The sequence below is a fragment of the Chimaeribacter californicus genome (assembly GCF_002858675.1).
In the GTDB taxonomy this organism is placed as follows: Bacteria; Pseudomonadota; Gammaproteobacteria; order Enterobacterales; family Enterobacteriaceae; genus Chimaeribacter; species Chimaeribacter californicus.
In genome coordinates this window covers 57,672-113,709 of the sequence record NZ_PJZF01000006.1, presented here as the reverse complement: position 1 = coordinate 113,709, position 56,038 = coordinate 57,672, and the positions used below count along the sequence as shown (strand labels likewise).

The 56,038-nt window shown below is 58.8% G+C and carries 56 protein-coding genes and 1 pseudogene (2 of these 57 only partly in view); 30 read left to right on the top strand and 27 right to left on the bottom strand.

The window, feature by feature from the left end; translation table 11 throughout:
* The 4 genes from exaC to fdhE form a co-directional block, all read right to left on the bottom strand.
* On the bottom strand, window positions 1-489 hold the beginning of the coding sequence (gene exaC / locus CYR55_RS09450; RefSeq protein WP_101815892.1) for an acetaldehyde dehydrogenase ExaC. The gene continues 1,050 nt to the left of window position 1, outside the view; only the first 489 of its 1,539 coding nucleotides appear in the window; it begins with the start codon at window positions 487-489; its stop codon lies off the left edge, out of view.
* A 272-nt stretch (window positions 490-761) separates the two neighbouring features.
* Complete coding sequence (locus tag CYR55_RS09445; RefSeq protein WP_101815891.1) at window positions 762-1,367, bottom strand: glutathione S-transferase; 606 nt, start codon at window positions 1,365-1,367, stop codon at window positions 762-764.
* A gap of 43 nt (window positions 1,368-1,410) precedes the next feature.
* Window positions 1,411-2,088, bottom strand: a complete 678-nt coding sequence (locus CYR55_RS09440; RefSeq protein ID WP_101815890.1) for a DcrB/PsbP domain-containing protein — start codon at window positions 2,086-2,088, stop codon at window positions 1,411-1,413.
* Window positions 2,089-2,219: 131 nt separating this feature from the next.
* Window positions 2,220-3,149 (bottom strand): formate dehydrogenase accessory protein FdhE, encoded by a 930-nt coding sequence (gene fdhE, locus CYR55_RS09435; protein WP_101815889.1) that lies wholly within the window; start codon window positions 3,147-3,149, stop codon window positions 2,220-2,222.
* Between the two features lie 156 nt (window positions 3,150-3,305).
* Here fdhE and fdhD point away from each other — a divergent pair, with 156 nt between their 5' ends.
* The 3 genes from fdhD (at window position 3,306) to yiiM (ending at window position 5,766) form a co-directional block, all read left to right on the top strand.
* Window positions 3,306-4,145 (top strand): formate dehydrogenase accessory sulfurtransferase FdhD, encoded by an 840-nt coding sequence (fdhD, locus tag CYR55_RS09430; RefSeq protein WP_101815888.1) that lies wholly within the window; start codon window positions 3,306-3,308, stop codon window positions 4,143-4,145.
* A 186-nt stretch (window positions 4,146-4,331) separates the two neighbouring features.
* Window positions 4,332-4,955 (top strand): superoxide dismutase [Mn], encoded by a 624-nt coding sequence (gene sodA / locus CYR55_RS09425; protein ID WP_101815887.1) that lies wholly within the window; start codon window positions 4,332-4,334, stop codon window positions 4,953-4,955.
* A gap of 127 nt (window positions 4,956-5,082) precedes the next feature.
* Window positions 5,083-5,766 carry a 6-hydroxyaminopurine reductase gene (yiiM, locus tag CYR55_RS09420; protein WP_101815886.1) on the top strand — a complete coding sequence of 228 codons (684 nt, stop codon included), beginning with the start codon at window positions 5,083-5,085 and terminating at the stop codon, window positions 5,764-5,766.
* A 38-nt stretch (window positions 5,767-5,804) separates the two neighbouring features.
* Here the strand turns inward: yiiM and CYR55_RS09415 are convergent, their stop codons facing one another.
* From CYR55_RS09415 to CYR55_RS09390, 6 genes are all read right to left on the bottom strand, one after another.
* Window positions 5,805-6,167 (bottom strand): YibL family ribosome-associated protein, encoded by a 363-nt coding sequence (locus CYR55_RS09415; RefSeq protein ID WP_101815963.1) that lies wholly within the window; start codon window positions 6,165-6,167, stop codon window positions 5,805-5,807.
* Window positions 6,168-6,288: 121 nt separating this feature from the next.
* On the bottom strand, window positions 6,289-6,870 hold the full coding sequence (locus CYR55_RS09410) for an MltR family transcriptional regulator (RefSeq protein WP_101815885.1): 582 nt from the start codon (window positions 6,868-6,870) through the stop codon (window positions 6,289-6,291).
* Between the two features lie 106 nt (window positions 6,871-6,976).
* Window positions 6,977-8,122, bottom strand: coding sequence for a mannitol-1-phosphate 5-dehydrogenase (gene mtlD / locus CYR55_RS09405; RefSeq protein WP_101815884.1), 1,146 nt, complete (start codon window positions 8,120-8,122; stop codon window positions 6,977-6,979).
* Window positions 8,123-8,274: 152 nt separating this feature from the next.
* Window positions 8,275-10,200 (bottom strand): PTS mannitol transporter subunit IICBA, encoded by a 1,926-nt coding sequence (locus CYR55_RS09400; RefSeq protein WP_101815883.1) that lies wholly within the window; start codon window positions 10,198-10,200, stop codon window positions 8,275-8,277.
* Between the two features lie 531 nt (window positions 10,201-10,731).
* A complete protein-coding gene (locus tag CYR55_RS09395; protein ID WP_101815882.1) occupies window positions 10,732-11,517 on the bottom strand; it encodes a DsbA family protein in 786 nt (261 codons plus the stop codon).
* Between the two features lie 177 nt (window positions 11,518-11,694).
* Complete coding sequence (locus CYR55_RS09390; protein WP_101815881.1) at window positions 11,695-12,411, bottom strand: DUF3053 domain-containing protein; 717 nt, start codon at window positions 12,409-12,411, stop codon at window positions 11,695-11,697.
* A gap of 317 nt (window positions 12,412-12,728) precedes the next feature.
* Here CYR55_RS09390 and CYR55_RS09385 point away from each other — a divergent pair, with 317 nt between their 5' ends.
* Complete coding sequence (locus CYR55_RS09385) at window positions 12,729-13,013, top strand: helix-turn-helix domain-containing protein (protein WP_101815880.1); 285 nt, start codon at window positions 12,729-12,731, stop codon at window positions 13,011-13,013.
* Between the two features lie 107 nt (window positions 13,014-13,120).
* Here the strand turns inward: CYR55_RS09385 and glyS are convergent, their stop codons facing one another.
* Together glyS and glyQ are read right to left on the bottom strand one after the other, a co-directional pair.
* Window positions 13,121-15,190 (bottom strand): glycine--tRNA ligase subunit beta, encoded by a 2,070-nt coding sequence (gene glyS / locus CYR55_RS09380; RefSeq protein ID WP_101815879.1) that lies wholly within the window; start codon window positions 15,188-15,190, stop codon window positions 13,121-13,123.
* A 9-nt stretch (window positions 15,191-15,199) separates the two neighbouring features.
* Entirely contained in the window at window positions 15,200-16,114 is a 915-nt protein-coding gene (glyQ, locus tag CYR55_RS09375) for a glycine--tRNA ligase subunit alpha (RefSeq protein ID WP_101815878.1), read from the bottom strand.
* Between the two features lie 313 nt (window positions 16,115-16,427).
* Here glyQ and CYR55_RS09370 point away from each other — a divergent pair, with 313 nt between their 5' ends.
* Entirely contained in the window at window positions 16,428-17,759 is a 1,332-nt protein-coding gene (locus tag CYR55_RS09370) for an MFS transporter (protein ID WP_101815877.1), read from the top strand.
* 232 nt (window positions 17,760-17,991) lie between these two features.
* Window positions 17,992-18,702: a GntR family transcriptional regulator gene (locus CYR55_RS09365; RefSeq protein ID WP_101815962.1), complete on the top strand. Its 711-nt coding sequence runs from the start codon at window positions 17,992-17,994 to the stop codon at window positions 18,700-18,702.
* Between the two features lies 1 nt (window position 18,703).
* Here the strand turns inward: CYR55_RS09365 and CYR55_RS09360 are convergent, their stop codons facing one another.
* Entirely contained in the window at window positions 18,704-19,903 is a 1,200-nt protein-coding gene (locus CYR55_RS09360) for an enolase C-terminal domain-like protein (protein WP_101815876.1), read from the bottom strand.
* A gap of 294 nt (window positions 19,904-20,197) precedes the next feature.
* Here CYR55_RS09360 and CYR55_RS09355 point away from each other — a divergent pair, with 294 nt between their 5' ends.
* The 4 genes from CYR55_RS09355 to tssD all read left to right on the top strand — a co-directional run bounded on the left by CYR55_RS09355 (window position 20,198) and on the right by tssD (window position 23,127).
* Window positions 20,198-21,589: a PTS transporter subunit EIIC gene (locus CYR55_RS09355; protein WP_101815875.1), complete on the top strand. Its 1,392-nt coding sequence runs from the start codon at window positions 20,198-20,200 to the stop codon at window positions 21,587-21,589.
* A gap of 185 nt (window positions 21,590-21,774) precedes the next feature.
* Window positions 21,775-22,134, top strand: coding sequence for a tlde1 domain-containing protein (locus CYR55_RS09350; RefSeq protein WP_101815874.1), 360 nt, complete (start codon window positions 21,775-21,777; stop codon window positions 22,132-22,134).
* Window positions 22,131-22,640 (top strand): hypothetical protein, encoded by a 510-nt coding sequence (locus CYR55_RS09345; RefSeq protein ID WP_101815873.1) that lies wholly within the window; start codon window positions 22,131-22,133, stop codon window positions 22,638-22,640. Before CYR55_RS09350 ends, CYR55_RS09345 begins: the two co-directional genes overlap by 4 nt.
* Before the next feature lies 1 nt (window position 22,641).
* Window positions 22,642-23,127, top strand: coding sequence for a type VI secretion system tube protein TssD (gene tssD / locus CYR55_RS09340; RefSeq protein WP_101815872.1), 486 nt, complete (start codon window positions 22,642-22,644; stop codon window positions 23,125-23,127).
* A gap of 42 nt (window positions 23,128-23,169) precedes the next feature.
* On the opposite strand, the gene CYR55_RS09335 is transcribed toward tssD, so the two are convergent.
* Both CYR55_RS09335 and CYR55_RS23535 read right to left on the bottom strand, forming a co-directional pair.
* A complete protein-coding gene (locus tag CYR55_RS09335; RefSeq protein WP_101815871.1) occupies window positions 23,170-25,167 on the bottom strand; it encodes an autotransporter outer membrane beta-barrel domain-containing protein in 1,998 nt (665 codons plus the stop codon).
* Between the two features lie 209 nt (window positions 25,168-25,376).
* Window positions 25,377-25,547, bottom strand: coding sequence for a YgdI/YgdR family lipoprotein (locus CYR55_RS23535; RefSeq protein ID WP_165699561.1), 171 nt, complete (start codon window positions 25,545-25,547; stop codon window positions 25,377-25,379).
* Between the two features lie 170 nt (window positions 25,548-25,717).
* Between CYR55_RS23535 and CYR55_RS09330 the strand changes: the two genes are divergently transcribed.
* From CYR55_RS09330 to CYR55_RS09315, 4 genes are all read left to right on the top strand, one after another.
* Window positions 25,718-26,281 (top strand): DNA-3-methyladenine glycosylase I, encoded by a 564-nt coding sequence (locus CYR55_RS09330; protein ID WP_101815870.1) that lies wholly within the window; start codon window positions 25,718-25,720, stop codon window positions 26,279-26,281.
* On the top strand, window positions 26,278-26,712 hold the full coding sequence (locus CYR55_RS09325; RefSeq protein WP_101815869.1) for an N-acetyltransferase: 435 nt from the start codon (window positions 26,278-26,280) through the stop codon (window positions 26,710-26,712). The genes CYR55_RS09330 and CYR55_RS09325 overlap by 4 nt, the downstream gene beginning before the upstream one ends.
* 165 nt (window positions 26,713-26,877) lie before the next feature.
* Window positions 26,878-27,540: an OmpA family lipoprotein gene (locus CYR55_RS09320; protein ID WP_101815868.1), complete on the top strand. Its 663-nt coding sequence runs from the start codon at window positions 26,878-26,880 to the stop codon at window positions 27,538-27,540.
* Window positions 27,541-27,690: 150 nt separating this feature from the next.
* The gene (locus CYR55_RS09315; protein ID WP_101815867.1) at window positions 27,691-28,716 is read left to right on the top strand and encodes a LacI family DNA-binding transcriptional regulator; all 1,026 of its coding nucleotides are present in this window, start codon (window positions 27,691-27,693) and stop codon (window positions 28,714-28,716) included.
* 3 nt (window positions 28,717-28,719) lie between these two features.
* Here CYR55_RS09315 and CYR55_RS09310 read toward each other — a convergent pair whose 3' ends face one another.
* Window positions 28,720-28,965: a helix-turn-helix domain-containing protein gene (locus CYR55_RS09310; RefSeq protein ID WP_101815866.1), complete on the bottom strand. Its 246-nt coding sequence runs from the start codon at window positions 28,963-28,965 to the stop codon at window positions 28,720-28,722.
* A gap of 103 nt (window positions 28,966-29,068) precedes the next feature.
* Here CYR55_RS09310 and CYR55_RS09305 point away from each other — a divergent pair, with 103 nt between their 5' ends.
* From CYR55_RS09305 to CYR55_RS09275, 7 genes are all read left to right on the top strand, one after another.
* Complete coding sequence (locus tag CYR55_RS09305) at window positions 29,069-29,323, top strand: helix-turn-helix domain-containing protein (protein ID WP_101815865.1); 255 nt, start codon at window positions 29,069-29,071, stop codon at window positions 29,321-29,323.
* A gap of 159 nt (window positions 29,324-29,482) precedes the next feature.
* Entirely contained in the window at window positions 29,483-30,235 is a 753-nt protein-coding gene (locus tag CYR55_RS09300) for a sugar phosphate isomerase/epimerase family protein (RefSeq protein WP_101815864.1), read from the top strand.
* Between the two features lie 2 nt (window positions 30,236-30,237).
* Window positions 30,238-31,194 (top strand): sugar kinase, encoded by a 957-nt coding sequence (locus tag CYR55_RS09295; RefSeq protein ID WP_101815863.1) that lies wholly within the window; start codon window positions 30,238-30,240, stop codon window positions 31,192-31,194.
* 123 nt (window positions 31,195-31,317) lie between these two features.
* Window positions 31,318-32,586: an MFS transporter gene (locus CYR55_RS09290; RefSeq protein ID WP_101815862.1), complete on the top strand. Its 1,269-nt coding sequence runs from the start codon at window positions 31,318-31,320 to the stop codon at window positions 32,584-32,586.
* Between the two features lie 116 nt (window positions 32,587-32,702).
* A complete protein-coding gene (gene ghrB / locus CYR55_RS09285) occupies window positions 32,703-33,680 on the top strand; it encodes a glyoxylate/hydroxypyruvate reductase GhrB (protein ID WP_101815861.1) in 978 nt (325 codons plus the stop codon).
* Window positions 33,681-33,812: 132 nt separating this feature from the next.
* Window positions 33,813-35,876: an alpha-amylase gene (locus CYR55_RS09280; RefSeq protein ID WP_101815860.1), complete on the top strand. Its 2,064-nt coding sequence runs from the start codon at window positions 33,813-33,815 to the stop codon at window positions 35,874-35,876.
* Window positions 35,877-35,986: 110 nt separating this feature from the next.
* Complete coding sequence (locus CYR55_RS09275) at window positions 35,987-37,237, top strand: valine--pyruvate transaminase (protein ID WP_101815859.1); 1,251 nt, start codon at window positions 35,987-35,989, stop codon at window positions 37,235-37,237.
* A 76-nt stretch (window positions 37,238-37,313) separates the two neighbouring features.
* Here CYR55_RS09275 and ibpB read toward each other — a convergent pair whose 3' ends face one another.
* Both ibpB and ibpA read right to left on the bottom strand, forming a co-directional pair.
* Window positions 37,314-37,766, bottom strand: a complete 453-nt coding sequence (gene ibpB, locus CYR55_RS09270) for a small heat shock chaperone IbpB (RefSeq protein ID WP_101815858.1) — start codon at window positions 37,764-37,766, stop codon at window positions 37,314-37,316.
* A gap of 183 nt (window positions 37,767-37,949) precedes the next feature.
* The gene (ibpA, locus tag CYR55_RS09265) at window positions 37,950-38,360 is read right to left on the bottom strand and encodes a small heat shock chaperone IbpA (protein WP_101815857.1); all 411 of its coding nucleotides are present in this window, start codon (window positions 38,358-38,360) and stop codon (window positions 37,950-37,952) included.
* Between the two features lie 323 nt (window positions 38,361-38,683).
* Here ibpA and CYR55_RS09260 point away from each other — a divergent pair, with 323 nt between their 5' ends.
* A complete protein-coding gene (locus CYR55_RS09260; protein ID WP_175580794.1) occupies window positions 38,684-39,022 on the top strand; it encodes a YceK/YidQ family lipoprotein in 339 nt (112 codons plus the stop codon).
* A gap of 60 nt (window positions 39,023-39,082) precedes the next feature.
* Here the strand turns inward: CYR55_RS09260 and CYR55_RS09255 are convergent, their stop codons facing one another.
* On the bottom strand, window positions 39,083-40,351 hold the full coding sequence (locus tag CYR55_RS09255; RefSeq protein ID WP_175580793.1) for a YidR family protein: 1,269 nt from the start codon (window positions 40,349-40,351) through the stop codon (window positions 39,083-39,085).
* A gap of 291 nt (window positions 40,352-40,642) precedes the next feature.
* Here CYR55_RS09255 and CYR55_RS23960 point away from each other — a divergent pair.
* The 3 genes and pseudogenes from CYR55_RS23960 to CYR55_RS09245 all read left to right on the top strand — a co-directional run.
* Window positions 40,643-40,744: pseudogene (locus CYR55_RS23960) on the top strand (FlmC family protein); the annotation flags it as partial.
* Window positions 40,704-40,850 carry a Hok/Gef family protein gene (locus CYR55_RS24160; RefSeq protein ID WP_101815854.1) on the top strand — a complete coding sequence of 49 codons (147 nt, stop codon included), beginning with the start codon at window positions 40,704-40,706 and terminating at the stop codon, window positions 40,848-40,850. The pseudogene CYR55_RS23960 and the gene CYR55_RS24160, both read left to right, overlap by 41 nt.
* A gap of 302 nt (window positions 40,851-41,152) precedes the next feature.
* A complete protein-coding gene (locus CYR55_RS09245) occupies window positions 41,153-41,356 on the top strand; it encodes a Hok/Gef family protein (protein ID WP_101815853.1) in 204 nt (67 codons plus the stop codon).
* A gap of 95 nt (window positions 41,357-41,451) precedes the next feature.
* Here the strand turns inward: CYR55_RS09245 and yidA are convergent, their stop codons facing one another.
* The 5 genes from yidA to dnaA all read right to left on the bottom strand — a co-directional run bounded on the left by yidA (window position 41,452) and on the right by dnaA (window position 48,546).
* Window positions 41,452-42,267, bottom strand: a complete 816-nt coding sequence (gene yidA, locus CYR55_RS09240) for a sugar-phosphatase (RefSeq protein WP_101815852.1) — start codon at window positions 42,265-42,267, stop codon at window positions 41,452-41,454.
* Between the two features lie 178 nt (window positions 42,268-42,445).
* Window positions 42,446-44,860 (bottom strand): DNA topoisomerase (ATP-hydrolyzing) subunit B, encoded by a 2,415-nt coding sequence (gyrB, locus tag CYR55_RS09235; protein ID WP_101815851.1) that lies wholly within the window; start codon window positions 44,858-44,860, stop codon window positions 42,446-42,448.
* 19 nt (window positions 44,861-44,879) lie between these two features.
* Window positions 44,880-45,968, bottom strand: coding sequence for a DNA replication/repair protein RecF (gene recF / locus CYR55_RS09230; protein ID WP_101815850.1), 1,089 nt, complete (start codon window positions 45,966-45,968; stop codon window positions 44,880-44,882).
* Between the two features lie 84 nt (window positions 45,969-46,052).
* Complete coding sequence (gene dnaN, locus CYR55_RS09225) at window positions 46,053-47,153, bottom strand: DNA polymerase III subunit beta (protein WP_101815849.1); 1,101 nt, start codon at window positions 47,151-47,153, stop codon at window positions 46,053-46,055.
* A gap of 4 nt (window positions 47,154-47,157) precedes the next feature.
* Window positions 47,158-48,546 (bottom strand): chromosomal replication initiator protein DnaA, encoded by a 1,389-nt coding sequence (gene dnaA / locus CYR55_RS09220; protein ID WP_101815848.1) that lies wholly within the window; start codon window positions 48,544-48,546, stop codon window positions 47,158-47,160.
* 678 nt (window positions 48,547-49,224) lie between these two features.
* On the opposite strand from dnaA, the gene rpmH reads away from it, so the two are divergent.
* From rpmH to mnmE, 5 genes are all read left to right on the top strand, one after another.
* Window positions 49,225-49,365 carry a 50S ribosomal protein L34 gene (rpmH, locus tag CYR55_RS09210; protein WP_005976668.1) on the top strand — a complete coding sequence of 47 codons (141 nt, stop codon included), beginning with the start codon at window positions 49,225-49,227 and terminating at the stop codon, window positions 49,363-49,365.
* An 18-nt stretch (window positions 49,366-49,383) separates the two neighbouring features.
* Window positions 49,384-49,743 (top strand): ribonuclease P protein component, encoded by a 360-nt coding sequence (rnpA, locus tag CYR55_RS09205; RefSeq protein ID WP_072927804.1) that lies wholly within the window; start codon window positions 49,384-49,386, stop codon window positions 49,741-49,743.
* Window positions 49,707-49,964, top strand: a complete 258-nt coding sequence (yidD, locus tag CYR55_RS09200) for a membrane protein insertion efficiency factor YidD (RefSeq protein ID WP_101815847.1) — start codon at window positions 49,707-49,709, stop codon at window positions 49,962-49,964. Before rnpA ends, yidD begins: the two co-directional genes overlap by 37 nt.
* Before the next feature lie 2 nt (window positions 49,965-49,966).
* Window positions 49,967-51,607 (top strand): membrane protein insertase YidC, encoded by a 1,641-nt coding sequence (gene yidC / locus CYR55_RS09195; RefSeq protein ID WP_101815846.1) that lies wholly within the window; start codon window positions 49,967-49,969, stop codon window positions 51,605-51,607.
* 97 nt (window positions 51,608-51,704) lie between these two features.
* The gene (gene mnmE, locus CYR55_RS09190) at window positions 51,705-53,069 is read left to right on the top strand and encodes a tRNA uridine-5-carboxymethylaminomethyl(34) synthesis GTPase MnmE (RefSeq protein WP_101815845.1); all 1,365 of its coding nucleotides are present in this window, start codon (window positions 51,705-51,707) and stop codon (window positions 53,067-53,069) included.
* A gap of 76 nt (window positions 53,070-53,145) precedes the next feature.
* On the opposite strand, the gene CYR55_RS09185 is transcribed toward mnmE, so the two are convergent.
* The 3 genes in view from CYR55_RS09185 to CYR55_RS09175 are tightly spaced (each overlapping or abutting the next) and all read right to left on the bottom strand, a layout consistent with a single transcriptional unit that may run on beyond the window.
* Window positions 53,146-54,159 (bottom strand): ABC transporter permease, encoded by a 1,014-nt coding sequence (locus tag CYR55_RS09185; RefSeq protein ID WP_101815844.1) that lies wholly within the window; start codon window positions 54,157-54,159, stop codon window positions 53,146-53,148.
* A complete protein-coding gene (locus tag CYR55_RS09180) occupies window positions 54,156-55,160 on the bottom strand; it encodes an ABC transporter permease (protein WP_101815843.1) in 1,005 nt (334 codons plus the stop codon). The genes CYR55_RS09185 and CYR55_RS09180 overlap by 4 nt, the downstream gene beginning before the upstream one ends.
* Window positions 55,161-56,038 carry the 3' portion of a sugar ABC transporter ATP-binding protein gene (locus CYR55_RS09175; protein ID WP_101815961.1) on the bottom strand. Its footprint extends 634 nt past the window's final position, so 878 of the gene's 1,512 nt are visible here — the last part of the coding sequence; its start codon lies off the right edge, out of view; its stop codon occupies window positions 55,161-55,163. It abuts the gene before it with no gap.

The window sequence follows — 56,038 nt, the reverse complement described above, 5'->3', positions numbered from 1 at the left end:
CACGCCCAGCGGCTCGTGGAAATGGTAGGCCACGGTGTCCTGATCGATTTCGCTGATCCCCCCTTCCTGCGCGCGGATGCAGGCGGCGAAATAGCGGAAGTGGTCAATCGCCAGCGGCACATCGGCGGCGGTGGTTTCGCGGATCGGTTTGCCGTTGTCCCAGGTTTCGGCGGCGGCCAGCAGCTCAATGTTCTGCTCCATGCGATCGGCGATGCGGTTAAGAATAGTGGCGCGCTGCTGCACCGACATGCGGCCCCACTCGCCTTTAGCCTGATGCGCCGCATCCAGCGCGCGATCCACGTCCTGCGTGCTGGAGCTGGCGATTTCACACATCACCTGGCCGGTGACCGGCGTCACGTTCGGGAAGTACTGGTTATTGGCGGGCGGCACCCATTCACCGCCGATAAAGTTGTTATAACGCGCTTTAAGTTTCAGCGGGAAACCATATTCACCGGGGATCACGGCACTCGAGGGTTGATCATAAGGCATGGTGTGCTCCTTGGCGTGGCGGGCCACGCCCGCACGCCTGTCTCGTGGGTAATAAGTAACGCCCGGCGCGTCTTCCCACACAGCAAGCGCTGAACAGCCGGGGCCGGGCCGACAGGTTTGCTTAAAATGTAGACGCCACAACACCACACGCAGGATGCGCAACCTAACTCTTCGAGTTATCTCACACTATTTTTGCCGGGAGAGGATCAGTACAGGAAGGCCGGCGCATCGCGCACCGGCCGGTGAAACGGGTGAAATCAGTAAGATGCGGTTTAAGGAGGTGTTGTCCGGGCGAAGCTTTCCCGCTGGAATAGTCGCTCCACCAGCGCGATCAGCGTCGGCCGCTCCACACACCAGTTGGGTGCCACGCGGCGGAAATTGATGTAGCCCAGCGCACAGGCGACGGCGATGTCCGCCAGGTTGAGCGTTTCACCGTTAAGATCCCGGTGCGAGGCGGCGTACTGCTCCAGCGCATCCAGCCCCCGGTTCAGCACCCCACGCTGGCGCACAATCCACGCCTCATCCTGCTTATCCGCCTCGCGGCGTTTCTCCAGTACCAGCGCCACGGCAGCATCCGTCACGCCGTCCGCCAGCGCCTCCAGCCGCCGCACCCGCAGGGCAGCCGCCGGGTCGGCCGGCAACAGGGGCGTGCCGCCGGGCAAGGTGTCGAGATATGCGGCGATCACCGGGGAATCGAACCAGATCTCGCCATCATCCGCGATAAGGGCCGGCACTTTACCCAGCGGGTTGAAGTGCGGCACCTGCGTGTCGTCTGCCCAGGGTGAATCATTCACAAAATCAAAATCGATGCCCTTTTCCAGCAACATGACTGAAATCTTGCGCACATAAGGGCTGGTATAACTGCCGATGAGTTTCAACTTTACCGTCCTCCTTCAGGGATGCGTAAGGGCACCGTGGGCCTCAGCCTTTTACTTTGATGCTGTCTGTAATGGATTTCATCAGGGTATCGTGCGCCTCACCGTTGTTGACCGGTGTCACCACCTGTAGGGTCACGACCTTTTTGTCGAGCACGGTGAACAGGGTGGTCGCCAGCACCGGCTGGCCCTTCACGCGCTGTTCGGTGTCCATCCGGCGGAAACGCTGGCCGCCGAGGGTCAAGGTTTTTTCGTCGGTTTTCTTGATGTCCTGGTACTGGTTGCTCAGGCCGTTCAGCAACCCTTTTGACAACCCGGCAAACGCCGCGTCACTGGTATCAATCACCTGCCCGGCCGGCGGCACCACTTCCGAGGTCACGGCCAGCTGGCGGCTGTGGCTGTCGATAAACAGTTGGGTATGGGACTGCTCAGTATTGGCGATGCCCGCCTGCTGGGTCTGGTCTGAGAACCCGGCCGGCAGGTGGAAGCCGATTTTGCCGGTCAGCAGCGAGACATCCACCCCATTGGCGGGCGCAACCGGCACCGGCTGGCTGCCCTGCACCACCTGGGTTTCCGGCGACACGGACGACGGGTTCGCAGCCACGGTGGGTTTGGAAGCCGGGGGCGGCGGCGTCGGGGTGGTATCCGGTTTGTCATCACAGGCCATCAGCCCGGCCGCCAACAGTGCCACGGCGGTAAATTTCATCGCGCTTTTTAACATCATCCTTGTTCCTCTTTTTATCGGGTTAGCTGATTGCGTACCGCAAGGGTAACCCACGCCGGGGCCGCCACCGCCACAGAATGCTCTGAAACACCGGCGCACCCTTTAAGCGTAGCAGCCGCCCACGGCGTTGCTCAGCCGTCGGGGAACAGGAACGGGTTAATGCTGCTGCGGGCGAACCCCTCATCTTCCATTTTGGCATCCAGCACCAGCGTGGCGAGGTCATCCGCCACCGGCTCTACGTTCGGGTCATGCTCCTGGAACAGGATTTTCAGGTAGGTGCCGCAGTCGTCACAGCTTTCGGCCTTCACCGGCGAGGAGATATCGTCCAGCGACCAGTAGTTCAGCCCGTGGGTATGTTCGCAGTTGCTGCATTTGGCCTGCATCACATGCCATTCGCACTCGCACAGGTTGCAGTGCAGGTAGCGCATCCCGCTTACCGAGCCGAGATGCACCAGGCTGGAAACCGGGATGCTGCCGCAGGTCGGGCAGAACTGGCGATGCTCGCCGTGCTCCACCTGCGCCTTGCCGGGGATCAGCGCCGCCATCTGCGCCCAGTAAAGCGAGAGCGCCGCCCAGATCAGCGGCGCGGTTTCGCTGCCCACGTCGGTGAATTCCCGGGTAAGCAGCGCGGCGGCGTAATTTTCCAGCTGGTTTTCCGAGCACTTCTCCAGGTTCTCCAGCACCGCCCGCAGGTGCGGGTCAACCTGCGGGCGCAGCTCCGCCATGATCGCCTGCAACAGCGTGCGCCAGTGTGGGTCACGCTCAAAGGTGTGAATATCCAGCGGCGGCAGGGCGGTTTTCGCCGTGCTGGCGAGCAGCGCTGACATGTCCATGGTCAGCGGATGGTCGTGCAGCGCGTGCTGCTGGGCATCGGCAATCAGGGCGGCAAACGCCAGCAGATCCTGCAACGGGCTCTCTTCTGCCAGATGCCGCAACCGCTCCGCGCGCCGGGCGTAGAGGCTTTTCAGGTTGGCAAACAACAGCGGCGGTATGGCATGCGCCGCGGACATCCTGGTTTGGGGTGCGGTGGCACCGCGGTTAGGCACAATACGGATGCTCATGGCGTCGCTCTCCTGGTGAATGGCCGTCGTCGTGGACAACGCCGATAGAACAAATCGGTTCTGTTCGCGTCTGAACAGCGCTAAGGTGGGCACTTCTGCCCTTTCCGGCACAGTACCACAGTAACCCTGTGGGTGTTAAAAATCAGGTACAGGCACGTGAACGAACGTACAAAACAGAGTAACGGCGCGGTAACCGCCGGCGGGGAACCGCGTGACGGCGCGCAACAGCGCCAGGTCTTCCCGCGTACCCGGCTGGACACCGCCGAAGCGGACTGGCTGGCCGAAGAGGTGCCGGTGGCGCTAGTGTATAACGGCATCTCCCATGTGGTGATGATGGCGACGCCCAAAGATCTGGCGGCGTTTGCGCTCGGTTTTTCGCTCTCGGAAGGCATTATCGAGACGCCGCAGGAGATTTACGGCATCGATATTCTTCCCTCCTGCAACGGCATCGAAGTACAGGTGGAGCTCTCCAGCCGCCGCTTTGCCGGGCTGAAGGAGCGCCGCCGCGCCATGGCGGGCCGCACCGGCTGCGGGGTGTGTGGGGTGGAGCAGCTCGGCGATCTTTTCCGCCCGCTGGTCCCGCTGCCCTTTACCCAGCAGTTTTCGCTGTCCCGGCTTGACGGCGCGCTGGCGTCGCTTAAAGAGTACCAGCCGGTCGGCCAGCTTACCGGCTGCACCCATGCCGCCGCCTGGATTGCGCCGGAGGGCACCTTGCTCGGCGGCTGTGAGGATGTGGGCCGCCATGTGGCGCTCGACAAACTGCTGGGCGTGCGCAGCGGAAAACCGGCATGGCAGGCGGGCGCGGTGCTGGTCTCCAGCCGGGCCAGCTATGAGATGGTGCAAAAAGCCGCAATGTGCGGCGCGGAGATTCTCTTCGCCGTTTCTGCCGCCACCACGCTGGCGGTTGAAGTGGCAGAACGCTGCAACCTGACGCTGGTGGGCTTTAGCAAACCGGGCCGCGCCACCGTCTATACTCACCCACAGCGGTTGTACTGAGCCGCTTAGATCGATTTTTTTACCGATATGTCAGCGGGCTATAAGTCGCTGATTCCGCCCCGTGCCGCGGCCGGGGCGGCCTGAGATAATCATTTTCAATATCATTTAATTAACTATAATGATCCGACTGCTTACGCGGTGCTTGCACCTGCCCTGCGCCGCAAAACACCAATGGAGATGAAGAATATGAGTTACTCACTGCCATCCCTGCCTTACGCATACGACGCACTTGAGCCACATTTCGACAAGCAGACGATGGAGATCCATCACACCAAACATCACCAGACTTACGTCAACAACGCCAACGCCGCGCTGGAAAGCCTGCCGGAACTGGCTGCCCTGCCGGTTGACGAACTGATCACCAAACTGGACCTGGTTCCGGCTGACAAGAAAACCGTGCTGCGCAACAACGCCGGCGGCCACGCCAACCACAGCCTGTTCTGGAAAGGCCTGAAAATCGGCACCACCCTGCAGGGTGAGCTGAAAGACGCCATCGAACGTGATTTCGGCAGCATCGACAGCTTCAAAGAGACCTTTGAAAAAGCCGCTGCCACCCGTTTCGGTTCCGGCTGGGCCTGGCTGGTGCTGAAAGATGACGGCAAACTGGCTGTGGTTTCAACCGCCAACCAGGACAACCCGCTGATGGGCGAAGCCGTTGCCGGTGCTTCCGGTTACCCGCTGCTGGGCCTGGACGTGTGGGAACACGCTTACTACCTGAAATACCAGAACAAACGCCCGGACTACATCAAGGCGTTCTGGAACGTGGTGAACTGGGATGAAGCGGCTGCACGTTTCGCTGCGAAAAAATAATCCCGTTAAACGCGCGGCCCCGGCCGCCGTTGACCACAAGAATGCCGGCGCGTGCGCTGGCATTTTTTATGCGCTGCCATAAGCTGGAAACATCCGCAGGCACCGCCTGCCCCGCAAAGGAGAGACTATGCACTATCCTCAGGTGTTTATCGGCCCGGTCAGGGAGTATGAAACCATGCGCCCGAGCGGCATCAGCAAACGCGCCGCAGAAGGCCGGATTTTGCTGACGCCACTTGGCCTGGAGGGTGACCAGCAGGCAGAAACGCATTTTCATGGCGGGCCGGACCGTGCCCTGTGCCATTTTCCGCGTGAGCATTACGCTCACCTGAGCCAGCAGTTCCCGCAGCAGGCGGAGCATTTCCAGCCGCCCGGCTTTGGTGAAAATATCTCTACCCTGGGCCTCACCGAGCAGAACGTGTTCATCGGGGATATTTTCCGCTGGGGCGAGGCGCTGATTCAGGTCACGCAGCCGCGCTCACCCTGCTACAAAATCGGGATTCACCTCGGCGTGGCGCAGCTTTCGCACGTTATCCAGCAGAGCGGCCGCTGTGGCTGGCTCTACCGCGTGCTGTCACCGGGGTATATCAGTGACGGGCAGCCGCTGGAGTTATTGACCCGCAACAGCGAGGTCAGCGTCGCCGAGGCGATTTCCATCGCCTTTAACCAGCCCTATGACGAAGAGCAGTACCGGCGGCTGTTGGGTGCAGCGGGGCTGGCCGCGAGCTGGAGCAGCAAGATGCAGGTCAGGCTGGAGAGCCGGAAGATTGAGAGTTTCAGCGCCCGGCTGGACGGCAAGCCGCGCGGCGGCTGAGAAAGGAACGCGGGCCGGTGTGAGACCGGCCCGGCACATCAGAACGGTTTTTTCGCGTAACCGGTCACGACTTTCAGGCCCATTTCACGGCCCAGGGCGGTCATCGGGTGAACCACAATCAGCCCGCGCACGCTCTTTTTCAGAGTGCCCATGTCAGCCTGCTCTTTTTTGGAGATTTCACGGCTGAACGGCAGGCGGGAGAGCTCCTGTGCCTGGGTGCTCAGCTTGCTGATCTGCACCTCTTTCAGGCGGGCGATCTCTTTGATCAGCTTCTCTTTCTCTTCCTCATGCTTGGCGATCAGCTCGCCGTTACCCTGCGCGATGATGGTTGCGTCTTTGTGTTTCAGGGCATCCAGCTTGTCGCTGAGGAGTTTAATCTCTGCTTTTTCTTTTTCTTTCATAGTCATGGCCCGTTTATGCCGCTGTCAGGCACGTTATCAGAAGGGGGATTGGCGCACAGTGTAGCAGGAAGTGGGCGCTTCATCAGCCCGGCGACAGCGGAATGCGGGCAGGGGCAGGCACTCAGAACGCCTTTTTCAGGCTGATCCCGGCGATAAGGTCAGTCACTGACAGTACCATGGTCGAGTGCACCATCTGCTGATAGCGCTGGCGTTGCATCGCCTGTAAGGCCTCATCCAGCGGCACCACGCCCGGCGTCAGCACCGGGGCAGGCGGCAGGGCGGGCACGCAGTGCAGTTCGCCAAACGGCCCGAGGATCTCATCATCGGTAAAACGGTACTCGTTGCCGTCGTGGTTCAGCTCCTCGCGCATCGCCATCAGCAACTCGGCATCTTCATACTCATTGCGGCTGATCACCCCCAGCCCATACATCAGTTTCAGCCGCACGGATAACTCGCCCAGCGGGCCGCTGCCGCTCAACAGCGGCCCGACGGCGTACTTCACCGCGTAATCATCTTTGCGGAAAACCTGTAATACCAGAATGTTGACCGCCTCAGTGAGCAGCTCAACGGCGGCGATAATAAACCCGCGAACGCTTTTCCCGGCGTTCAGTTTTTCCAGTACCCGGTTTTCAAAGGCCTGTGCAGCGTCAATCATGGTGATATTTTGCGTTAGGGGAGTCACAACGTCCGGAAACCCGGCCATACCTGGCCTCCATACGGGCGGAGGCAACGCCCCCGTTGCGGTGAGAAACATCGTGGGGGGCTGGCGGCACCACGCCGCCAGCCGCTCTTTTTACCACATTTCGCGCTTAGAGGGCGTTATAGGCGTCAACGGCTTCTGCCACGGCCGCGCTGTCTGCCGGCAGGCCGGAGATCTGCGACAGCGCACCCTGCGGGCCGAGGTTCGCCAGCAAGTCCACCAGCTCAGCGGCCTGCGGGTCACTTTCACTGCGGTAGTGCAGCGCCGCCGCAATGCCGGTGATCAGGTTGGTGTGCGGCAGGTTGTACTCCAGCGTGCCGAGCAGCGGTTTTATCAGGCGGTCGCCGGCGCTGAGTTTACGCAGCGGCTGGCGGCCGACACGCTCCACATCATCCTGCAGGTAAGGGTTTTCGAAACGGCCCAGAATCTTGTTGATGTAGGCGGCATGTTTTTCCGCATCAAAGCCGTAGCGTTTGATCAGCACCGCGCCGCTCTCTTCCATCGCGCCCTTCACTACCGCACGGATAGCCGGGTCAAGGATGGCATCACGGATGGTGGCGTGCCCGGCCTGTTTGCCGAGGTACGCGGTGATGGCGTGGCCGGTGTTGAGGGTAAACAGCTTACGCTCCACAAAGGCCATCAGGTTGTCGGTGAGTTCCATGCCGGCGATCTGCGGCGGCTGGCCGACGAACTGGGTTTTGTCCACGATCCACTCGCTGAAGGTTTCCACGGTGACTTCCAGCGGGTCGGTGCTGCCGGCGGCGGCAGGCGGCACAATGCGGTCAACGGCGGAATCCGCGAAGCCGACGTGCTCATCTACCCACGCTTTTTCCTCTTCCGGCAGCGCGTCATAGACGTGCTGTTTAAACTGGCTGGTGCCGCGCACCATGTTTTCACAGGCGATAATGTTCAGCGGCTGCTGGTTGCCGAGCTGGTGGCGTTTCACCAGCCCTTTGGCGACTGCCGGGGCGATGCGCGCCAGAATGTTCGGGCCGACGGCGGTGGTGACCAGGTCAACCGCTGCGATCAGGTCAATCGCCTCCTGGCTGCCGCTGTTGACGGCGGAGACGTTGCTCACCGGCTCTACGCGCGCCTGCTCACCCACCACGTGCACGTCATAGCTGCCGCGGCTGTTGAGCGCGTCCAGCACGGTCTGGTTCACATCCGCAAACACCAGCTCGATCCCGGCATCTGCCAGTAATTTCCCGATAAAGCCGCGGCCAATATTCCCGGCGCCAAAATGTAATGCTTTCATCATGTATTCCTTGAAACGTAGTGACGATCCTGCCGGTCACAAACCTGAAAAGCGGGAAGCGCGCAGTGCCCGCCCTTCCCCTGAATCCTATAACCCGCCCTGCCATATCATATAAATAGCAACCGGGCCATTCCGGCCCGGTCAGTTTACGGTCAGGCGACCTGTTTTCCGGTCAGCAGGTTTAGCACTTCCTGCACGTCCCGGGTGGTGGAGAGCCGCGCGATCACCGTGTCATCATCCAGCGCGTTGGTCAGGCTGGTGATCACATGGATGTGCTCATTGTTGCGGGCAGCAATCCCGATCACCAGTTTCGCCACCTCATCCTCTTCGTCACCGAAGCGCACGCCCTGCGGGTACTGGCAGAACACCACGCCGGTTTTCAGCACCCGGTCTTTCGCCTCGATGGTGCCGTGCGGCACGGCGATCGACTCACCCAGATAGGTGGAGGTGAGTTTTTCACGCGCCAGCATCGCCTCCACATACTCCGGCTGCACGTAGCCGCCTTTCACCAGTTGCTCACCGGCGAAGCGGATCGCCTGCTCTTTGTTGCCGGCCTGCTGGCCGAGGAACACGTTGGCAGCAGTCAGGCGGAACAGGTTCTGCTCGGTGGCGTCGAAGCTGTCATCCAGCGTGGTGATCACTTTCTGCTGGTGCATGCTGCTGTTATTGGCCGCCACCAGGCGGCTGGTCAGGTCGCTGTAGAGCTTGCTGTCCAGGAAGTTGGTCAGCGAAATGTGCTGCGCCTGCGGGGCATGGCGCATCGCGCGTTCGGTGAGGTCACGGTGGGTGATCACCAGATCGACATCATCCGGCAAATTGTTGATGGCGCTGTTGGTCACTGACACATTTTTCAGCCCGGCATCCTGCACTTTTTTGCGCAGCACGCCCGCGCCCATCGCGCTGGAACCCATACCGGCATCACAGGCCACAATGATTTTGCGCACGGTGCTCATGTCGCCGTCGTTAGCCAGTGCCGCCGCCGCAGGCTGGCCGCCTTTGGACTGGGCTTTCATGTCATGCATGCGACGGGTCGCTTCTTCCAGATCGTCCTCTTCTTTCGCCTTGGTGCTTTTCAGCAGGATGGCAGACGCCACGAAGGAGACGGCAAAGGCCACCACTACCGCGCAGAGGTTAGCGAAGTACGCGCCTTTCGGCGTCATCGCCAGAATCGCCAGGATGGAACCCGGGGACGCCGGGGAAACCAGCCCGCCGTTCAGCAGGGTCAGGGTGAAGACGCCGCTCATGCCGCCGAGGATGACCGCCAGAAGCAGGCGCGGGTTCATCAGCACATACGGGAAGTAGATCTCATGGATGCCGCCGAGGAAGTGGATAATCGCCGCACCACCCGCAGACTGCTTGGCATTGCCGCGGCCAAAGAACATGTAAGCCACCAGCACGCCCATCCCCGGGCCGGGGTTGGCTTCGATCAGGAAGAAGATCGATTTACCGGCTTCCGTGGCCTGCTGGATGCCCAGCGGCGAGAAGATGCCGTGGTTGATGGCGTTATTGAGGAACAGGATTTTCGCCGGTTCCACAAAGATGGAGGTCAGCGGCAGCAGGTTGTGTACCACCATGATGTGTACACCGGCTGCCAGCAGTTTGGAGAGCGTCTCCACCAGCGGGCCAATGGCGAGGAACGCAAGGATCGCCAGCAGCATCCCAATGATGCCGGCCGAGAAGTTGTTGACCAGCATCTCGAAGCCGCTTTTGATTTTGCCGTCTACCCAGCGGTCGAAGCGTTTGATCGCCCAGCCGCCGAGCGGGCCGGCAATCATCGCGCCGAGGAACATCGGCATGTCCGCGCCGACAATCACGCCCATGGTGGTGATCGCGCCTACTACGCCGCCGCGCTCACCGCCCACCAGTTTACCGCCGGTATAACCGATCAGCAGCGGCAGCAGGTAGGTGATCATCGGGCCGACCAGCTTGCCTAAGGTTTCGTTCGGCAACCAGCCGGTTGGGATAAACAGTGCAGTGATAATCCCCCAGGCGATAAATGCGCCGATGTTGGGCATCACCATGTTGCTCAGAAAACGGCCAAAATTCTGGACTTTGACCTTAACGTCTGGTGAAAACATAAAACACACCCCTATTGATACGCGCTGCCAATAAGAGCGCGTGAAGTCGTTGAGACGGGACGGCATCCCCGTCGCTATTGCCATATGCAGGGCGGACTCTACCACGCTCTTTTTTACGCGCGTAGCGCCCCACTTTTTTGTGATTCACATCACACTTTAGCCCCAGTTAACCCGGTACATAGCGTGATATTCATCACAAATATGCTTTGAAGAACCGTCAGATAGGCCGGTAAACCGGTTACTGACAGAATAAACCGTGATATGTATCACATTTGTTAAATGCCGCTTTTTCTTGAAATTGTGATTTCACTCACAATTTATTTTGCGGTGAGACGCCGTCCAGCTGCTTAAGATTTGTCCTACACCCAACTGTAGACAATCCCACCAACAATGTGATGAATTCTGAAAGAAAGTGATGGCAGGCAGATGAATGTGTTGTCGCACCGGCGGCGGGCGAAACAAGGCAGTAAAGAGGGGAAGAAAGGGAAAGGCGAAAGCGGCCTGCCCTGCACACAGGGCAGGCCGTGGGGGTTATTTCCCCTGTGCTTTATTGATGGCAGTTTGCAGCGCTTCCGCTGACACTGCGCCCGGCAGCACGGTGCTGTTTTCCGCCGTTGCGCCCTGGGTCGGCATCACGACAAACGCCGGGGTGCCGCTGAAGCCGAGCACCCGCGCCAGATCGTCGGTTTTCGCCAGCGCTGCGTGGGTCTTTTTACGGGTGGCTTCCGTTGGCTGGGCCGCGCCCGCGGCTTTGACGGCGGCAGTGATGTCGGCTTGCGTCAGTTTGCCCTCATCGTGGCCGGTATGGTAAATGGCGTTGTGGTAGGTGAAGTAGGCATCCGCGCCCTTCTCTTTGTAGACCGCCATGCCGGTTTCCGCCGCGGTAATGGACGGCTCCCAGCGCTGGCCGAAGATCGGCCACTCTTTAAACACAAACCGCACCTGCGGGTTGGCTTTCACCGTCTGCTCGACCAGCGGGGCCATGTGGCTGCAATAGACGCACTGGTAATCGAAGAACTCCACCAGCGCCACTTTGGCATTTTTCGGGCCGATGGCCGGGGTGTCGGCGTCATTCAGCAACGCTTCACTGTTTTGCAGCACCGCATTCAGCGAGGCCTGTTGCTGCTGCTCTTGCTGTTGCGCTTCCAGTTTCTGGCTGGCCTGCACCAGCACTTCCGGGTGCTGCACCAGGTACTCGGCGGCAATCTTGCCGATCGCCTCCTGCTGGGCCGGCGTGAAGGTGGTGGTCTCTGCGGCGTGGGTCAGCACCGGGGCCAGCATCAGCGCACCGGCCAGCGTCATTACGGGGTATTTCATAGGGTTTCCTTCTGGTTATCACGTTTCCGACGGAATCACATTTTCCGGCGAAGCATGCAGCCTACGTTATCGGCTGCCTTCCCGGTCGTCAAAAACGACCACATTTTCTCACACGCGCCTCAGTGAGACACCGGGCACAAAAAAGCCACCCGCAGGTGGCTGGCGTGCGTTATGCCGTCAGAACTGGCCGAGCACGGCTTTCTGCGCGGTAAGCAGCACCGACTGTTTGGTGGTCAGTTCCGACATCATGGTGTTGTACTGCGTCACCTGCTGCTGCGTCTGGAGCTGTACCTGGTTGTTGTCGAACGTGACCTGGTTGCCCTGCTGGATCAGGTAGTCGCCCACCTGCACCACCGACTGGGCGAACCCGGCCAGCGCCGGGATCACCGGCATAATGCCATTGGCCGGGCGGGTGACGATGGTGTCATACGCCTGGTTGTAGATCCCTTTCAAATCGTCCGGGTGCTTCATCGCCGCGTGGGCGGTGTCCGCCTGCGCTTTGGCCGTCTGGATCTGCTGGCCGAGCATGTTCAGCGTGCCCAGCTCCTGCGCCAGCGTGTCGTGCTGCTGCATATAGTCCTGCGGCACCCGGATCTGCCCGAGGGTATTCACCACCGGCCCCAGGCTGTTGTTGATGCCCTGTTTCATCTGGCGGGAGAAGGTCACCAGCACCTGATAGTCATTGGCATAGTTGCCGAGTTTCTGTTTCTGGTCTTCGCTCAGCGTCGGCAGGTTCTGCCCGCTGCGCATCACGGTGTTTTGCAGGTAGTCGATGAACGCCTTGCGCTCGTCGCCCTCTTTGTCGCCACAGGCCGTGAGCTGCAACACCACCATCAGTGCCAATAACGGCGCCATCCAGCGCGCAACGCGTCTGCTGTTAATCCCTACTGCCATGTGCCCAACTCCCCTTTGATGTCCATTATTTCCGCCCGCTGCACGGGCAGGTTTTGTGCCCTAAGAATAGATCATCTGCGGTTGATAAGGTACTCATGCCGCACGGGGTTGCGATCGCGATCCAGCGTTAAATTTCCTGTATTTTCCCGCCGGCTGTTCGGAAAAGTGCCAATTCAGGGACAAATTAACAGCAAAACCTGCACAAAATTTCCCCCCGCCCGGCGAAATCTGGCTTATAGTCTTAGTGCTTATAGTTTTAAGCAAAATGGAATGACGGTTGTTGAATGTCGTCGTAACAGCTAGTTTCGGGAGCCACTATGGATCGTGAATTGTTCAATGAGTTACTGGATAGTTTTGAATATGGGGCCGTGCCTGCCGTCAATCTGATGGCAAATCAAGAAAATAACGCCTTGCCGGAACCGAAAAAGCTGCGTGAGCGCGCAGGGATGCAAATTGATGAGTTTGCCAAATGCATGGGTGTCAGTGTGGCGCAGGTGAAAAAGTGGGAAGCCAACAGTTGCCGCCCCTCCTCCACCGCGCAAAAACTGATGCGCCTGTTGAATGCCAACCCGTATCTCAGCCGTCAGTTGCTGGAGAGTTAACCCGGCAGCGTGACGCACCCGCCCGCTTCGCTGAAGGGGCCGCCCAATAAAAAAACCCGCCGGAGCGGGTTTTTTTCTGCCTTTTTCTGGCTAATCACGCGATCTTTTTACTGCAACAGCGAAATGTCCGCCACCTGCAGGAACAGGTCACGCAGTTTGCTCAGCAGGGTCAGGCGGTTGATACGCACCGCCTGATCGTCGGCGTTCACCATTACTTTTTCGAAGAAGTTATCGACTGCTTCACGCAGTTGGGCCAGTTCACCCAGCGCCTCCTGATAACGGCCTTCCGCGTAGTAAGGTTGCAGCTTGCTGCCGAGCGCCATCACGAAGGTAGCCAGCTGGATCTCTTCGTTCTCTTTCAGCAGCGACGCCTGCACGCTGTCGTTCAGCGTTTCAGTGGATTTCGCCAGAATGTTGGAGACGCGTTTGTTGGCGGCGGCCAGCGCGGCGGCGGCCTCCAGGCCACGGAAGTGCGACACCGCTTTCATGCGGGCATCGAAGTCCGCCGGGCGGGTCGGGCGGCGCGCCAGCACTGCCTGAATGGTGTCAACCGCGTGGCCTTCTTCCTGATACCAGGCGCGGAAGCGGCCCAGCATGAACTCCACCACGTCATCCACCACGTTGGCGTTGGTCAGCTTGTCGCCGTACAGGCGCACCGCTTCTTCTGCCAGGGTTTGCAGATCGAGGTTCAGGTTCTTTTCCACGATGATGCGCAGCACGCCGAGCGCGGCACGGCGCAGGGCGAACGGGTCAGAGGCCCCTTTCGGGTTCTGGCCGATGCCGAAGATGCCCGCCAGGGTATCCATTTTGTCGGCAATCGCCAGCGCGCAGGCCACCGGCGAGGCCGGCAGGGCATCACCGGCAAAACGCGGCTGGTACTGTTCGTTCAGCGCCACGGCCACATCTTCCGCTTCGCCGTCGTGGCGGGCGTAGTGCATGCCCATCACGCCCTGGGTGTCGGTGAACTCAAACACCATGTTGGTCATCAGGTCACACTTGGAGAGCAGACCGGCGCGGCGCGCGTGCTCCACGTCTGCACCAATCTGACCGGCGATCCAGCCCGCCAGCGCCTGAATACGGTCGGTTTTGTCGCGCAGGGTGCCGAGCTGTTTCTGGAACAGCACGGTTTCCAGGCGCGGCAGGTTATCTTCCAGCCGCTGTTTGCGGTCGGTATTGAAGAAGAATTCGGCATCCGCCAGACGCGGGCGCACCACTTTTTCGTTACCGGAGATAATCTGCTGCGGATCTTTCGATTCAATGTTGGCGACGAAAATGAAGTTCGGCAGCAGTTTGCCGGCGGCGTCATACACCGGGAAATATTTCTGGTCACCTTTCATGGTGTAGACCAGCGCTTCCGCCGGTACCGCCAGGAATTTCTCTTCGAATTTCGCCGTCAGCACCACCGGCCACTCCACCAGCGAGGTGACCTCTTCCAGCAGGCTGTCGCTCAGGTCAGCCTGGCCGCCAATCTGGCGCGCCGCTTCTTCGGCATCGGCTTTGATTTTGGCTTTACGCTGTTCGTAATCCGCCAGCACCTTGCCGCGCTCCAGCAGGAGAGCCGGGTACTGGTCAGCGTGGTCGATGCGGAATTCCGGCTCGCCCATAAAGCGGTGGCCGCGGATCACGCGATCGGAAGGGATGCCCAGAATGGTGGCCGGGATCAGCTCATCACCCAGCAGCAGCGTCACGGTGTGTACCGGGCGCACGAACTGCACGTCAGAGTCACCCCAGCGCATCAGTTTCGGGATCGGCAGCTTGCCGAGGGCGGTGGCGATCATGCCCGGCAGCAGGCTCTGCGCGCTTTCGCCTTTGACGTGGGCGCGGTGAACCAGCCACTCGCCTTTGTCGGTGCTCAGGCGATCCGCCTGATCCACGGTGATCCCGCAGCCGCGCGCCCAGCCTTCGGCCGCTTTGGTCGGCTTGCCGTCGGCATCGAACGCCTGGGCAATCGCCGGGCCGCGTTTTTCGATTTCGCGGTCAGCCTGGGCGGCGCTCAGCGCCGGCACTTTCAGCGCCAGGCGGCGCGGCGCGGCGAACCACTGCACGTCGCCGTGTTGCAGGCCGGCTGCGTCAAGTTCCGCCGTGACGTTGGCAGCAAAGGATTCAGCCAGTGAGCGCAGCGCCTTCGGCGGCAGCTCTTCCGTGCCGATTTCCACCAGGAAAGTCTTGTCAGTCATGGCTGTCTCTCACTTCTCGTTCTTTTTGCACATCGGGAAGCCCAGCGCCTCGCGCGAGGCGTAATAGGCTTCGGCCACGGATTTGGTCAGGGTGCGGATGCGCAGAATATAGCGCTGGCGCTCGGTCACGGAGATCGCCTTGCGGGCATCCAGCAGGTTGAAGCAGTGAGCCGCTTTCAGGATGCGCTCATAGGCCGGCAGCGGCAGCGGTTTTTCCAGCGCCAGCAGCTTCTGGGCCTCTTTCTCGTACTGTTCGAAACAGGTGAACAGGAAATCGACGTCGGCGTATTCGAAGTTGTAAGTGGACTGCTCCACTTCGTTCTGGTGGAAGATGTCGCCGTAGGTGGTTTTACCCAGCGGGCCGTCACACCAGACCAGATCGTAGACGCTGTCCACGCCCTGGATGTACATCGCCAGGCGCTCCAGGCCGTAGGTGATTTCGCCGGTCACCGGCTTGCACTCCAGGCCGCCCACTTGCTGGAAGTAGGTGAACTGCGTCACTTCCATGCCGTTGAGCCACACTTCCCAGCCGAGGCCCCAGGCACCCAGCGTCGGGTTTTCCCAGTTGTCTTCCACGAAGCGGATGTCATGCACCAGCGGGTCCAGCCCCAGCTCTTTCAGCGAGCCGAGGTAGAGCTCCTGAATATTGTCCGGCGATGGCTTGATGATCACCTGGAACTGGTAATAGTGCTGGAGGCGGTTCGGGTTCTCGCCGTAGCGGCCGTCGGTCGGGCGGCGGGAAGGCTGAACATAGGCAGCGGCAATCGGCTCCGGGCCGAGGGCGCGCATGCTGGTCATTGGGTGGGAAGTGCCGGCACCGACTTCCATGTCCAGAGGTTGGACAATGGTGCAGCCCTGGCGCGCCCAGTAATCCTGAAGGGTCAGGATCAGGCCCTGAAAGGTCTTGGTATCAAACTTTTGCATGTTGGATTCGCAGCGATACAAGTGGATTTAGATGGAATGGGCCAGTATACCCGTTGACCGCCAGATATACAGCCTCAATCCCGCAGAGGCCGCGCCCGCGGCCCGGCGCGGTTATTACCCTGTAAAACCTGTTTATCCCTTATTGCCGTTGTTATGGCGTTGTCATAGTTTCTGCCCCAAAACGCACACCGATCCGGCGCGCTGAGCGTGCCGACGCACCGCCACGGCGCAACCGGCCGCTTTTTACCGCGAAAACAGGTGGCATCAACTTTGCTAGCTATCCCTGAGCGCTATTGCACACAAGGAGCAGGTTATGCCCACCCTTCAAGACAGCCGGTACCGTTATCGTATTTTTGCGATGGTGTTTTTCATCGCGCTGATTAACTACGTCGATCGCGGCGCGTTGTCCTTTGCGGCCAACGACATCGCCAATGAATTCCACTTCAATAAAGCGCAGCTGGGCGCGGTGCTGGGCTATTTCGGCTTCGGCTACCTGTTCGGCTCACTGTGCGGCGGCTTCCTGGCTGACCGCGTCGGCACCAAAAAAGTGTGGCTGATGGCCGGGGCGCTCTGGTCACTGCTGGAGATTGCCACCGCCTGGGCCGGTGAAGTGGGCGTGGCGTTGTTCGGCGGCTCGGCCATTATGGGCTTTGCCGCGCTGCGCATCCTGTTCGGCTTCTCCGAAGGGCCGGCTTACGCATTGATGAACAAAACCATCGCCCACTGGGCCCCGCAAAAAGAGCGTGGTTTTTCGCTCAGCATCGGGTTGCTCAGCACGCAGATCGGCTCACTCCTGACCGCGCCGCTGGCGGTAGGGCTGCTGCTGCTGACCGATGACTGGCGCAGTATGTTCATCCTGCTCGGCCTGTTTTCGCTGCTGGCCATCGGGCTGTTCGCGCGCGTGTTTACCGACTCACCGCACCAGCACCCGAAGGTCAACCAGGCGGAACTGGCCGCCATCACCGGCGATCAGGTGACAGAGAGCGCCCAACCCCGCCTGCCGTGGTGGCGCTTTTTCAGCAGCCGCACGCTGGTGTTCAACGCGCTGGGTTACTTCTCCTTTTTGTATGTCACGTTTGTGCTGGTCACCTGGAGCCCGAAATACCTTCAGGACACCTTTAACTATGACCTGCACTCGCTCTGGTATGTGGCGATGATCCCGTGGAGCGGCGCCTGTTTCACGGTGCTGCTGGGCGGGAAAATTGCCGACACGCTGTTGAAACGCACCCGGAACCTGCGGCTGGCGCGCAACCTGTTCGCCGCCGTAACCCTGCTGCTGACCGCCGGCTGTTTTGTGCTGATCCCGTTTATGCACTCCCCGGCGGCGATCATCGCGCTGATGACATTGGGTAACGCGCTGAATGCGCTGGTGAATAACGTCTACTGGTCAGTGGTGATTGATGTCACGCCCAGGCCTTCGGTGGGGGCCTACAGCGGCATGACGCTGGCGATCGCCAACCTGGCGTCCATCCTCGCCCCGACACTGAGCGGCTGGCTGGCGCAGCACCACGGCTATAACGCGATGTTTTTCGCCACGGCGGCGGTGTCGTTTTGCAGCATGTTCTGCATGACGCTGTTGCAGCCGGAGAAGAAACTGCACGCCCCGGCCGGTGCGCCCGCCTGGAAAAAGCGCGTGGCCTCCTGAAGCGCATCCCGGCCGGATCCCTTATACTGCGCGCAAGCGATAGCAGGAACAGGAGGAAAAGATGGGATTTGTCGGCTGGATTATGACGGGGATCGCCATCGGCCTGATCATCGGCGTGCTGATGAAGGTCTTCGGCAAGAAGAAGTAAACGAGATGCCGCCTGCCCAGGCGGCATTTTTTATGGGCGTTCGGCGCTATAGTGTTGCCACCGATGCGTTACGGCCAACCGACCATGAAAAAGAGAGAGTTCATCGCGCAGGATCTGCTCAGCAAAATTTACCAGCACCGTGACAGCCCGCTGGAGAAACTGCCGCCGGAGCGCCGGCTCGCCCAGGAGTATGGCGTCTCGCGCTTTACCCTGCGCAAAGCGCTGGAAAAGCTGGTGGCGATTGGCGCGGTACGCATCGTGCAGGGCGCGGGGATTTTTATTAATCCCGGCGTCGGCAGCAACCCGCTGATCTATAACTCGATTACTGAAAAGAAATTCAACCAGATCAGTTACCGCCTGCTGGAACTGCATAAACGCCGCCCGGACGGCGACGAGCGGCAGATTTTCGGCCTGACGGACAACGATTTTATCTGGGCCTTTACCCGGCTGCGCAAAGTAGACGAGGTCACTGTGCAGATTGAATACGCCCGGATGCCTGCCGCCGGGTTCACCGACCTGACGCCGCAGACCATTGAGCACTCGATCCAACAATACCTGCTCAGCAAAGGGTGCGCCCTCTCCCATTCCCTGACCCACTACCGCGCCACCACAGTCAGCAAGGCCCAGGCGGAACTGTTGGCCTGCAAAAAAGGCATCGCGGCCATGCACATCCTTAACCGCGGCATTCTGCCCGACGGCCGGGTGGCGATCTTCAGCGACATTATTGATATCGACTACGCCTGCTCTTACGTGATTCCGTTTAACCGCGACAATCTGGCGTTCCGCCAGAGCTGACTCAGGGGGTATGCATCGTGCCGTCCGGCAGGCGGCTTTGCGTCCATTCATGCGGCCGGTAGACCACCGGGAACGCGTCGGCGGCCGCCTCGTCCAACCCTACGCCGATGCCCGGCTGCTCAAGGGGGTAGAGGTAGCCGTTCTCCGGCGCCACCGCCCCCGGAAAGAGCCGCTGGGTATTTTCCGGGCAGGCGACAAACTCCTGGATCGCCGCATTGTGCAGGTGGATATTCAGGTGGGTGTTGACCGCCGCGCCGATCGGGGTCATGTCCGGCGGGCAGTGCCACGCCAGCCGCACGCCGAAACTCTGGCAGAAATGGCCCAGCTTCAGCGCCGGGGTAATGCCGCCAATTTGTGACACATGGCAGCGCAGGAAATCGATGCGCCGGTTGATCACCAGCTCTTTCCACTCGGCCGGGTTATTGAACAGCTCCCCGGTGGCCAGCGGCACCGCCGTCTGCTGGCGGAGCTGCGCCAGCCATTCGTTCTGCTCCGGCGGCAGGATGTCTTCAATAAAATAGGGCTGGTAGCGCTCAAGCTGTTTGGCAAACTGCACCGCCTGCTGCGGAAACAGCCGCTCATGCACATCATGCAGGATATGGAACTGGTTGCCGTACTTCTCACGCAGTGCCTGGAACATGGCGAGCGTGCTTTCCATATAGCGTTCCTGATCGTAATAGGCACCCGGCGTCGGCGCGCGCGTGGTGTGCAGATCCGGCGCGTGACCGCCGTAAAACCCGAGCTGGCAGCGGATATGGTGATAGCCCTGCGCCAGCAGCCGGTCTACCTCCAGGCAGAGCGCCTCCAGCGTGTCACCGGCGGCGTGGCTGTAGGCGGCAATCGCGTCTTTGGATTTGCCGCCAAACAGCTGGTAAAGCGGCATCTCCGCCAGCTTGCCTTTGATGTCCCATAACGCCATATCGATGCCGGCAATGGCGTTATTAATCACCGGGCCGTTACGCCAGTAGGCGTTGACCATCATCATCTGCCAGAGATCTTCGATGTGGTTCGCATCCCGCCCAATCAGCAATGGCCGGAGATACTCCTCCACCATCACTTTCACCGCCAGCGGCCGCTGCTGAAAGGTGGCGCAACCCAGGCCAATGACGCCGTTGTCTGTGGTTATTTTTACCACCACCAGATTATGGCGATCGGGGCGGGTGATCCGGCATTCAATATCGGTAATCAGGGTAGGCTGCATCGCTTTCTCCTTTGCAGAAAGGTTATTTCCCGGCCAATGACGCAGAGAGGAAAAATAATGGTTTTTCTTATTTCATCCTATTCCGGCGGTATTTGTAAACTGATAATCCCGGCTTTTATTTTGGTCTGTAAAAGGGGTAATAATGGCGTTAAAAACCAGACCAATTTCCTTTTCACCCCGCGTGATGACTGAGGATGTGACGCACCGCATGGTTTATTGGCTTGTTTTCCAAACAGGGCAAACCTACCATCGTTTTCCATCAGGAATCCCTTTTCGTCGTGACAGTGAGGCCTTATGGAAAATACCCAGGCAGCCCAGGCCATTATTCCGCTGATGGGCGGAAATAATAATATTAATAAAATCTGGCATTGTATGACGCGCCTGCGTTTCGACGTGGTGGATGAAAGCCGCGTGGAGTGGGACGCCATTAAAAAACTTCCCGGTGTATTGGGTGCGCAATATCAGCGCGACCAGGTGCAGGTTATTATCGGCCCACAGGTTACGCTCTGGTATCAGGCGATTATGGCGAAACGCGACCCCGCCGCCGGGGATGCCGACGCAAAACCACATAAAGGGCTGATTTCGCGGTTTATGGACACTGTCTCCGGCGTGTTTGGCCCGATTGTCCCGGCCATCGCCGGGGCAGGCATGATTAAAGGGCTGCTGGCCGGGCTGGTGGCGCTGCATATGATTTCCGCCAAAAGCGACACGGTAATGGTGATTGACCTGATCGCCAGCGGCGTGTTCTATTTTCTGCCGTTTTTCCTGGCGGTGTCGGCCGCCCGGATATTTAATACCAACGAATACCTGGCGGCTGCCATCGCGGCCTGCCTGATGTACCCCACATTAATGGACGCCGCCAAAGCACTGGCCGCGCATACGCCGGGCGCAGCCACTGCCTTCTATTTTATCGAGGTGATCCCGGTTTCCGTCTTTAACTATTCGGCCAGCGTCATCCCGGTGATTATGTCTGTCTGGGCGCTGAGTTATATTTACCGGTGGGTCAATGCCCTGATGCCCGAGGTGTTAAAAACCGTCTTTACCCCGACGCTGACGCTGTTTATTACCGCGCTGGTCTCTTTGACATTGATTGGGCCGTTGGGGATTTACGTGGGGAAAGCGCTGGCGCTGTTTATTCAGGGATTATTTGATATTTCCGCGGTGTTTGCCGGGGTGATCGTCGGTGCCATCCGCCCGGTGGCGGTATTGACCGGGATGCACCACGCCATGACGCCGGTCGCCCTGCAGAATTTTGCCACCAAAGGCTATGACATGCTGATGCCGATGATGTTTATGGCCAATATGGCGATTGCCGGTTCCACTTTTGCGCTCTGTTTTCACAGCAAGACCCGGGCAGAACGTTCGGTGGTACTTTCCGCGGCAGTCTCTGCGCTGTTAGGGATTACAGAACCGGCGCTGTTTGGCGTGCTGACGAAATACAAAAAGGCGTTTATTGCCACCACGCTCAGCAGCGCCCTCGCCTCCGCCTTTATTGCTTTCTTTGGCGTGCGGCTTTACGGCTATATTCTGTCGAGCATCTTCAGCCTGCCGGCGTATATCGGCCCCTACTTCATCTATATTCTGATGGGCGTCACGCTGTCCTTAGGCCTGGCCTTTTTACTGACCTACTTTATGGTGGTAAAAGGCAAAGGGATTATTCATCCCGATCCTGAAACCGCCCACTGATTTCCCCTCCGGCCGCCTGACGGGCGGCCTTTCTGTTGCTATCAATGCTTCTACTGAATAATCTTCAGTTTTCTATAATCTCCATCAATTAGTTAATTATTCCTAACATGTCAATTCAGTTGAAATTTTCGCCATACAGGCAGCTAATTATTCCCTGTCACGCAAGGTGATAACAGGAGGGAAATATGACATGGGAATATAATCAGAAAACAGGCGAATTAAGACATAACGGCGAGTTTATTGCTAAGGGGTATAGTGGGAAAGGGATAGCTAAGGATAAACCATCAATGCAACATGTCAGGGATACCGGCCCAATTCCTAAAGGCTATTGGCGAATTTCTGGCTATGATAGCAATCAGGGGCCGTGGTCTATTCAGCTTACACCAATGGCAGGAACAAACGTTTTTGGCCGTACTGGATTTAAAATACATGGTGATAGACGTGATACGATTGGTCGCTCTTCCCAAGGCTGCATAATAATTAATGGTGCTGAAATTAGAAGGAACATTTATAATTCAGGTGACACCGTATTGGTGGTCAGATGAAAAAAACAATTCTTTCATTATTGTTAGTCTCTGCCAGCTATTCGGCAATGGCTGAACGTTACCCTACCGCCGAAGAGTTTGCTCAACAGATCAGGGACTCTGGTGCTGAAAAAGTGATTTCAGGTATTCCAGAAACAGACGAAGGGTTATGGAACGAAATTTTCAAGCATATATCTAACGGCGATGCCGCGTGGCTGAAACTCATTCCTTCCATCTCAATGACCGGTGCTGCTTCCTGGAATGAGCAACTTGGTACCGCATTGGCACAAGCAATACCCAAAAATGTAAACGGAGTGATGGAAATTATTGACGACTCGAACATCTCTATTTCTACGTCATCAGTCTGTTCAATGCCTCTTTATCATGAGACTGTTCCCGAACAAAATGAGTATGTCGTTAAAGCCATTCAGGCACTCTATAAAAGCAACAGCGTGCAGGCGCAGAAATGTTTGCAGCAGTTAATCACGACAGTGGGCCAGTCCAGCCAATTCCGCGAGGTGGATTAATATGGCAATTCCAGTCTATATGTACCTGAAAGATGATGCGAATAACCTTATCAAGGGCGGCGTTGATATTTATGGCCGGGAAAATAGTGTGGAGGTGCTGGGCTTTCATCATAGTGTTGATATGCCGACCGATGACCATACCGGGAGAATCAGCGGGAAATGTAAACACCTGCCTTTTCTGATTGAAAAAGAGATCGACTGCGCCACGCCTTATTTATATAAGGCAATGACATCTGGGCAAACGCTGAACTCCGTCGAATTAAAGCATTACCGGATTAATGACGCTGGGCAGGAAGAAGAGTATTACACTGTTCTGCTGGAAAAGGCGAAAGTGGTTAACGTCTTTCCCATTATGCATGACATAAAAGATGTGACTAAAGAGAAGTTCAATCATCTTGAACTGGTCGAATTCCGCTATGAAAAAATCACCTGGCACTATCTCGACGGCAATATTATCCACAGCAATAGCTGGTTAGAGCGCGCATAAATAAGGCCGCCCTCAGGCGGCCTGCTTATTTTATTACTTCCCTTAAAACCGGGCGCTGACGCCGAGGTTATACATAAACTGCTCGCCGCTACTGAGGCCGCCGGTCTGGGAGACGGCCGCAAAGGCCGCGACGTTGTCGGTCAGCGGCAGGTTAGCGCCGACAGTGACGTCCACCCAGTTGGTGTCCTGCGTGGCGCTGGTACGCGAGAAGTGGGTCTGGGTCGATTTAATCCCGCCGCCGGCGCGGTAGACATCGTCACCGAACTGGTGCTGATAACTCAGCTCCGCGTAGGGGTTAACCCGGGTAAAGCGGCCATCCAGCCGCCAGCCCAGTGCGCCAATCTGCGAATGGTAGGTCTGGTCGTCAAAACGCATCGCGGTGCTGCGGCTGCTTTTCTCACTGTACCCGTCCACGTTGCTGTAATCCCAGGCGAATTGCGCCATCGGGCCGGTGGTCAGCCAGCTTGCAACCGGGAAATCCCAGCCTGCCGTCAGCCGTGCGCCCACCTGTTTGCCGTCGGTGTCGCCCTCTTCCCGGCGGGTGGCCTCGCCCAGCCGCATACTGCGGTTGATGTCGTCAAAATTCACCGTTGCCCAGTGGACATCGGCGTTCAGCCAGCCATTGTCCAGCACGTTTACCGAACTGTAGGCGGAGAGCAGCCAGCCGCGTGCCTTGTAGTTATAGCGGCTGGAGGGGCGCTGGCGATCGTCCGCCCCGGCCAGCATTGCACCCACCAGCCAGTTGTCGGTGAGCTGGTAATCCATGCCGATGCTGATGTTATGCGAGGTGGCGTTGCCGTCCCCCGCCGCGGTATTGGCGCTGTATTCCATATGCTGCCCCATATAGCCGCCGAACAGGCCGAGGCTGCCCTGCGGGTTGGGGTTGGTGCGCAATTGCTGGTAGCGGCTGTCGAGAATCCCCTGCGCATTGCGCCCCAGCGCCAGCGTGGCCTGGTTCAGGGCCACCGCCTGCGCCGGGCCATCCAGCACCGATTGGATATAGTCGGCGATTAACGCATGGGTCTGCGGGCTGGGGTGCAGGTGATCGGCAAACAGAAACGCCTGGGCACTGCTGAAGCCGGGCGTGGAGGCATTACACAGTGCCGCAGAAAGGCCCGGCGGGCAGGCCATGCCGGCGGTGTTGGTCAGGCCATAAATAGCCGGATCGGCAATCACTTCATTCAGCAGGCCATCTACGTCCACACGCACAATATTGCCGCCGGTCGCCGCCAGTGCGGCATCTTCCGTCTGGTTATAGACGGCTGTCAGCGTGCCTGCCGCCGCGGCGAGCTGGTCGTAGGCACCAATCAGGGTTTGCGCCAGCGTCTGCGCTATGGCATCGGGCGCGCCGGTGGATTGCACCGCGGCGGTCAGGGCCTGATGGATAGAGGCCAGGCGCGCGGCGGCGTCTACCGTTCCCTGGCTGTTGAGCACACTGTAGGCCGCCTGCAGGGCGGCGTCGGCATTGGCCGGCAGCGCGGCGGTGATCACCAGTTCCATGATCGCCGGCGTCAGGCCGATGTTCGGCACCGTCGGCACGATCACCGTGCCTGCCCCGGCATTCACCAATGCCTGCACCTGCCCGGCGGCCGCGGTGGCGCTGGCGGCGGCCACGGCGGCGGCGGTGTCGATACTTAACGCGGCAGCGGCCAGATCATTCCCACCGACCCAGTGAATATAGAGGCCGTCGCTGTCAGCCTGGCCGCCGGTCAGGCTCAGATACTCACTGACCTGATCGCCGGTGGTGTTGTAATAGGGGTCGGTTTCCGGCACGGCAGTGGCCCCGCCGGTGGCATAGTTGGTGCCGCCGGTCTGCGAGGGCGTGAGCGCCTGCCCGGCGCGCTGCGCCAGGATCTCATCATAGAGTGCGGCATTGGCGCCATTGTAGGTAAAGCGGCCAATATTCCCGGAATCACTCAGACTGTCGCCAAAGACATAGACCGCGTCATAGGCCTGCGCTGAATTACCCCCCCACAACATCATTGCCACTGCCAGTGCGACCGCTTTTTGGCGGCCGTCAGATTTTTTTATATCCGGCATGGAGACTCCAAAGAGCCATCAGGCTGTATCAAGGAACAGAACGGTTTACGTTAACGCAATAAGGATTGCTCTAATTTTGCGCAATGCAAGTATAACTATTGTTCGCTTCTGACGTGCGTCAAGGTATCTGATTGAAAAAATGCAGGGGGCCGCACAGTTGAGAAAGGCAGGGAGTAAAAACCCCGGCACGGCGGCCGGGGTTGGGGGCATTAAGACTGGGGCTGGCCCGCAGGGCCGGTGCCCAGTGTGCCGCCCGGTGATGCCTGGCCGCTTGGCGCGTGCGGGCGGCCATCTTCTTTAACCGCGCTGCTGCGATGTGAACAGCCGGCCAGTGACGTTAACGCCGTAACAACCAGCAGGAGTGTGGAAAGCTTTTTCATAGAACCACCTCTAAGTAAACGTGAATAAAAGTATTTCTGAAAGTGTGAACGTTAAAGCATAGACAAGGAATGGCCACCTTACCGGCTGATTTCCCCTCGTATTCCTGCGTGATGGGCCGCTGCCCCCGCGCTATGATGCGGTATACCGCCAAGGGGAGAGGAAATCCGTTATGTTGCGTTGTCGCTGGGTCACCGCTGACCCGCTGTATATCGACTATCACGATCGTGAGTGGGGCGTGCCGCAGCGGGAGAGCCGTGCGCTGTTTGAGATGCTCTGCCTGGAGGGGCAGCAGGCCGGGCTTTCCTGGATCACCGTGCTGAAAAAGCGCGCCCGCTACCGTGAATGTTTCCATCACTTTGACCCGCACAAGGTAGCGGCGATGACGCCGGAGGATATCGACAGGCTGATGCAGGACGCCGGGCTTATCCGCCACCGCCGCAAGCTGGAGGCGATCATCATCAACGCCCGCGCCTGGCTGGCGATGGCCGACGCAGGTGAGGATTTCGCGCACTTCATCTGGCAATTTGTGGCGCACCAACAGCAGGTGAACCGCCCACAGGGTACAGAGATCCCGGCAAAAACTGCGGCCTCAGAAGCGCTGTCTAAGGCGCTGAAGAAACGCGGCTTTACCTTTGTGGGGGCGACGATCTGTTACGCCTTTATGCAGGCGTGCGGCCTGGTGAACGATCATCAGGCGGATTGCTTCTGCTGCCCGGTGCAGGAAGGCGCATGATCCGAGCATTCCGGCCCGCCGATATGGAGCCGCTGATGGCGCTGTGGCTGGCGAGTACTACGGCCGGGCACCCGTTTATTGAGGCGCGCTACTGGCATGAAAGCGCGCCGCTGGTGCGCGAGGCTTACCTGCCGCGGGCCGACACCTGGGTGGATGAGCGCGACGGCGAGCTGGCCGGGTTTATCAGCGTGATGGATGGCCGCTTTGTCGGCGCGCTGTTCGTGGCACCTGCGCGTTTCGGCACCGGCGTGGCAGACGGCCTGATGGCCTGGGTGCAGCAGCGCTTTCCGCTGCTCAGCCTGGAAGTCTATATGCGTAACCACCGGGCGGTGGCGTTTTACCGCCGATGGGGGTTTGTGCCGCAGCGGAAACTGCGCCACCGCGATACCCATGCGATGACGCTGATCATGGCCTGGAAAGCGCGTGCCTGACGCGTAACATTTTGAGAATTATCTCTAGCACTTTTCTGAGTTTTCCCCGTCATAATGCCTCTCTGCCGTGCTTTTTTGCACGGTGGCTCAAAAGATAACGACCTGCGCATGACTAATTGGGTGAAGGCGCTCTTCACCGTACTGACTTGTTACAAAGGATTAAGTATGAAAAAACGTATTCTGTTTGTGGCCGGCGCATTAAGCCTGTCACTGGCCCTGGCGGGCTGTACCACCAACCCTTACACCGGCGAACGTGAAGCCGGGAAAGCCGGCATCGGTGCCGGGCTGGGGGCCGCACTGGGCGCAGGCGTCGGGGTGCTCTCCTCCTCTAAAAAAGACCGCGGCAAAGGCGCGCTGATTGGCGCAGCGGCGGGCGCAGCCCTGGGCGGCGGCGCAGGCTACTATATGGACGTGCAGGAAACCAAACTGCGCCAGAAAATGCAGGGTACCGGCGTCAGCGTGACCCGCGAAGGCGACAACATCGTGCTGAACATGCCGAATAACGTCACCTTTGACACCGACGCCAGCAACCTGAAACCGGCCGGTGCCAATACCCTCTCCGGCGTGGCGATGGTGCTGAAAGAGTATGAGAAAACCGCCGTGAATGTGATCGGCTATACCGACAGCAGCGGCGCGCGTGCGCACAACATGACGCTCTCCCAGCAGCGTGCAGACAGCGTAGCCAGCGCACTGATCACCCAGGGCGTCTCTGCGGCGCGCATCCGCACCAGCGGTGCCGGCCCGGATAACCCGATTGCCTCCAACAGCACCGCTGAAGGCAAGGCACAAAACCGCCGCGTTGAGATCACCCTCAGCCCGCTGCAGTAACTGCCCTTTCCTTGACTGACTGCTCCCCGCCCTGAAGGGCGGGGATTCCCCTTCTCCTGCCGCCTCATCTCTGCCAAAAACCACCGCCGTATATTCGTCCACCGCTGCAGTATGGTAGTCTCCGGTGTCAGTTAGCCTGGAGGATATGCAGTGAACAGAAGTAAGGGTGCGGCGCGCGCGACCATCAGCGATGTCGCCAGAGCAGCAAATACCGGTAAGACCAGCGTATCGCGTTATCTTAACGGCGAACAAAATTTGCTCTCCGATGATTTGAAACAGCGCATTGAGACGGCGATCCAGTCGCTCAACTACCGGCCAAGCCAGATGGCGCGCAGCCTGAAAGGCGGCCAGACCCGGCTTATTGGCCTTATCATCGCCGACATTACCAACCCCTACTCTGTTGACGTGATGCGCGGCGTCGAAGCCGCTTGCCGCCGCCAGGGCTTTACCCTGCTGGTGTGTAACACCAACAATGAGATCAATCAGGAGCAGCACTATCTGCAATTGCTGAGCAGCTATCAGGTCGAGGGGATTGTGGTGAACGCGGTGGGAATGCGGGAAGAGGCGCTGTCGATGCTGCAACAATCACTGCTGCCGATGGTGCTGATTGACCGCAAAATTCCTGATTTCACCTGTGATGTGGTGGGGCTGAACAACCGCGAGGCGGCAACGCTCGCCACCCACCACCTGATCGATCAGGGCTTCGAGGCGATTCTGTTCTTAAGCGAGCCGGTAGGCACCGTGAATACCCGGCTGGAGCGGCTGGACGCTTACCGCGCCACCATGCAGGCGCACCCCGATTTACAGGCCAGAAGCGCTGAAGTGCTGCTGAATGACAGCACACAACTCGATGCCGTGCTCAGCGAATTCAGCCGCAGCAACCGCGGCCGCCGCAAAGCGGTGCTCTCCGCCAATGGCGCTCTGACGTTACATATTGCCCGTGCCATGCGCCGCCTCGGCATCCGCTGGGGCAGTGACATCGGCCTGCTGGGCTTTGATGAGCTGGAATGGGCGGAACTGGCGGGCGTCGGCATCACTACCTTTAAGCAGCCCACCTATGAGATGGGCTATGCCGCGCTGGAGCAGGTGGTGAAGCGCATCCAGGGCTGCCAGGACGCCCCCTGCGAACAGGCTTTTTCCGGCGAACTGATCGTCCGGGGATCGACGTCGCTGTGAGTTTTATGGCTGCGGTATATGACGCATCACCGCGCCCAGCACGTCAGCCGGGTTAAGCGAAAGCAATCGGGCGAGATGCGCAAACTCAATCACGTCTAATCGCCTTTCGCCATTTTCTACTTTCGCAATAAAAGATTGCGGGCGGCTCAACGCAGACGCCAGTTGCTGCTGCGTCAGCCCTTTCTCTCGCCTGGCTGCCCGTAACAGGCTGATAAGCTGTTGATATTCTTCCGCGTAAATAGATGACATGCCTGACGCCCCGATCTTTATCCCAAAATCGAATATCGGCCATTTATGTATTTATACCAAAATGGGATAATTTTCCGGTCGACCATGGCACAGGGAAAGGTAAATGGAACATCAGGATTGGCATCCCGCCGATATCATCGCTGCGTTAAAAAAACGCGGCACCAACCTCTCAGCGCTTTCACGCCAGGCCGGGCTGGCCTCTTCTACCCTGGCCAATGCGCTGGCGCGCCCGTGGCCGAAAGGCGAATGGCTGATTGCCGGTGCATTGGGCGTTCACCCGGCTGAAATCTGGCCCAGCCGCTATCAGGGGATACAGGCGTTGCGCCAACCGAAAAAGCCTGCAAAGTCCTTATTCTGATTCAACGAACTCTGTGACGGCGATCGTAAATCAGCGTTTCACTGCTTTTCAGTGGAACCGGTTCCATCTAACGTATTATTAACATCAACGGCCAGTTTTTGAACGTTAACCGTTCATTAGGGTTGAGTGCGGCGGGAATTCCGCCAACGAGGAACAGAGATGACCAGAGAAATTGTTGTAGTAACCGCCGCTTACGGCAGCGACCGCGTGCGTGCGCTGGGCGGCCAGGCGGCGCTGTTGCCGGTGATTGCGAAAGCCGGGGCGGACAGCGTGGAGATCCGCCGCGAACTGTTTGATGACCCGTCACTGGCCCACTTGCCGAAGTTGGGTGACCACATCGCCCAGCACCAGCTGGGGTGTGTGTACTCCGTGCCGGAAGCGCTGTTTGGTGAAGACGGCAATTACCACCCGCAACTGGAGGGCTTCTTCCTGGAGGCGCAGCAACTGGGCGCACGGGTGATGAAACTCTCCCTGGGCCACTACCGCCCCTGCACCAACCTGATGAGGCTGAAAAAGGTACTGGATGCCCAGCCGGTGCGGCTGGTGGTGGAGAATGACCAGACACCGGATTGCGGCCTTCTGTTGCCGATGAGCGCCTTCCTGCGTGCCGCATCAGATGCCGGCCTGCCGCTCGGCATGACCTTCGACATGGGCAACTGGCACTGGGTCGGGCAGGCTCCGCACTGCGCGGCTGATACGCTGGCCGATCACGTGACCTACGTACACGTCAAAGCCGCGGCCCAGCGTGCCGGAAAATGGCACGCGGTAGCGCTGGACAACAGCGACGGCCAGTGGCGCGAGTTGCTGAACCGCCTGCCGATGGATGCCCCACGCGGCATTGAATTCCCCCTGGAGGGTGACGACCTGATTGCCGTCACCCGCCACTACGTTGACCTGCTTCGCGCGGAGTAATTATGACGACTGAAAATACTGCTATTACCCCGCTGGATGCCGTGACCTTTGGTGAAGCGATGGCGATGTTTGTTGCTGACCACCCCGGCGATCTGGCCGATGCGGAACAGTTCACCAAGCGCATCGCCGGTGCCGAACTGAACGTCGCCATCGGACTCGCCCGCCTGGGGCTGAAAGTCGGCTGGGCCAGCCGGGTCGGCAATGATTCGTTTGGCCGCTATACCCTGCATCAGCTGGAAAAAGAGAAGATCAACAGCGGACAGGTCACGGTGGATGAACACTACCCGACCGGTTTCCAGTTAAAAGACAAACGCTTGGATGGCACCGATCCCACCGTGGAGTATTTCCGCAAAGGCTCGGCCGCCAGCCACCTCTCCCCGGCGGACTTTAACCCGGATTACTTTGGCGCGGCGCGCCACCTGCATTTGAGCGGGGTGGCGGCGGCGTTGTCACAAAGCTCACTGGCACTGGCCCGCCACGCCGCCAAAGAGATGCGCCGGATGGGCAAAACTATCTCCTTTGACCCCAACCTGCGGCCGGTGCTGTGGCCCAGCGAAGCGGCAATGGTGGAGGCGCTGAACGAGCTGGCATTCCAGGCAGACTGGGTATTGCCGGGGCTGAAAGAGGGCCAGATCCTGACCGGCAAACAGACCCCGGAAGAGATCGCCGATTTTTACCTCTCCCGCGGGGTGAAAGCGGTGGTGATCAAACTCGGGGCGGACGGTGCCTGGTTCAAAAGTGCCGACGGTGAACAGGCCACTGTTCCGGCCTGTCTTGTGGAAAATGTAGTGGATACTGTGGGCGCCGGTGACGGCTTTGCTGTCGGGGTGATCAGCGCCCTGCTGGAAGGGCTGCCGCTGCGCCGGGCCGTCGGACGCGGCAATAAAATCGGCAGCCTGGCAGTACAGGCCGTCGGTGACAGTGAAGGCCTGCCCACCCGCGCCGCGCTGGGTGAATAGCAGCATGATTAATCCGGTACGGGAGTTCGCCCGATAACAGAACTCCCCCTAATGACTAAGCATCACGACCTCTGCCCTACACAGACGTGCGCTGATTGCTTTGACCTGACAAAGGACCAGAACATGAACGAAGCCAAAATAGCCGCCAGACGCTGGTGGTACATCATGCCGATCGTGTTTATTACTTACAGCCTGGCGTACCTCGATCGCGCTAACTTCAGCTTTGCCTCGGCCGCCGGCATCAACGAGGATCTCGGCGTTACCAAAGGCATCTCCTCCTTGCTGGGGGCGCTGTTCTTCCTCGGTTATTTCTTCTTCCAGATCCCCGGCGCGATTTATGCCGAGCGCCGCAGCGTGAAAAAGCTGATCTTCTGGTCGTTGATCGTCTGGGGCGGCTGCGCCTCGCTGACTGGGGTCGTGAGCAATATCCCGATGCTGGCGGCCATCCGCTTTGTGCTGGGTGTGGTGGAAGCGGCGGTGATGCCGGCGATGCTGATCTACATCAGTAACTGGTTTACCAAGTCCGAGCGCTCACGCGCCAATACCTTCCTGATCCTCGGCAACCCGGTCACGGTGCTGTGGATGTCAGTGGTCTCCGGTTACCTGATCCACGCGTTCGGCTGGCGTGAAATGTTCATCATCGAGGGCATCCCGGCGGTGATCTGGGCCTTCTGCTGGTGGGTGCTGGTGAAAGACAAACCGGCAGAGGCCACCTGGCTGAGTGCAGATGAGAAAGCCGCGTTGGCTGCGCAATTGCAGAAAGAGCAGGAGGGCATCAAAGCGGTACGTAATTACGGCGAGGCGTTCCGTTCCCGCAATGTGATTCTGCTCTGCATGCAGTATTTCGCCTGGAGCATCGGCGTGTATGGGTTTGTGCTGTGGCTGCCGTCTATCCTGCGCAGCGGCATGGAGATGGGCATGGTAGAAGCGGGCTGGCTCTCGGCCGGGCCGTACCTCGGTGCCACCGTGGCGATGATCGTGGTCTCCTGGCTCTCTGACAAAATGCAGAACCGTAAGCTGTTCGTCTGGCCGCTGCTGCTGATTGGCGCGCTGGCGTTCCTTGGCTCCTACCTGGTAGGTGCAAACCACTTCTGGGTGTCGTATGGCTTGCTGGTGGTGGCCGGTGCAGCGATGTATGCCCCGTATGGCCCGTTCTTCGCCATCATCCCTGAGATGCTGCCGCGTAATGTGGCAGGCGGCGCAATGGCGCTGATTAACAGCATGGGCGCGCTGGGGTCGTTCTTCGGTTCCTGGTTCGTCGGCTACCTGAATGGTGCGACCGGTACCCCGGCGGCGTCTTACATGTTTATGGCTATCGCGCTGCTGGTTTCGGTGCTGCTGACGCTGGTGGTGAAACCCGCGCCCAGGCAACCGCACGCCCAGGTCGCCTGATTAATCTTATTTGTTAACCTCCGCGCAACATTGTGGCAAACGCCCAATCGTGCCGCGCGGAGGTTGTGCTATTTTGAAGAATCCCTTCTACAACAATCAATTTGCCGGAGTGTGCAATGAAGCCATCCATCGTCCTGTATAAAAAACTTCCTGCCGATCTGCGCCAGCGCCTTGACCAGCATTTCAACGTCATTGAATTCAACGGAATGAACAGCACCACCCGCCCCCAGATCCTGGATGCCCTGCAACAGGCGGAGGGGCTGATTGGCTCAAACGGCAAGGTAGACAAAGAATTGCTGGATCACGCCCCGCGCCTGCGCGGCGTCTCCACCATTTCCGTGGGCTTCGACAACTTTGATGTCGAGGAGCTGACCCGCCGCGGCATTCCGCTGATGCACACCCCGACGGTGCTGACCGATACCGTGGCCGATACCATGATGACCCTGGTGCTGGCGACCGCCCGCCGCGCGGTGGAGTCGGCCGAGCGCGTCAAGGCCGGTGAGTGGAACGGCAGCATCGGCGCAGACTGGTTCGGCGTGGATGTGCACCATAAAACCATGGGCATTCTCGGTATGGGCCGCATCGGCCTGGCGCTGGCAAAACGCGCCCACCTCGGCTTTGATATGCCGATCCTCTACACCGCCCGCCGCCAGCACGCCGAGGCGGAAAACAGCTTCAATGCGCGCCGCTGCGACCTCGACACGCTGCTGGCAGAGTCCGATTTCCTCTGCATCAGCCTGCCGCACACCGATGAAACCTTCCATATGATCAGCCGCGAGCAGCTGGCGAAGATGAAATCCAGCGCCATTCTGGTCAACGCCGGCCGTGGCCCGGTGGTGGATGAAGAGGCGCTGATTGAGGCGCTGCAAACCGGCGTGATCCACGCCGCCGGGCTGGATGTGTTCGAGCAGGAGCCGCTGCCGAAAGACTCCCCGCTGCTGAAGCTGCCGAACGTGGTGGCGTTGCCGCACATCGGTTCCGCCACCCATGAAACCCGCTACGGCATGGCGGCCTGTGCGGTGGATAATCTGATCGCCGCACTGACCGGTAACGTGAAAGAGTTCTGCGTGAACCCGGAAGTGTTGAAAAAGTAAGGTACTGAAAAAGTCACTCCTCCTCCCGCCTCCTCCACCGCGCCTTCGCGCCGGGGAGGAGGCGGATTTATACACAATCCGCACACTGTCATGGCTCTCTCCCGACCCCGATAACCAGGAAGATGGATCGCCATGAAATCTCTCGCCTTTGCTGCCCTGTTTCCGCTCTCTGCGCTCGCCCAGTGGAGCCTGCCCGCGTTTCCCCCGCTTACTGAGCAGCCGCCCGGCCTGTTTACCGGCAGCGCCGCGCTGAAAAAAGGGCAACAGCCGTTACAGTTCTCCCACAACGACCAGTGCTGGCAACCCGCCGGTGACGTGCGGCTTAACCAGACGCTCTCCCTGCAACCCTGCGGCGCAGCCCCACCGCCTTCGTGGCGGCGTTTCCGTGACGGGCAGTATCAGGTGCAAGTGGATACGCGCAGCGGCACGCCAACCCTGCGGCTGACGATAAAAGAGAGTGACAGCCCGGCGGCGGCCACGCCGATCGCCATCTGCCCGCGCTGGGACGGCAAACCGCTGACGGTGGCAGCCGGCCCGCTGTTCCGGGAAGGGGAAACGGTGCGCGACGCCTATTCCGGCCAGACGGCGCAGGTCAAAGGGGGCCAGATTACGCTGCAACCGGCCTCCGGCAGCGGTGGCCTGCTGTTGCTGGAAGCGGCGGACAGCCCCACTACCGCGCCGTTCAGCTGGCACAACGCCACGGTCTATTTTGTGCTGACCGATCGCTTCGCCAACGGCAACCCCAACAACGATCACAGCTATGGCCGCCGATCGGACGGCATGCAGGAGATCGGCACCTTTCACGGCGGCGATCTGGCCGGGCTGACGCAAAAACTCGATTACCTGCAACAGCTCGGCATCAACGCGCTCTGGATCAGCTCGCCGCTGGAGCAGATCCACGGCTGGGTCGGCGGCGGCACCAAAGGGGATTTCCCACACTATGCCTACCACGGTTACTACATGCTCGACTGGACGCGGCTCGATGCCAACATGGGGGATGAAAAGGATCTGAAGCGGCTGGTGGATGAGGCGCACCGGCGCGGCATCCGCATTCTGTTTGATGTGGTGGTGAACCACACCGGCTACGCCACGCTGGCCGATATGCAGCAATTCGGCTTCGGCACACTCTACCTGAAGGGCGCAGAGATGGAAAAAACCCTCGGCGCGCACTGGACAGACTGGAAACCCGGCACCGGGCAGAGCTGGCACAGCTTTAATGATTACATCAACTTCGGTGACAAGGCGGGCTGGGCAACCTGGTGGGGCAAGAACTGGATCCGCACGGACATCGGTGACTATGACGCACCGGGCTACGACGACCAGACCATGTCGCTGGCATTCCTGCCGGATATCAAAACCGAGTCCACCGCCGCCGCCGGGCTGCCGGTGTTCTACCAACATAAACCGGACACCGCCGCCCGCGAGATCCCCGGTGCTGCGCCGCGTGACTACCTGACCCACTGGCTGAGCCAATGGGTGCGCGACTACGGCATTGACGGGTTCCGCGTCGATACCGCCAAACATGTGGACAAAGCCACGCTGGCGCAGCTTAAGCAGCAGGCCGTTACCGCGCTGGCGGCGTGGAAAGCGGCGCACCCGCAACAGGCGCTGGATGACGCGCCGTTCTGGATGACCGGTGAAGCCTGGGGCCATGGCGTGCTGAAAAGTGACTATTACCAGCACGGTTTCGACGCGATGATTAATTTCGACTTTCAGGATCAGGCGGCAGGTGCGCTCGGCTGTTATGCGCAGATCGGCCCCGTTTACCAGCAGATGGCGGACAAGTTGCAGGATTTCAACGTGCTGAGTTATCTCTCTTCCCACGATACGCGGCTGTTTTTCAATGAGGATGCAAAAGGCGATCTGCAGGCGCAGCAGCGCGCCGCTGAATTGCTGTTGCTGGCGCCCGGTGCGGTACAGATCTATTACGGCGATGAGAGCGGCCGCCCGTTTGGCGCGACCGGCTCCGATCCGATTCAGGGCACCCGTTCAGAGATGAACTGGGCGCAATTACAGCAGCCTGGGCATGCGGCATTGCTGGCGCACTGGCAAAAGATTTCGCAATTCCGGGCGCGGCATCCGGCCATCGGGGCCGGTCAGCAGCAATTGCAGCCCGATCGGCGCTATTTCGCCTTTAGCCGCACCCTGAACCACGACCGGGTATTGGTGGTGTGGGCCGGGAATCCTGCGCCCTGAGGCCGCGCCTGAAAAAGCGTGTAATGCTGGAAACCGGACACTGATTGCACCTGCCTCTCAGTAGCGTTAAGGTAAATCACCACACACCGATAACAACTGATTAGCATTGTATGAAGTTTTCACGTTTTGGCGAAAAATTTACCCGGTTCTCCGGCATCACCCGCCTGATGGGCGATATGAATGACGGCCTGCGTACGCCGGGCGCGGTGATGCTGGGCGGCGGCAACCCCGCGCAGATCCCGGAGATGCAAACCTATTTCCAGCAGTTGTTTGACGAAATGCTGGCGCAGGGCAAGCTGAATGAGGCGCTGTGCAACTATGACGGCCCGCAGGGCAAAGATGCGCTGCTGCGGGCGTTGTCCCGCCTGTTGCGTGATGAGCAGGGCTGGGACATCTCCCCGAAAAATATCGCCCTGACCAACGGCAGCCAGAGCGCGTTCTTCTACCTGTTTAATCTGTTTGCCGGCCGCCGCGCTGACGGCACCCTGGGCCGCGTGCTGTTCCCGCTCGCGCCGGAATACCTCGGCTATGCCGATGCCGGGCTGGATGAAGACCTGTTCGTCTCCACCAAGCCCACTATCGAACTGCTGCCGGACGGCATGTTTAAATATCACGTCGATTTTGATCATCTGAACATCACCGATGATATCGGCGTGATCTGTGTTTCCCGCCCCACTAACCCCACCGGTAACGTGCTCACCGATGAGGAGCTGACCCGGCTAGATGCGCTGGCGCAACAGCATGATGTACCGCTGCTGATTGATAACGCCTACGGCGTGCCGTTTCCCGGCATTATCTTCAGCGAGGCCACGCCGCTGTGGAACCCGAACACCATTCTCTGCATGAGCCTGTCGAAACTCGGCCTGCCCGGCGCGCGCTGCGGCATCGTGATTGCCGACGAGAAAGTGATCACCGCCATCAGCAATATGAACGGCATCATCAGCCTGGCGCCGGGCGGCATCGGCCCGGCGATTGCCACCGAGATGATTGAACGCGGCGACCTGCTGCGGCTGTCAGACGAGGTGATCCGCCCGTTCTACTTTGAGCGTGTGCACCATACCATTGAGATTTTGCGCCGTTATCTGCCGGAAGAGCGCTGCCTGATCCATAAACCGGAAGGGGCGATTTTCCTCTGGCTCTGGTTCAAAGATTTGCCGATCACCACCGAAACCCTCTACCAGCGCCTGAAGCAGCGCGGGGTGCTGATGGTGCCGGGTAACTACTTCTTCCCCGGCCTGGCACATGAGTGGCCCCATACCCACCAGTGTATGCGCATGAACTATGTGCCGGACCCAGACGTGATCGAGCGCGGCGTCGCGATTCTGGCCGAAGAGGTGGCGCGCGCCCACGCGGAAGGCTGATCGCGCAGGCCATAAAAAAGGGAGAGCCAGAGGCTCTCCCTTTTTTTACGCGCGTTTTAGCGGTTGCAGTGCGGCATCAGCTCTGCTGATTTTCCAGCGCCGGGCGGCTTTCGCTGCGGCTGTTACCGATGGCAATGCGCTGTGGCTGAAGCTCAGCCGGGACTTCACGCACCAGATCGATGTGCAGCAAGCCGTTGGTGAACTCCGCCTGCGTGACCTGCATATGTTCGGCCAGCGTAAAGCTCAGGCTGAACTCTTTGCAGATCAGCCCCTGATGCAGATACTGCACCTCTTTTTTCGGGGGCGTCGGCGTGCCGCGCACGGTCAGCCGTGGGCCTTCGACTTCAATATCCAGTTCATCCTGTTTGAAGCCGGCCAGTGCCAGCGAAATGCGGTAGTGGTTGTCATCGCTTTTTTCGATGTTATAGGGCGGGAAGCCCTGGGCGTCCGGGCCGCCCTGCATGGAGCTGGCCAGTTTGTCGAAGCCAATCCACTGACGCAGTAAAGGGGACAGATCGTAGTTACGCATACTAAAACTCCTTCTATGAAGCGAGATAATGTTCCCGGCGAACCGGGCAGCCTCCTGACGGCAGGCTGTAAGGGATTAAACCGTGCAATAATGCACTGTTTTCAGGGTGAATTAATTCATGATGAAATTAACTCACCGTAATGTCATCACTATGTCATATCTATTAAGTAAACCTTCTGAGGCTTATTTAATTTCAATCCGGCGTGGTTTCAGGGTTTCCGGGACAATTCTTTCCAGATCGATAAACAGCAACCCGTTTTCCAGATTCGCGCCTTTAACCTGAATATGTTCTGCCAACTGGAATTTGCGTTCAAAATTGCGTTCAGCAATGCCCTGATATAAATAGGTACGGTCAGCCGGCGGGTTAGCGCGTGCACCTTTCACCACCAGCAGGTTGTCATGGGCGGTGATATCCAGCTCGTCGTCTGCAAAACCCGCGACCGCAATCGCGATGCGGTAGTGGTTTTCATCCACCAGCTCGACATTGTAAGGGGGGTAGCCGCCGCCCTGATTCTGGCCGGACTCAATCAGATTAAACAAGCGGTCGAAGCCGATGGCGGAACGGTATAACGGGGCAAGATCATAATTACGCATTTTCTTCTCCTGACAGGCAGCGAGTGAATAAAAAGCCTTCCGTTTGGACAGGCTGCGGTGTAAATACCCTGACGGCGTACTCTTTTCCAACCGCAATAATAAAATGGTGCCGGCGCTACGCTTTTCAAGATCATTTTTTTATTTTTTTGCCGCTTTTTTTGCGCTGCGCAAAACAAACCGGCGAAATCTGCCTGATGATTTACACTGAAATGAGACGACCGCCACAGTGCCTATGTGTGAGCACTTCAACAAGAGCGGACTAATGCTATAAGTCTGACAACACAGCAGACATACCAGCACGCAGCATGGGATGGGTTTATATGATAAGAACGACATTATTGCCGATAGCAACCGGCTGTGCATTTATGGCCACTGCCGGCTGTTCCAGCGTAATGAGCCACACCGGTGCCGATCAGGGGTATTACCCCGGAACCCGCGCCAATGTGGAAATGATGAAAAGTGACGAGACCAGCTGGGCATTGACGCCGCTGCTGGCCGTTGACCTGCCTTTCAGCGCGGTCGCAGACACGCTGATGCTGCCGTATGACTACTACCGCGCCGGGCGGGACAAAGCACCCGACTCGCCGCGTGAACGCATCCGCCAGAGCGAGGCCAGAACCCTGGCAACCAGCGGCGCGACTCAGGTAGCCGTGGCCCCCTGACGGGCCGGCACACCGCAATAAAAGGCCGGGAGGCAGCACCGCTTCCCGGCCTTTTGCTTTTCAGCGTGCTTCAGTGATAAACAACTGCGCACGGCCGTTGATGTTACGCATAAACGCCACCCGGCTACCGTCCGGTGATATCACCACCGCATCACCCAGCGGCGGTTCGTCACTGCGGGCGGTCAGCCTTGAGAGCGCACCGGTGGCAACATCACACAGCATCACGCTGTTATCACAGATCAGGGCCAGCTTTTTGCCGTCCGCCCGCCAGCTGAACGCCGATTGGATCGGATGCGGGCCATGGGTGATCTGGCGCGGTTCGCCCCCGTTCGGGGAAATGCCCCAGACCTGCACAATGCCCTGCTCATCTTTCATCAGAAACGCGATCTCACTGCCGTCCGGCGCTGCACGCAGCCAATGGCGCGGCTGGCTGGCCACGCCGGGGAACGTGCGTTCGCTGGTAAAGGTCAGCCGCCGTTGCCTCACCCCACGCGGCGGTGCCGGCATCTCGGTTTCCGTGCCCTGCAACGGGATGTCTCCGGCATGGGCCAGGTCGGCATCATTCTCCGGCAGATCCACGACAAACACTTCCGGCACCTTTTCACCTGACGGCGCGCGGGTATCGCCGATGAATGCCAATGCCCAACGCTGGCGACGGCCATCCTGTTTCACATAACCGCCCCGGCCGATCCAGCCCTCTTCATAGGCGCGGCTGATTTCATCACTGCCGGGCTGCGGTTGCGGCGTGGTGTGGCTCACCAGCACACAGAAGTGGCTGCCGTCATACTCCCGTGGATGGTGTTTCGCCGGGACAACTGCATGCAGCGGCACAGCAATGCCGACGTTGCGTAAATCCAGCGCCGGATCGCGCATATGCAGCACGTGATCGTTATAGGTAAAGCTGAGGCGGCTGCCGTCCGGGCTGAAAACATGCACATGGCTGCCGCCGCGTAATGCACCGGGCGTATAGGGCGCGGTGATGCTCATAGCATCAAGCGTGACGGCCTCGCCGCGATCCGGTTCGCTGATAATCACACCGCGCCGGTGGTGAAAATCGTAACGCCATTCACTGTCCGGCCGCTCCGGTCCGTGGATGAAAGCATAACGCGCCGGGGCATCCGGGCTGACCGTAACGACCCCCACATGCGCGCCATCCCGGGCGGTGTAGATGACGTCGGTCGAGCCGTCCGTTACGTTGACCCGTTCAATCGTCAGCCCGCTGAATTCCCCGCCATGGGGGCGGACGTCATACACCAGCCACTGGCTGTCGGGCGTCCAGACATTGATATTGGTCAGTTGATGGCCGCGGTCATCAAAGGTCAGTTGCATTTCATTTGCCACGATGGAATTCCTGTTGCGCGTATAGCGTCAGGGTAACCGATCCTGTGGGTGCTGCAAGGTATGGCAAAATAGCGGATAGATACATTTCCAGAAAAAATGAGTTTCACATGAAACATATCAACAGCGATATATAAATAAAATCCTATATAATCAAAAGATTGCAGAGGAAAAAGAAAGGCGTATGCTACCGGCGGGTGCCTGGACATGTCTGTTCCGGGCAGTCCGGTGCAGACAAAGAAAAGGCCCCACTCAACGTTAATCTAAGTGAGGCCTATCTGTATGCTTGAACAACATCAGGTTAGCCTTTTACCCGCCGCAAGGCAAGGAACCGGAGGCCAGTATGCTGCAAAAAAGTGGGGTTATTTGTTTGATCGTTATCTGTATCACGCTGTTGATTTTTATGTGGATAACGCGCAGTTCGCTCTGCGAGGTGCGGTTCAGAAATAACCATCTCGACGTTGCAGTCATCATGGACTACGAATCCTGAGGGAAGGCAACCGGGGCGGGCGCTTGCCCGCCCCTTCGTTGCGACGCATCGCTGCCATGCACCCTTTCAACAAGCCCGCTTCGGTGGGCTTTTTTATGGCTACCGGAAAAGAGTGAACGCATCAACGGAGTGAATAAGTGCGGCAATAGAGCATGATAAAATCTATACAATCAAAAGGTTACATAAAAATATGAAAGGCGTATGCTACCGGCGGGTGCCTGGACATGTCTGTTCCGGGCAATCCGGTGCAGACAAAGAAAAGGCCCCACTCGACGTTAATCAAGTGAGGCCAATCTCGATGCATGAACAACATCAGGTTAGCCTTTTACCCGCCGCAAGGCAAGGAACCGGAGGCCAGTATGCTGCAAAAAAGTGGGGTTATTTGTTTGATCGTTATCTGTATCACGCTGTTGATTTTTATGTGGATAACGCGCAGTTCGCTCTGCGAGGTGCGGTTCAGAAATAACCATCTCGACGTTGCAGTCATCATGGACTACGAATCCTGAGGGTAAGGCAACCGGGGCGGGCGCTTGTCCGCCCCTTCGTTGCCGCGCATCGCTGCCATGCACCCTTTCAACAAGCCCGCTTCGGTGGGCTTTTTTCAGGCATTCAGCACGAATTTTTCAATCGCGTGTGCGACGCCGTCTTCCGTATTTTTTCTGGTGATGTACTGTGCCGACTCTTTCACTTTATCGATGGCATTGCCCATCGCTACCCCAAGCCCGGCATACTCCAGCATCGCGATGTCATTTTCCTGATCGCCCAGGGTCATGATGTTTTCACGCGGAATAGAGAGTTTCTGCGCCAGCGCTTTCACGCCCTCGCCTTTGTTGACGCGCTTATTGAGGATTTCGAGATAGTACTCCGCGCTTTTCATGATGGTATAGCGCGCCTTGACCTCATCCGGAATCCGGCGGATTGCGGCATCCAGAATTTCGGGTTCATCAATCATCATCACTTTCGGGAACGTCAGGGAGCGATCCATCTCCTCGACGCTGCGGTATTTGAACGGCATACCGGTGAGGTTGGCTTCATGCACCGTATAGCGGCTGATGTCTTTGTTAGCGGTATAGAGCGTTGAGTGGGTGAGCGCGTGGTAATGCACGCCCAGCTCACGTGACAGGTTTTCGAAGAACAGATAGTCATCGAAAGAGAGCGTCACTTCCGCCACGCATTCACCATTGATCGCGCGCTGCACCAGCGCGCCATTATTGGTGATGCAGTATTCCCCTTCCTGCTGTAAATCCAGTTGCATCAGGTAACGCTCGACCCCGATGTAGGGGCGGCCGGTGGCCAGCACAATCTTTACGCCCTGTTTACGGGCTGCGGCTATGGCCTGCTTCACGGCCGGGGTGACCTCATGCTGCGGGTTGAGCAGCGTGCCGTCCATATCGATTGCGATTAATTCAATAGCCATAGCATCCTCAGTGTCAGGGAAAGGTATATCGTCATGCTAGCGTGATTAAGCGCACATTAATAGAACAGCGCCGCACGCGTTTTTCCGAAAAAAAATCCGGCCGCAGTTGCCTGGGCCGGATATGTTTTTCGCTAAACGGGAAAGCAAACAGAAAACAATTGCTTGCTGCCGCCATGGATCAGATATCGATATTCGCCGCTTTCAGGGCGTTTTCTTCGATAAAGGCGCGGCGCGGTTCCACTGCGTCACCCATCAGGGTGGTAAACAGCTGGTCGGCTGCAATCGCATCCTTGACGGTGACGCGCAGCATACGGCGGCTTTCCGGGTCCATGGTGGTTTCCCACAGCTGATCCGGGTTCATCTCGCCCAGCCCTTTATAACGCTGAATCGCCAGGCCCCGGCGTGACTCTTTTACCAGCCACTCCAGTGCCTGTTCGAAACTGGTTACCGGCTGACGGCGCTCGCCCCGCTCGATGAAGGCATCTTCCTCGATCAGGCCACGCAGTTTCTCACCCAGGGTACACAGCTTGCGGTATTCACCGCCATGGATGAAGTCGAAGTCCAGATCGTAGTCGGTGTCTACGCCATGGGTACGGATGCGCAGTACCGGCTCGAACAGCTGGCGCTCACGGTTTTCACGCACTACGGCATTGTAGGTGCTGCCGTGCTGCTCTTTCTCGTTCAGCGCGTTAACCAATTGCTCCATCCACGTCTGCACTTTCGCCTGGTCGCCGAGGTCTCCTTCTGCCAGCGTCGGCTGGTAGATCAGGTTATTCAGCAACGCACGCGGATAGCGGCGCTCCATGCGCTTGATCAGCTTCTGGACGCTGTAATGCTCCGCCACCAGCTTCTCCAGCGCCTCACCGGCCAGGGCCGGAGCGTGGGCGTTGCTGTGCAGCGTGGCACCGTCCAGCGCGATGGCGATCTGGTACTGATCCATCGCCTCATCATCCTTGATGTACTGCTCTTGCTTCCCTTTTTTCACCTTGTAGAGCGGCGGCTGAGCGATAAACACATGGCCGCGCTCAACGATTTCCGGCATCTGGCGATAGAAGAAGGTCAGCAACAGGGTACGGATGTGCGAACCATCGACGTCGGCATCGGTCATGATGATGATGCTGTGGTAACGCAGCTTGTCCGGGTTGTACTCGTCACGCCCGATGCCGCAGCCCAGCGCGGTGATCAGGGTGGCGACTTCCTGGGAAGAGAGCATCTTGTCAAAGCGCGCCTTCTCCACGTTCAGGATTTTCCCTTTCAGCGGCAGAATCGCCTGATTTTTACGGTTACGGCCCTGTTTGGCGGAACCGCCCGCGGAGTCACCCTCCACCAGATAGAGTTCAGAGTGCGCCGGGTCACGCTCCTGACAGTCCGCCAGTTTGCCCGGCAAACCGGCCAGATCCAGCGCACCCTTACGGCGGGTCATCTCACGGGCTTTACGGGCCGCTTCACGCGCACGGGCCGCGTCGATGATTTTGCCGACGACGATTTTTGCGTCGTTCGGGTTCTCCATCAGGTAGTCCACCAGCTTCTCGTTCATCAACGACTCAACCGCGGATTTCACTTCCGACGACACCAGCTTGTCTTTGGTCTGGGAAGAGAATTTCGGGTCCGGCACTTTCACGGAGACCACGGCAATCAGCCCTTCACGCGCATCGTCACCGGTAGCGCTGATCTTGGACTTCTTGCTGTAACCCTCTTTATCCATGTAGCTGTTCAGGGTACGGGTCATCGCGGCACGGAAACCGGCCAGATGCGTACCGCCGTCACGCTGCGGGATGTTGTTGGTGAAGCAGTAGATATTTTCCTGGAACCCGTCGTTCCACTGCAAGGCCACTTCCACACCGATGTCATCTTTTACGGTAGAGAAGTAGAAGACGTTCGGGTGGATCGGGGTTTTGTTTTTGTTCAGATACTCAACAAACGCCTTGATCCCGCCTTCATAATGGAAGTGGTCTTCCTTGTCCGTGCGCTTGTCATTCAGGCGGATCGCCACGCCGGAGTTCAGGAAGGAGAGCTCACGCAGACGTTTTGCCAGAATGTCATACTGGAATTCGGTGTTGTTGGTAAAGGTGGCGAAGCTTGGCCAGAAGCGCACCATGGTGCCGGTTTGATCGGTTTCACCAACGACTTTCAGCGGCCCCTGCGGTTCACCCATCGCGTAGGTCTGCTCATGCACTTTCCCTTCACGGCGGATAACCAGCTCCAGTTTCTCAGACAGGGCGTTAACCACTGACACCCCCACGCCATGCAGGCCGCCGGAGACTTTATAGGAGTTGTCGTCGAACTTACCGCCGGCGTGCAGCACGGTCATGATGACCTGCGCCGCAGAGACGCCTTCCTCTTCGTGAATCCCGGTCGGGATACCGCGCCCATCATCCTGTACGGAAACAGAATTATCGGCGTGGATGGTGACCTGAATCTCTTTGCAGTGGCCGGCGAGTGCTTCGTCGATAGCGTTGTCCACAACCTCGAATACCATGTGGTGCAGACCGGTGCCGTCATCGGTATCGCCGATATACATGCCCGGGCGCTTGCGCACCGCGTCCAGCCCTTTTAATACCTTGATACTTGAGGAGTCATAAGAATTCGACATCAACGTTTCTCACTCATTTTTAGTCCTGTGGTTGAACGGTTATTTTACCCTGTTCTACGCGGAACATCTTGCCCTTTTCGCCTGCCATATCGGTTACTTGCTCAGCGCTGACAGCGCTGACAAAGACCTGGGCCTGGGTCGCTTTCAGGCGTTGTGCCAGAAGGCGGCGACGGTCGGTGTCGAGTTCAGAGGCAAAATCGTCAATCAGATACAGGCAACGCCGCCCGTTCTGTCGGGTGAGGAACTCACCCTGCGCCAGCCGCAGCGCACACATCAACAGCTTAAGCTGGCCGCGGGAAAGCAGATCTTCTACCGGGGTGCCCTCCGCCCGGATGCGGAAGTCGGCCTTGTGCGGGCCAACGGCGGTGTACGTCAGCGCCCGGTCACGTTCAAACTGACGCGCCAGCAGCTCTGCGTAATCGCTCTCTTTATCCCAGCCGCGCTGGAACGAAAAACTCAGGGCAAACTCCGGCAGGAACTGCGCGCACGTGGCGGTAATGTCTGCGGCGATGGCATCGCTGTAGGCGGCGCGCCATTCACTGATGCGTTCCGCCAGCGGCACCAGCTCCTGATCCCAGGCGCGCAGCTGTGAATAACGGCTGACCTGGCGCAGCGCGGCGTTGCGCTGCTTGAGCAGCCGTTTCAGGTTGCTCCAGGCCTGGAAAAAACCGGGATCGTTATGGAAACAGCCCCAGTCGAGGAAAGCGCGCCGGTACTTTGGCCCGCCGTTCAGCAGGGTAAACCCTTCAGGTGTGATCAGCTGCATCGGCAGCAGGTGCGCCAGTTCCGCCACTTTGTGGCCGTCACCGCCGTCGATGCGGACTTTGGTGTCGCCCTGGCGGCTTTTCGCCAGCCCGACCGAGACTTCGCGCTCACCGCCGGTATCAATCCGGCCGTGCAGCACAAACTCCGGCTGGTCATGGCGGATCACCCGCCCGGCTTGCAGGCTGCGGAACGCGCGCCCGTGCCCCAGCGTATAGACCGCTTCCAGCACGCTGGTTTTGCCGCTGCCGTTGGCCCCAACCAGAAAGTTGAAGCCGGCATCCAGCGGTAGATCTGCCGATTCAATATTACGGAAGTCTTTAATCAGGAGACGCGTCAAAGCCATGTAATCAGGCAACCACTGTGGTGGCAGAGATCACACCGTGACCTCTGCCGGTTTCAGGAATAGATATGGGGGCAAAATGACCAATTACAAGCGCATTGGCATGACAACGTAGGCCGCCGCCTGGCTGGCGTCATCCTCAATCTGCACGCTGGAAACGGAGTCGGTGAGCAGCAGGCGCACGTTCTCGCACTTCAGCGCGTTGAGCACATCCAGTACGTAGCTGACGTTGAAGCCAATCTCCATTTCGGTGCCGTCATAGATGACATCCAGAATCTCTTCCGCCTCTTCCTGCTCCGGGTTATTGGCAGTGATTTTCAGCTGGTTATGGCTGACGTAAAGCCGCACGCCGCGGAACTTCTCGTTAGAGAGAATGGCCGCGCGGGCAAACGCCTGTTTTAAGAGGTCACAGCCGGCCTGCAAGGTTTTGTCCGGGTTTTTCGGCAATACGCGGCGATAGTCCGGGAAACGGCCATCCACCAGCTTGGAGGTGAAGATGAAATCCCCCACGTGTGCACGGATGTTGTTGCTGCCAATTTGCAGTTGCAGCGGCGTGTCACCGCCGTCCAGCAGGCGCACCAACTCCATCACCCCTTTGCGCGGCACAATCACGGAGTGTGACGGCAAAGATTGCCCTACCGGCATTGAGCACACCGCCAGGCGGTGGCCGTCGGTGGCGACGGTACGCAACTCTTCGTCTTCGGTTTCGAACAGCATACCGTTGAGGTAGTAACGTACATCCTGATGCGCCATGGAGAACTGCGTGGCTTCGATCAGGCGCTTCAGCGTGGCCTGCGGCAGGGTGAACTCCACCTCGCTTTGCCAGTCATCCAGGTTGGGGAAGTCGGTGGCCGGCAGCGTGGAGAGCGAGAAACGGCTGCGGCCGGAACGCACCAGCATCCGCTCGCCGTCCAGCATCACGTTGATCTCCGCGCCATCCGGCAGGCCGCGGCAGATGTCGAAGAATTTACGTGCCGGCACCGTCGTCGCGCCCGGCTCATGCGCGCCGGACAGCGCCACGCGCGCCACCATTTCCATTTCCAGATCGGTACCGGTCAGCAGCAACACGCCGTCCGTCACCTGCAACAGCAGGTTACCCAGAATCGGCAACGTTGGCCGGCCGCCCAGCGGGCTGCTGACCTGTTGCAACGGTTTTAACAGATGCTCACGTTCAACAATAAATTTCATAGCGCTACGAGGATAATGTTCTGATTAAATTGGAAAAATCTTCTTTGATGTCGTGGCTTTCTTCACGCAGCTGCTCGATCTTGCGGCAGGCGTGCAACACCGTGGTGTGGTCGCGGCCACCAAACGCGTCGCCGATTTCCGGCAGACTGTGGTTGGTCAGCTCTTTGGCCAGCGCCATCGCCATCTGGCGCGGGCGGGCCACGGAACGTGAGCGTCGTTTCGACAGCAGGTCAGCGACCTTAATTTTATAATATTCAGCCACTGTTTTCTGAATATTATCGATGGTGACCAGCTTCTCCTGCAGGGCCAGCAGGTCACGCAGCGCTTCCCGCACGAAGTCAATGGTGATGGCCCGGCCGGTGAAGTTGGCGTTGGCGATCACGCGGTTCAGTGCGCCTTCCAGCTCACGCACGTTGGAGCGCAGGCGTTTGGCAATAAAGAAGGCGACTTCACCCGGCAGGCGGATGTCGTTCTCGTCCGCTTTTTTCATCAGGATCGCGACGCGGGTTTCCAGCTCGGGCGGCTCAATGGCCACCGTCAGCCCCCAGCCAAAGCGGGATTTCAGCCGATCCTCAACGCCGTTAATCTCTTTCGGGTAGCGGTCAGAGGTCAGGATAATCTGTTGGTTGCCTTCCAGCAGCGCATTGAAGGTGTGGAAAAACTCCTCCTGCGAACGCTCCTTATTGGCAAAGAATTGAATGTCATCAATAAGCAGTGCGTCAACCGAGCGGTAATAGCGTTTGAACTCTTCGATAGCGTTGTTTTGCAGCGCCTTCACCATGTCCTGCACAAAGCGCTCAGAGTGCATATAGACCACTTTCGCATTGGCCTTACGCGCCATGATGCCGTTACCCACGGCGTGCAACAGGTGGGTTTTACCCAGGCCGGTGCCGCCATAAAGGAAGAGCGGGTTATACGCGCCGCCGGGATTGTCCGCCACCTGGCGGGCCGCCGCGCGCGCCAGCTGGTTCGACTTACCCTCAACGAAGTTATCAAAGGTGTGCTTGGGGTTGACGTTGGAGCGGTAAGAGAGTTCCGGCTGCAGTGCGGCACGGTCCCAGCTCGGGCGGGTAGGTGCCGCACGGACGACCGGCGCAGCCGGGGCGCTGATGCTGGCGGCAGCGACATCTGCCATCGCCGGCATGGCGGGTTTGCTGCCCACCTCGAAACGCAGCAACGGCGCATCCGAGCCACAGAAATCGTTCAGCAGCCCGTTGATATTGTTTAAGTATTTATCGCGAACCCAGTCCAGGACAAAACGGTTTGGGGCATACAGTGCCAGGGTATTGTCACTCAGTTCCGCCTGTAGGGGGCGTATCCACATACTAAATTCTGTGGCAGGTAATTCATCCTGCAATCGGGCAAGACACTGCTGCCAAAGCGAAAGTGACACGGCGGACTCCACTCGAACAAGATCAACAAAAGAAAAGGATCAGGATACGTTTTAAATTCATGATTTTTGACACATGCCAGTTTTTGCAGGGGCAGCGGCATGCGAACCGATTTTGACGGTTTGTGTCCGCCGTGATCCAGCGGTGGGATCGCGATCGGAATGGCGGATCATAACGCAATCCGCACAAGAGATCCTCCCCTTCCTCACAGATTAGATCCTTTTTATCCACAGGTTTCGTTTCCCTGTGGCTTTCCTGATGACATCCCGGAGGGAAAGGTTTCCCGGAGGCGAAAGTAAGTGTACGCCATCGGGCTAAAAATGCCGCACCTTCGGCCCAGCCTGTGAATAAAAGAGAATTGTCCGAGAGGGGAGCATCCGGATCGCGAAACCGGCCATAGGATCGGCCCACGATCCTTGCGCTTTGTTGACGAGTCCGTATAATCTTCGCCCTACGTGTGATGCCTGTGTTCCTGATGGTCCAACCAGACGGGATAGGTGGTGACCACGGGCCACTTGGTAAACAACCGGGTAGGCGTGCAATGTGAATTGACTCAGGACTGTACAATTATTACAATCCCGCTTCTTTATATGTTGCGATTGAGGCGTCGGTCGTTGTCACGCCGAATAGCCAAACGCGTTTACTGATCAGTAATTATTTAAGTTTAGGTAGAAATCGCTATGAAACGCACTTTCCAACCGTCCGTACTGAAGCGCAACCGTAGCCACGGTTTCCGTGCTCGTATGGCCACCAAAAATGGTCGTCAAGTTCTGGCCCGCCGTCGTGCGAAAGGCCGTACTCGTCTGTCTGTTTCTAAGTAATAAAAGCTAACCCTCTTAGTGGGCAAGCTCGCATTTCCCAGGGAGTTACGTTTGTTAACTCCCACTCATTTCACTTTCGTCTTCCAGCAGCCACAACGGGCTGGCACGCCGCAACTGACTATACTCGGCCGCCTGAACACGCTGGGGCATCCCCGCATCGGTCTTACCGTCGCCAAAAAGAACGTCAAACGCGCCCATGAACGCAACCGGATCAAACGCCTTACGCGTGAGAGTTTCCGTTTGCATCAGCATGAGCTGCCGCCGATGGACTTTGTGGTGGTCGCTAAAAAGGGAATTCAAGACCTTGATAACCGGGCGCTGACGGAAGCGTTGGAAAAATTATGGCGCCGCCACTGTCGCCAGGCTCCCGCCTCCTGATCGGGCTGATACGCGGCTATCAGCTATTTATCAGTCCGCTACTGGGGCCACATTGCCGCTTCAAGCCCACCTGCTCTCACTATGGAATTGAGGCAGTGGGCCGTTTTGGCATGGTAAAAGGCAGTTGGTTGACAATCAAACGCGTATTAAAATGCCATCCCCTGAACCCAGGTGGCGATGATCCGGTGCCGCCGAAAACCGACAATAACAGAGAACACTAACGATGGATTCGCAACGCAATCTCTTTCTCATCGCTCTGCTGTTTGTGTCTTTCATGATCTGGCAGGCCTGGCAAACGGACCACGCTCCGCAACCGGCCAACCAGACCACGCAACAGACTGCCAACACAGCCCCCGGTGATGCTTCCAGCCTGGCGGTTCCCGCCAGTGGCCAGGGTAAACTGATCACGGTTAAGACGGATGTCCTGTCGCTGACAATCAACACCCGCGGTGGCGACATCGAACAAGCGCTGCTGTTAGCCTACCCGCACACTCTGGGTTCAAACCAGCCGTTCCAGTTGCTGGAAACCTCCCCCTCCTTTGTTTATCAGGCGCAAAGCGGCCTGACCGGCAAAAATGGCCCGGATAACCCGAACAACGGCCCGCGTCCGCTGTTCCAGGTTCCTCAGGACACCTTCACCCTGGCTGACGGCCAGGACGAGCTGCGTATCCCGATGACCTACACCGACGCCCACGGCGTGGTGTACACCAAAACCTTCGTGCTGAAGCGCGGCCAGTATGCGGTTAACGTTGACTACAATATCAACAACGCCAGCACCACACCGCAAGAGATGACGCTGTTCGGCCAGCTCAAGCAGACGGTTGACCTGCCGAAGCACCGTGACACCGGCAGCAATAACTTTGCCCTGCACACTTACCGTGGCGCGGCCTTCTCCTCTTCTGATGACAAGTACAAAAAGTACAGCTTCAGCGACATCAAAGATGAGAACCTGAACATCACGACGCAAGGCGGCTGGGTAGCGATGCTGCAACAGTACTTCGCCACCGCCTGGGTGCCGTCGGCGAAAGACAGCAACACCTTCTACTCCACCAGCATGGGCAGTGACCTCGCCGCCATCGGCTTTAAAGGCGTGCCGTTCGTAGTGCAGCCGGGTGCGCAGCAGAATGTGGCCGCGACCTTGTGGGTCGGCCCGGAGATTCAGGACAAGATGGCTGCTGTGGCGCCGCACCTTGACCTGACCGTGGATTACGGCTGGCTGTGGTTCATCTCCCAACCGCTGTTCAAGCTGCTGAAGTTCCTGCACAGCTTCATCGGTAACTGGGGCTTCTCGATCATCGTCATCACCTTTATCGTGCGCGGCATCATGTACCCGCTGACCAAGGCGCAGTACACCTCGATGGCGAAGATGCGTATGCTGCAACCGAAAATCCAGGCAATGCGTGAGCGCCTGGGTGACGACAAGCAGCGCATGAGCCAGGAAATGATGGCCATGTACAAAGCAGAGAAGGTTAACCCGCTGGGCGGCTGCCTGCCGCTGGTTATCCAGATGCCGATCTTCCTGGCGCTGTACTACATGCTGATGGGCTCCATTGAGCTGCGCCACGCGCCGTTCGCCCTGTGGATCCATGACCTGGCCGCACAAGACCCGTACTACATCCTGCCGATTCTGATGGGCGTGACGATGTTCTTCATTCAGAAGATGTCTCCGACCACCGTAACCGACCCGATGCAGCAGAAGATCATGACCTTTATGCCGGTCATCTTCACGGTGTTCTTCCTGTGGTTCCCGTCTGGCCTGGTGCTGTACTATATCGTCAGTAACCTGGTGACCATCCTTCAGCAACAGCTGATTTACCGTGGCCTGGAAAAACGTGGCCTGCACAGCCGTGTGAAAAAGAGTTAATCCGCACCGGTAAGCAACGGAAAGCATAAAGAAGGCGGTCAGATGACCGCCTTCTTTTTTATTGGATTCTTTAACGCCCACTACCAAAGAGAACGCTATGAGTACCACCGATACGATCGTTGCGCAGGCGACGCCACCGGGACGCGGCGGCGTCGGCATTTTGCGTATTTCCGGCCGGGCTGCCCGCGAGGTGGCCCAGGTCGTGCTCGGTAAACTGCCCAAACCACGCTATGCCGACTACCTGCCGTTCCGCGACGCAGACCACAGCACGCTGGATCAGGGCATCGCGCTGTGGTTCCCCGGCCCGAACTCCTTTACCGGGGAAGATGTGCTGGAACTTCAGGGCCACGGCGGGCCGGTGATTCTGGACTTGCTGCTGAAACGCATTCTGGCGCTGCCGGGTGTGCGTATTGCCCGGCCGGGGGAGTTCTCCGAGCGCGCGTTCCTGAATGACAAACTCGACCTGGCGCAGGCGGAGGCGATTGCTGACCTGATCGATGCCAGCTCTGAGCAGGCGGCCCGTTCGGCCATGAACTCGTTGCAGGGCGCATTCTCCACCCGTATTCACCAGTTGGTTGAAGCCCTCACCCACCTGCGCATCTATGTGGAAGCGGCGATCGATTTCCCGGATGAGGAGATCGACTTTCTCTCTGACGGCAAAATCGAGAAGCAGCTTAATGCCGTGATGGACGACCTGGACGCAGTTCGCGCCGAGGCGCGCCAGGGCAGCCTGTTGCGTGAAGGGATGAAAGTGGTGATCGCCGGGCGGCCGAATGCCGGGAAATCGAGCCTGCTGAATGCGCTGGCGGGCCGCGATGCCGCAATTGTCACCGACATCGCCGGTACCACGCGTGACGTACTGCGCGAGCATATCCACATCGACGGCATGCCGCTGCACATCATCGACACCGCCGGGCTGCGTGAAGCCAGCGATGAAGTGGAGCGCATCGGTATTGAGCGCGCCTGGAAAGAGATTGAGCAGGCAGACAGCGTGCTGTTTATGGTGGACGGCACCACCACCAACGCAGTGGAACCGGCTGAGATCTGGCCGGAGTTTATGGCGCGCCTGCCCGCCAGCCTGCCGATCACCGTGGTACGCAATAAAGCCGATGTCACCGGGGAAGCGCTGGGCATCAGCGACATCAACGGCCATACGCAGATTCGCCTTTCCGCCCGCACCGGTGACGGCGTGGACGTACTGCGCGAGCACCTGAAGGCCAGCATGGGCTTCAACACCAATATGGAAGGCGGGTTCCTGGCACGTCGCCGCCACTTGCAGGCGCTGGAACAGGCAGCGCAGCATCTGGTGCAGGGCAAAGATCAGCTGTTGGGTGCCTGGGCGGGCGAGCTGCTGGCGGAAGAGCTGCGGCTGGCGCAGCAGGCGCTGAGTGAGATCACCGGCGAATTCACCTCAGATGATCTGCTCGGCCGCATTTTCTCCAGCTTCTGTATCGGCAAATAACAGGCTACCAGCCGATATGAAAAGCCCGCCTTAACGCATGTTAAGGCGGGCTTTTTTATGTCTGCCGTTCAGCCTCTCAGGCGGTTGTGCCCCGCCGCCGCTGCATCACCCGGCGGGTGATAATCGGCAGGGTGATCACCGTAATCAGCATCAGCCCGACAATGATCGACATCACGATGCCCGGCACGTTAAGCAGGCTCAGGCCGAAGGTCACCAGCCCCATCAGAAACGCGGCGATGATCACGCCCGGCATACTGCCGGAACCGCCCAGGATATTCACGCCGCCCAGCACCGCCATGGTTACCACGCTCAGCTCCCAGCCCACCGCAATGGTCGGCCGCGTGCTGCCGAGGCGCGAGGTCAGCAGCACGGCGGCCAGCCCGGCCATCACGCCTACCATCACAAACAGGATCAGGTTATGGCGTTTGACGTTAATACCGGAGTACCACGCGCCGGTCGGGTTATTGCCGATGGCGTAAGTGCGGCGGCCAAAGTTGGTTTTATGTAGCAGGAAGGCGAACGCGACAGCCAGCACAATGAACAGCGCAAACTCAAAAGAGAGCGCCTCCCAGACGTAGCCCTGGCCGAACCAGGCAAACTCGGGCGGGTAGGCGTTCAGCGCCTGATCGCCCAGCAGGATATAGGCGATGCCCCGGTAGAGGCTCATGGTGCCGATGGTGATGACGATAGATGAGAGGTTAAAACGCGTCACCAGCAAACCATTAACTAGCCCGCACAGCAGCCCGACGCCCAGCCCAATGCCCACCAGCCCCGCCGTCCCTACCCCGGCCTGCGCGCAGAAGCCCATCACCGTGGAACTCAGCGCAATAGTGGACGCCACCGACAGATCGATTTCCCGGGCGATAATCAGCATCGCCATCGGCAGCACGATGATCGCTTTCTCCGTGAAGTTAAAGGTGGCATCTGACAGGTTCCAGATGTTCAGAAAGTAAGGGGAGGCCAGCGCGTTGGCCACAAACACCGCCAGCGTCACCGCCAGCAGAAACGTTTCCCAGCACAGCAGGCGCTTAGCCCGTGACGGCGGCGAGGCAGGCAGCGCGGCGCGGTCAGAAATCAGCGTCTTACTCATGGTTTCACCCCTTCTTTTTGTCTGGAAAGCGCCACATCACGCAGAATAAGCCGCCCTTTGCGTTTGTTGCCCCGCTCATTCAGCAGCACGGCAATCACGATCACTGCACCGGAAATCGCCATCTGCCAGAAGGGCGAAATGCCAATCACCGGCAGCGCGTTGTTGATCACGCCCAGGAACAGCGCACCCATCAGGCAGCCCCACACGCGGCCGATGCCGCCCATGGTGCTGATGCCGCCAATCACGCAGGCCGCGACGATTTGCAGTTCAAACCCGTTCGCCACATCCACATAGGCCACCGCAAAGCGGGAAATCCACAGATAGCCGCAGAACCCGGCCAGCGCGCCGGAGAGGCTGAAACTGACAAACTGCATTTTCCCGGCGTTGATGCCGGTGTAATACGCCGCCGTGGCGTTGCCGCCGGCGGTGTACATTGCCCGCCCGGTGCGGCTGTAGAGCAGGAAATACCCCACCAGCAGCAGCGCAGCCACGGCACACCAGCTCAGTACCGGCATCCCCAGCAATTCGGTACGCGGCAGGCCGAGGAAATCGCTGCTCATCTGGTGTGCATTAATCCAGCCGCCGTTCGACAACAGGAAGATAATGCCGCGATAGATGCTCATGGTGCCGAGCGTGACCACAATCGCCGGGATGCCAAGTTTCCATACCAGCAGGCCGTTGATCATCCCCATCACCAGCCCGAGCAGGGTGGCGATCACCAGCAGCACCCACACCGGGATTTCCGGATGGTGGAAGTTAAGCAGCGCCACGATCATGCCGGTCAGCGCCAGGTTGGCCGCCATCGACAGATCGATGCCTTTGGTCAGCAGCACCATCATCTGGCCCAGCGCCAGAATGATCAGGATTGAGGTGTCGTTAAAGATCTCCACCAGATTGCCCGGCCGCAGGAAAGAGGGCACCCGGCTGCCGATCGCCAGCACCATCAGCAGAATCACCCCGGCGAGCAGGGCTTCACGGTGTTTCAGCATTTTTTGCCACATTTATGCCGCCTCCTCGCCCGCGCCGCTGGCGGCGCTGACAATCATTTCCGCGCTGGCCTCACCGGCGCGGAATTCCGCCACCATCAGCCCTTCGTGCATCACAATGATGCGATCGGCCATACCCATCACTTCCGGCAGCTCCGACGACACCATAATCACCGCCAGCCCCTGCCCGACCAGCTCAGACATAAACTGGTGTACGGCGGCTTTGGAGCCGATATCGATGCCCTTGGTCGGCTCATCGAGGATGATCACCGTGGGCTGGGTCGCCAGCCATTTGCCGATCACCACTTTCTGCTGGTTACCCCCGGAGAGCGTTTCCACCGGCTGTTTCCAGCTGAACGCCTTGACCTGCAACCGTCTCGCGTAGTCATCCGCCAGCTGCCATTCGCGGGCATCATTCAGGATGCCGTTCGGGTTAAGGCGGCTCAGCTGCGGCAGGCTGATGTTCTGGCTTATCGGCAGCTGGATAATCGCGCCCTGTTTCTGGCGCTCTTCCGGCACACAGACAATCCCGGCGTTGATGGCGTCTGCGGGCTGGCGGAAATGCAGCGCTTTGCCGTTCAGCCGGATCTCGCCGTGGGAGGGTTGCGTCACGCCGGAGAGCGCCTGCATCAGCTCGGTTCGCCCGGCACCCACCAGCCCATAAAAGCCGAGGATCTCCCCTTTGCGCAGGGAGAAGTTGATATGCGCAAACTCGGTAGGGTGGCAGAGGTTTTTCACCTCCAGCACCGTGTCGCCAGGTTCGGTGTGGATTTTCGGGTACGCATGGGTAATTTCACGCCCTACCATCATGGTGACCATGCGGTTTTCGGTGATCTCGCTGATCTCGCCGGAGCTGATGTACACGCCGTCGCGCAGGATGGTGTAGTGATCGG

Coding starts and splice junctions, on each gene's coding strand:
- CYR55_RS09440 (WP_101815890.1), bottom strand. CDS start 2,088: ATGATGTTAAAAAGCGCGATGAAATTTACCGCCGTGGCACTGTTGGCG.
- fdhE (WP_101815889.1), bottom strand. CDS start 3,149: ATGAGCATCCGTATTGTGCCTAACCGCGGTGCCACCGCACCCCAAACC.
- sodA (WP_101815887.1), top strand. CDS start 4,332: ATGAGTTACTCACTGCCATCCCTGCCTTACGCATACGACGCACTTGAG.
- yiiM (WP_101815886.1), top strand. CDS start 5,083: ATGCACTATCCTCAGGTGTTTATCGGCCCGGTCAGGGAGTATGAAACC.
- CYR55_RS09415 (WP_101815963.1), bottom strand. CDS start 6,167: ATGAAAGAAAAAGAAAAAGCAGAGATTAAACTCCTCAGCGACAAGCTG.
- CYR55_RS09410 (WP_101815885.1), bottom strand. CDS start 6,870: ATGGCCGGGTTTCCGGACGTTGTGACTCCCCTAACGCAAAATATCACC.
- mtlD (WP_101815884.1), bottom strand. CDS start 8,122: ATGAAAGCATTACATTTTGGCGCCGGGAATATTGGCCGCGGCTTTATC.
- CYR55_RS09400 (WP_101815883.1), bottom strand. CDS start 10,200: ATGTTTTCACCAGACGTTAAGGTCAAAGTCCAGAATTTTGGCCGTTTT.
- CYR55_RS09395 (WP_101815882.1), bottom strand. CDS start 11,517: ATGAAATACCCCGTAATGACGCTGGCCGGTGCGCTGATGCTGGCCCCG.
- CYR55_RS09390 (WP_101815881.1), bottom strand. CDS start 12,411: ATGGCAGTAGGGATTAACAGCAGACGCGTTGCGCGCTGGATGGCGCCG.
- CYR55_RS09385 (WP_101815880.1), top strand. CDS start 12,729: ATGGATCGTGAATTGTTCAATGAGTTACTGGATAGTTTTGAATATGGG.
- glyS (WP_101815879.1), bottom strand. CDS start 15,190: ATGACTGACAAGACTTTCCTGGTGGAAATCGGCACGGAAGAGCTGCCG.
- glyQ (WP_101815878.1), bottom strand. CDS start 16,114: ATGCAAAAGTTTGATACCAAGACCTTTCAGGGCCTGATCCTGACCCTT.
- CYR55_RS09370 (WP_101815877.1), top strand. CDS start 16,428: ATGCCCACCCTTCAAGACAGCCGGTACCGTTATCGTATTTTTGCGATG.
- CYR55_RS09365 (WP_101815962.1), top strand. CDS start 17,992: ATGAAAAAGAGAGAGTTCATCGCGCAGGATCTGCTCAGCAAAATTTAC.
- CYR55_RS09360 (WP_101815876.1), bottom strand. CDS start 19,903: ATGCAGCCTACCCTGATTACCGATATTGAATGCCGGATCACCCGCCCC.
- CYR55_RS09355 (WP_101815875.1), top strand. CDS start 20,198: ATGGAAAATACCCAGGCAGCCCAGGCCATTATTCCGCTGATGGGCGGA.
- CYR55_RS09350 (WP_101815874.1), top strand. CDS start 21,775: ATGACATGGGAATATAATCAGAAAACAGGCGAATTAAGACATAACGGC.
- CYR55_RS09345 (WP_101815873.1), top strand. CDS start 22,131: ATGAAAAAAACAATTCTTTCATTATTGTTAGTCTCTGCCAGCTATTCG.
- tssD (WP_101815872.1), top strand. CDS start 22,642: ATGGCAATTCCAGTCTATATGTACCTGAAAGATGATGCGAATAACCTT.
- CYR55_RS09335 (WP_101815871.1), bottom strand. CDS start 25,167: ATGCCGGATATAAAAAAATCTGACGGCCGCCAAAAAGCGGTCGCACTG.
- CYR55_RS23535 (WP_165699561.1), bottom strand. CDS start 25,547: ATGAAAAAGCTTTCCACACTCCTGCTGGTTGTTACGGCGTTAACGTCA.
- CYR55_RS09330 (WP_101815870.1), top strand. CDS start 25,718: ATGTTGCGTTGTCGCTGGGTCACCGCTGACCCGCTGTATATCGACTAT.
- CYR55_RS09325 (WP_101815869.1), top strand. CDS start 26,278: ATGATCCGAGCATTCCGGCCCGCCGATATGGAGCCGCTGATGGCGCTG.
- CYR55_RS09320 (WP_101815868.1), top strand. CDS start 26,878: ATGAAAAAACGTATTCTGTTTGTGGCCGGCGCATTAAGCCTGTCACTG.
- CYR55_RS09310 (WP_101815866.1), bottom strand. CDS start 28,965: ATGTCATCTATTTACGCGGAAGAATATCAACAGCTTATCAGCCTGTTA.
- CYR55_RS09305 (WP_101815865.1), top strand. CDS start 29,069: ATGGAACATCAGGATTGGCATCCCGCCGATATCATCGCTGCGTTAAAA.
- CYR55_RS09300 (WP_101815864.1), top strand. CDS start 29,483: ATGACCAGAGAAATTGTTGTAGTAACCGCCGCTTACGGCAGCGACCGC.
- CYR55_RS09295 (WP_101815863.1), top strand. CDS start 30,238: ATGACGACTGAAAATACTGCTATTACCCCGCTGGATGCCGTGACCTTT.
- CYR55_RS09290 (WP_101815862.1), top strand. CDS start 31,318: ATGAACGAAGCCAAAATAGCCGCCAGACGCTGGTGGTACATCATGCCG.
- ghrB (WP_101815861.1), top strand. CDS start 32,703: ATGAAGCCATCCATCGTCCTGTATAAAAAACTTCCTGCCGATCTGCGC.
- CYR55_RS09280 (WP_101815860.1), top strand. CDS start 33,813: ATGAAATCTCTCGCCTTTGCTGCCCTGTTTCCGCTCTCTGCGCTCGCC.
- CYR55_RS09275 (WP_101815859.1), top strand. CDS start 35,987: ATGAAGTTTTCACGTTTTGGCGAAAAATTTACCCGGTTCTCCGGCATC.
- ibpB (WP_101815858.1), bottom strand. CDS start 37,766: ATGCGTAACTACGATCTGTCCCCTTTACTGCGTCAGTGGATTGGCTTC.
- ibpA (WP_101815857.1), bottom strand. CDS start 38,360: ATGCGTAATTATGATCTTGCCCCGTTATACCGTTCCGCCATCGGCTTC.
- CYR55_RS09255 (WP_175580793.1), bottom strand. CDS start 40,351: ATGCAACTGACCTTTGATGACCGCGGCCATCAACTGACCAATATCAAT.
- CYR55_RS24160 (WP_101815854.1), top strand. CDS start 40,704: ATGCTGCAAAAAAGTGGGGTTATTTGTTTGATCGTTATCTGTATCACG.
- CYR55_RS09245 (WP_101815853.1), top strand. CDS start 41,153: ATGAACAACATCAGGTTAGCCTTTTACCCGCCGCAAGGCAAGGAACCG.
- yidA (WP_101815852.1), bottom strand. CDS start 42,267: ATGGCTATTGAATTAATCGCAATCGATATGGACGGCACGCTGCTCAAC.
- gyrB (WP_101815851.1), bottom strand. CDS start 44,860: ATGTCGAATTCTTATGACTCCTCAAGTATCAAGGTATTAAAAGGGCTG.
- recF (WP_101815850.1), bottom strand. CDS start 45,968: ATGGCTTTGACGCGTCTCCTGATTAAAGACTTCCGTAATATTGAATCG.
- dnaN (WP_101815849.1), bottom strand. CDS start 47,153: ATGAAATTTATTGTTGAACGTGAGCATCTGTTAAAACCGTTGCAACAG.
- rpmH (WP_005976668.1), top strand. CDS start 49,225: ATGAAACGCACTTTCCAACCGTCCGTACTGAAGCGCAACCGTAGCCAC.
- yidD (WP_101815847.1), top strand. CDS start 49,707: ATGGCGCCGCCACTGTCGCCAGGCTCCCGCCTCCTGATCGGGCTGATA.
- yidC (WP_101815846.1), top strand. CDS start 49,967: ATGGATTCGCAACGCAATCTCTTTCTCATCGCTCTGCTGTTTGTGTCT.
- mnmE (WP_101815845.1), top strand. CDS start 51,705: ATGAGTACCACCGATACGATCGTTGCGCAGGCGACGCCACCGGGACGC.
- CYR55_RS09185 (WP_101815844.1), bottom strand. CDS start 54,159: ATGAGTAAGACGCTGATTTCTGACCGCGCCGCGCTGCCTGCCTCGCCG.
- CYR55_RS09180 (WP_101815843.1), bottom strand. CDS start 55,160: ATGTGGCAAAAAATGCTGAAACACCGTGAAGCCCTGCTCGCCGGGGTG.